Consider the following 51790-nt stretch of genomic DNA (forward strand, 5'->3'; position numbering starts at 1 on the left):
AACACCACTTTCGCCACGCGTGAGGAACTATATGAAGCTCACGCTGGGACACACATGCCATTGTTAGCATGCCTACCGTCTCTTCACTTGAGTCCGATGATAAGTAAATGGCGTATTTGCTTCTATCGAGTGGGAATAGAGTTATTAGGCAATAAAAAAGGCCGCGTAAACGACCTTTTGTTATTAACTCGTTAAGTTATGCACTCAAAATAAAATGCACATCCTTTTGTGTGTTAATAAGTTAAACACTTATCCACTTCGTTTGCTGCACCTAAAATAACCGCTACACGTTGATGAATGGCTTCTGGTTGAATATCTAGGATACGTTGAGTATGTGTATGCGCTTTGCCGCCAGCTTGCTCAAGAAGCATGGCCATTGGGTTGGCTTCGTACATTAAGCGTAATTTGCCAGCTTTAGACGGGTCCTTGCTGTCCCAAGGGTAGATGAAAATACCACCACGACAAAGAATACGGTGAACATCGCCGACCATAGCGGCTACCCATCGCATGTTGAAGTTTTTGTCACGAGATCCATCTCGACCTTGTACAAGATCATTTACATAGTTTTGGATATTTTCTGACCAGAACCTTTGATTGGACATATTGATGGCAAACTCTTGTGTTTCTTTGGCTACTTTAACGTTTTCAGTCGTTAATGTGAAAACATGGTTCGTTGTGTCATAAGTGAACATGTTAACGCCATTGCCTGTTGTTAGAACCAGCATGGTTGATGGGCCATACAGCACGTAGCCTGCTGCTACTTGCTCTTTGCCAGGAATTAGGAAGTCCTCTTCGACGGCAGGCTTGTCGCCAGTCTGACGATAGATGGAAAAGATAGTACCGACCATCGCGTTGATGTCGATGTTAGAGGAGCCATCTAGTGGATCAAAAGCGATGAAGTATTCACCCTGTGTGTTGGCTGGAACAATGTAGTCTTCTTCCTCGGATGCAATGGCTCTTACTGCAGGGCAAGCAAGCAAGGCGTCTTTTAACATGTCATTTGAAATAACGTCTAATTTTTTTTGTTCTTCACCTTGAACATTTTCATTGCCAGCCATGCCTAAAATACCAGCAAGAGAGCCTTGTTTCAGCGCATCAGAAATGTCGATACAAGTATTGGTCGTGACCGTTAATACTGTTTGTAGAGATTGAGGTGTCGCGCTGGATGCTAAAACATCGGTTAGGTTTGGCATGGTTTGACTGGTCCTTGTTATTTGAGGTTGTTGAAATTATGCCATTCTCGTTATTAAGTGTCAGCCAAGCGGGTGAGATGAGAGCAAAATAAATAGGGAAATCGACTGTTTTCGGATAATCTACGCAAAAAATGAGAGGAAAGGATATGTCGTCATTTGTTATACATAACTTAGAGCTTGATGGTTTAGGTGGTGCAACTCAACTCACCTCAGCCGAGCTTCCGACCACTTTGCCGAGCCAGGGCTGTCGGTGGGTGCATTTAGATTGCAGTGAAGAAGAAGGTCGAGTGTGGCTATCTAGTTTGAATGATATACCAGAAACGGCCGTTGAAGCGTTGTTTGCCGAAGAAACTCGTCCACGCACGGTGAAAATGGGCAAAGGTTTATTATTAACCTTACGTGGAGTGAACTTAAACCCTGAGTCGAATCCGTCCGATATGGTCTCACTGCGCCTTTGGGTGACGCCTCATTTCATTGTATCAAGCCGACGTCGAAAACTATTGTCCGTTCAAGATGTCGTAAAAGATCTATCCAATAATGAGGGGCCAGTTAATACCGCTGATATTGTAGCGACCTTGACGGAAACGCTAACAGGCCGAATGGCAAAAGTCATTACTGGCTTAGAAGATGAGTTGGCGGATTTAGAAGAAAGCATTGGAGAAGGAATTGAAGCTGGGCAGCGAGACTCATTGGTGCAGCGTCGATTGGAAACCATTCGACTGAGACGATTTTTGGTGCCTCAGAAAGAAGCCATCAATAAATTGGCGCAGGAATCTATTGCGTGGATGACACCAGAGCAAACAGCACAGGTGCAAGAAGCTGCCAACGATATCACTCGCTATGTGGAAGGGCTGGAATCCTTGCGTGAACGTTGTTTGCTGATGCAAGAAGAGTTTGCCAACTTACAGTCAGAAAAGATGAACGCACGAATGTATGTCTTGTCCATCCTATCTGGTATTTTTATGCCGCTAGGTTTTTTAACGGGTTTGTTTGGTATCAACATTGGTGGAATGCCCGGTACGGAAAGCAGCATGGCCTTCTGGCTGTTTTGCGTAGTTTTGGTGGTCTTAGGCGGTGGTCAGTTCGTGTTAATGCGAAAAAGTCGCTGGTTTTAAGGACATATTTTAAATGATTTAGCTTGATTCAACTCCTCGCTGTGTCGAGGAGTTGAATCGGCTGTACTATTTCTTTAGCGTCTTGATACCGTCTTTGGTTGCAAGCAAAAGCACATCCGCGGAACGTTTGGCGAACAAGCCATTTGTTACCACACCAACAATACCGTCGATGCTTTTCTCTAAGGCGACTGGGTCTAGAATTTCTAGATTGTAGACATCCAAAATATGGTTGCCATTGTCGGTAACAACGCCTTCACGATAAACCGGATCACCGCCTAATTTTACCAGTTCACGTGCTACATGGCCGCGTGCCATTGGAATAATTTCTACAGGAAGCGGGAAGTCACCAAGCACATTAACAAGCTTCGATTCATCGGCAATACAGACAAATTCATCACTGCAAGCCGCGACGATTTTCTCACGAGTTAACGCCGCACCGCCGCCTTTGATCAAATGAAGGTTGTCATTCGATTCATCAGCACCATCGACATACACACGTATGCTGTCAACGCTGTTCAGGTCAAAGACAGGAATGCCATGTTTTTTTAGACGCTCCGCAGAAGCTTCTGAGCTGGCAACTGTGCCGTCAAATAGCCCTTTGTGCTTAGCCAATTCGTCAATGAAGAGGTTGGCCGTTGAACCTGTGCCAACGCCGACAATGGTATCGGTTTCTAGCATAGGAAGAATGTAGGCAACCGCCGCTTCTGCAACCGCTTGTTTTAATTCATCTTGAGTCATGGTGATGTTCATCTTCTATTGTAGTTTTTGCTAGGGGGAAATGGTGTTTGAGATCACATTATAATCGCTTCATCTATTGATTGTTACCCTGACTTACTCCGCCATTTACGGATTTTATGCGATTTTGATGTGTATATAGAGGGCTTCGGTCTTTGCGCCTCGAGGGGTGAAAGAGTATATTTCCTACTCGGTTTTTTTTGACTAGCAGTCAGCGTAGGTGCCGTTAAGAATACCGCGTTGTCGATCTATATTCGTTTAGGAAATATTATGCCCCATACCATGATCAAAAAGATTCTACAGGCACGCGTTTATGACGTCGCCGTAGAAACACCACTGTCTCGTGCCAATCAATTGTCGAATCGATTGGGCAACGAGATTATTTTGAAGCGAGAAGACTTACAGCCTGTTTTCTCCTTCAAAATTCGTGGGGCATACAACAAAATTTGTCAGTTAACACCGGAAGAACGCGCCCGTGGCGTGATTGCCGCATCGGCAGGAAATCATGCACAAGGTTTGGCTTTGGCGGCGAAAAAGCTGGGTATTCAAGCCACGATTGTGATGCCAGCAACCACACCGGAAGTGAAAGTCAGCGCGGTGCGAAATCATGGTGCGGAAGTGGTGTTGTTTGGTGATGCTTTTGATGAAGCGTCGGCAAAATCTCGTGAAATTATGGAAAAAACCGGCCAAGTTTATGTGCATCCTTTCGATGACTTAGACACAATCGCAGGTCAAGGAACCATCGGCATGGAAATCCTTCATCAACATGAAGGCAATATTGATGCGATTTTTATCCCTGTTGGTGGCGGTGGTTTAATTGCCGGTGTCGCAGCTTACATAAAATACCTGCGTCCAGACATCAAGATTATCGGTGTTGAGCCACAAGATGCGGCGTGTTTGAAAATTGCCTTAGAAAAAGGCCAGCCTACTCGATTATCGACGGTGGGCATTTTTGCTGAAGGTGTTGCGGTGGCTGAAATTGGTCAAAATACCTTTGCGATTGCCAAAGACACCGTTGATGAAGTAATCACTGTAACCACAGACGAAATGTGTGCAGCGATTAAAGACATCTACGACGACACGCGTGCGATTACCGAACCTGCAGGTGCCTGCGCCTTGGCTGGCTTGAAAAAGTACATTGAGCGCGAAGACGCAAAAGGCCAAACGCTCATTGCCATCAACAGTGGCGCGAACGTCAACTTTGATCGCTTGCGCCATGTATCAGAACGCGCAGAATTAGGTGAAAAACGCGAAGCCATTATTGCGGTGAAAATTCCTGAGCACCCTGGTAGTTTTAAAGACTTCTGCCAAGCCTTGGTTGGTCGTAATATTACAGAATTCAACTATCGTTATGGCGATGACCAAGAGGCGGTAATCTTTGTTGGCGTTGCCTTAGGTGGCAGCCCCCATAGCCGTAAAGAGCTTTTAGACGATTTGAAAGACTATGAAATCGTGGATTTGACTGATGATGAAACCGCTAAAGTACATGTTCGCCATATGATTGGTGGGCATTTGCGCAGCGATAAAGGCGAGTTGCTTTATAGTTTTGAATTCCCAGAACGTCCAGGCGCGTTGCTAAAATTCTTAAACACGCTTGGTGGCCAATGGAATATTTCCATGTTCCATTACCGCAATCATGGTGATGCTTATGGTCGCGTTTTGGTGGGCTTGCAAGCGGTCGGCGAAGAAACGGACGTGACACATTTCTTGGATGAGCTTGGTTATCCTTATCAAGACGAAAATAACAACGACGCTTGCAAGCTGTTCTTTCGCTAAAAGCGCGAAAATCGGTTATCATTAGTGCCATTATTTTTTGAATTCAGCCCTCTCATTGGTGACAGTGAGAGGGCTGTGTGATTCTAATATGCCGCTATTTTTAGTGACATATTTACTGTTTAAAGGTCTCCCTTGTGAATATTCAAACTCTTTTAAATCAGCGCATTCAAGCCGCCATGGTTGCCGCTGGTGCGTCGGATACGGCCGCCGCGTTAGTTCGTCAATCGGCAAAAGTTCAATTTGGTGATTACCAAGCTAACGGCATCATGGGCGCGGCGAAAGCCTTAAAAATGAATCCTCGTGATTTTGCTCAAGCCACATTAGAGAAATTGGACTTGTCAGATGTCGCCGATAAAGTTGAAATCGCGGGCCCAGGTTTTATCAATATTTTCTTGAAAAATGTTTGGCTCAGCAAAGAGTTAGCGACGTTACGCGGTAGTGAGCGTTTGGATGTTAGTGAAGTGTTAGAACCTGAAACGGTGGTCGTGGATTATTCAGCGCCAAACCTAGCCAAAGAAATGCACGTCGGCCATTTGCGCTCGACGGTAATTGGTGACGCGGTGGTTCGCACTCTGGAGTTTTTTGGCCATCATGTGGTTCGTCAAAATCACGTTGGTGACTGGGGAACACAATTCGGTATGTTGCTGGCGTACATGGAACGCTTACGTGCCGAAAACGCCAAAATTAGCATGGCGCTTTCTGATCTTGAAAGCTTCTATCGTGCCGCTAAAACCTGCTTTGACGATGATGAGGCTTTTGCTACTCGTGCTCGTGAGTTGGTGGTTGAGTTGCAGTCCGGTGACGAAGGGTGCTTGGCACTTTGGGACGAGTTTATCGAAATCTCTATGGCGCACTGTGAAGAAACCTACAAGATGCTAGGTGTGTCTTTAGAGCGTCAGCACGTCATGCCGGAAAGCGCGTATAACGATGACCTACAAAATGTGGTCAATGAATTAAAAGACCAAGGTTTGTTGCAAGAATCCAATGGCGCACAGTGTGTGTTCATGGAAGAGTTTGCTAACAAAGAAGGCGAGATTACGCCAATCATCGTGCAGAAAACCGGCGGTGGTTTTTTGTATGCGACAACGGATTTAGCGGCGGTGCGTTTCCGTCAACATACCTTGAATGCCAATCGCGTGTTGTATTTTGTGGATGCACGTCAGTCTTTGCATTTCCAACAAATTTTTACCTTGTCTCGTAAAGCCGGCTTTGTGAAACCAGAAACACAATTGGAGCACATGCCGTTTGGTACGGTAATGGGCAGCGATGGAAAACCATTCAAAACTCGTTCTGGCGGCGTAGCAAAATTGTCTTCTTTATTGGAAGAGGCACAAGAGCGTGCATACCAATTGGTGGCGTCGAAGAACCCAGAAATGAGCGAAGAAGAGCTGCGTAACATCGGCCGTGTGGTTGGTATTGCGTCGGTCAAATACGCTGACCTATCGAAAAACCGCACCAGTGATTACGTGTTCAACTGGGACACCATGCTGAGCTTTGAAGGCAACACGGCGCCTTATTTGTTGTACGCTTATTCTCGCGTAGCAAGTATCGTAAAACGTTCAGAGATGGACGTGGCGAGCTTGACGGGTGACATTGCACTTGAAGAACCACAAGAGCGTGCTCTAGCAGTGAAGTTGTGTCAGTTTGAAGAAGCGATTCAGCAGGTCGCTAATGACGGTATGCCGCACTTCTTGTGTTCTTACCTGTACGATTTAGCAGGTACCTTTATGACTTTCTACGAAGCCTGTCCTATCCTGAACGCCGAAGATGACGTGAAACATAGCCGTCTGCAATTGGCGTTGAATACGGCTTCAACGCTGAAGCTTGGCTTGTCTTTGTTAGGTATCGAAACGCTAGAGCGTATGTGATTTTTCTACGCTTTCATGTGTAAATTAAAAGGCGCTTTTCTAGTCGAAGAGCGCCTTTTGTGTTTTCAGCGTTAAGTGACATAATTCATGGCCAAATGAAACAAACAAAGAGGAACAAGCAGCAAATGAAGATTTATATTGCTTATACGGGCGGCACGATTGGCATGGTGCCTTCCGAGCAAGGGCTAACACCTGATGCCGCGTTTGCTGACCATCTTGCCCAACACTTAAATGCATCCGATGAACTTACCCATGACTTTGTGATAGCAAGTTACCCAAGCTTAATTGATTCTTCCAATGCCACGCCAAAAGACTGGCAAACCATTGCCCGAGACATTGAAAGCAGGTGGCAGGACTTTGATGCGTTTATTGTCTTACATGGTACAGACACCATGGCGTACACCGCGGCGGCGTTGTCTTGTATGTTTGAGAACGGTGATAAGCCGATTATTGTCACTGGCTCACAAGTGCCTATGTATAAAGTTCGCACGGATGCCATGATCAATGTAATGGGCGCCATCTCTGCTTGTGAAGCGCTTAATTGTGTAAAGCATCACAATGGTGTGTTTTTATTTTTCGCTGGTCGACTCATCGAAGGCGACCGCGCACATAAGGCGCACACCAGTGACTGGCAAGCGTTCAGTTCTCCGAACTGCCCAGAGCGAGGGGTGCTAGGCATCGATTGGCGCTGGGCTGTGACCGACAGTACACAAAAATCGATGAACGTTCGTATCCCAGAGATGGAGGAGGGCGCTGTGACCATTTTGCCTGTGTTTCCCGGCGTTCAAGCTTCGCATTGGTTAGGCTTATTAAGTGAAAATGTAAAAGGGGCGGTGTTATTAAGTTATGGTGCTGGCAATGCGCCCGATAAGGATCCCGCTCTTTTAGCGCTTCTAAAAGCCGCAACAGACCGCGGTGTTGTTATTGTTAATGTGAGCCAGTGCGGTGCTGGAAGCGTAGCCGCTGGTGCTTATGCTGCGGGTTCTGCTTTGGTTAAAGCGGGCGTGATTTCAGGCAAAGACATGACTTACGAAGCCGCGTTTGTGAAGTTGAGCTTTTTGATAGGTTTAGGTTCTTCGAGCGAAGAAATTAAAAATTGCTTCTCATAACGAGAAGTTAAAAGGGATTTTGTATGGCATTTTTATATGTGCTCTTGGTGCTGATTTGGTCAACAGGCTTTATCACCGGCAAACTTATCGTCGGTTTGATCGATCCTAATGTTTTTTTGAGTGTTCGTTTTGTTTTAGCAGGCTTGCTGTTTCTTGCCATTGCCTTGTGGCAGCGTCGACGCTTTCCTGCGTGGAATGAATTACCAAAGCACATTATTGCCGGTATGTTGATGAATGGCTTTTACTTGGGCTTTGCCTATGTTGCCATAGCAAAAGGGTTGCCCGCTGGCGTTATGGCTTTAATTGGCGCATTGCAACCAGCGTTAGTGACCTTGCTTGCCTTCTTGTTGATCAAAGAAAAAACGTCCTTGAAAGGTGTCATCGGCATGTTGGTTGGCATAGTTGGGTTAGTTTTGGTTATCAGTCCAGCGCTAGAGCTAGATATGAGTCATGGGGGCATTACGTTACTGACGTTTACCTTGGCTTGCGTTGCGATATTGGCTTTGTCTCTTGGTGTGACTTATCAAAAAATGTCGATATCATCGTCTGATATTTTCAGTTCCATGGCGATTCAAAACCTCGCCGCGAGTGTTGTCTCGATTGGCTTTATGTTGTTACTTGGTGAAACCTTATTTGCCGTGCAGTTGGAATCTTTCTTGCTCGTCATTTGGGGTGTGCTGGTTTTATCTGGCGGCGGTGTTTTTTTAATGGTGTGGTTATTAAGAAAAGTCCGAGCATCACAAGTTTCTACTATGTTGTTACTGGCTCCGCCGTTAGCTGCGGTAGAAAGTTACTTTCTGTTCAGCGAATCTATGACGATGATTCAAATTATTGGTTTTGTGATTACGATTGTTGGTGTGTATTTTAGTAGAACTGGGACTAGTCGATAAAACATTGGCTATTTAAATAAAAAGGCGTTTTACATAATCTAAATATAGTAACCACCCTCCCAAAATGGATGTGATATTTAAGGTCTCATTGCAGACACTACGTTGAGTTTTATTCTGGTTGTGAAATAAACAAAACTTGGACGTTTCGAAAAAAAACGTCAAAAAAGACTAGAAATGTCAGGATAGTGTCTTTTTTTGCTTGATCTATAAGGAATTTGTGGTGTTTAATGCGATTTCTTTACAATGTAAATGGATTTAATTTAAACACATGGAATATGTGCCTACTGAAAAACCACGCTTTATTAAGCGTGTTCAAAGTGTCATTTTCACAATTGCTGCAATTATGCTTTCTATTGGCCAATGGTCGGATACTAAGCAAATGTCAATTGAAATGTACGAAGGCTTTATTGCCAAATTCACCGATAAAATTGAATTAGAGCAGCTTTCTAAAGTGAAAGTGGGCGGTAATATCCACTTCATAGAGCAAACCTTTGGCATTGCCACTGTTATAAAAGAATCACAAACGAATAAAGAATTAGAATATCGCTATTACCCTAATTCAAAATATATTCTCACGGTTGCGACGCAGAATAATTATATTAAGGGTTATCAAATCATCAGTTTAGATCGTTCTTTTTACCCTGTATTGCCATTTTCAGGGAAGGAACTTGGTCGTTTTGTTTATGCTGAATACTCACCTTATTTTGATGAAATCCGTTCGGATGATGCCAACTTAACCTATTATTTAGAAAGCCACTCGTTAGGGCGTGCTGGTCTGTTTTTTAATCAGTTTGTCGCTTATGTTGGGTACGGTGCGGCATACAGTGAGTCGACAATGAGTGGAAATCAAATTGCGGAATTGAATGACAGTCTTCTCAAAAATGGGCAGGATCAATCGTCTGATGTTCTTAACTCACTGCGGGGCGCGATTAAACCGAATGTTTTCTCCGTAGGTGATATAGACGCATCCACTGCTGCAGACATGTTAGTGACTCGATATGAATACGCAGCGTACTTCAAGGACGAGTGATGACACGCTATCTTATTTGCAGTCTTATCGCCTTGATGTTGTCTGCCTGTCAAAGCTTCCCAGGATTTGAGCCTAGCATGCCAGACTGGTGGGTATCTCCACCGGAGGATAACTCTAAATGGCTATATGGTTTAGGTGAAGGCGCTCATCTCAACGCTGCAAATCAGCAAGCATTATCAAACATAGCTGGAAAGCTTCAGACGACTATCAGTGCTTCTTTGTCCCGGCGCACTCAAGAAACAACCATCTCCACATCCGATTACATTGATCGTCAGCTTTCATCTGAAATAGAAAAAGTCTCCTTAAGCCATTTTGAAATCGTTAAAACAGACACAATTTCTGACCGCGTTATGGTTCTGGTTCGCGTTGATAAAGACGCTTTGGTTAATAATTGGTCTCGTCAGCTAAATACGATCGAGAATGAATTGGCTAAGCTTTTAGCGAATCAACAAATCAGCCGTTTTCAGTGGTGGGTTGCGACCCGCCATTTTGTATCGCGAGCTGAGGAAGGCGATAAATTGGCCTCGTTAATATCTGGTCTTACGAGCAAAGATATTACTCCTTATCTTGCTCAGAAGCTTCGTCATGCTACGTCACAACACCCCTCTCGGTAAAGATTAAAGGTGATCGGACGCTGATCAATCGTGCACTTATCGCCGACTTACTCTCGCAAGGTTTAAGAGTAGACGACTGTAAAAAATGCGACCTTATTATTGATTACGATACCCAGTTTAGTTCAAGCGTTTTGTTTGGTGAGAACATAGTAAAAATGGATTTCGTTGGCACGTTAACCGATGGCTCAGGAGTTGTGTCTTCAAGCCATTGGAAGGTCAGTGCCGCTTCAGTTTCTGGATTGGATGTAGGCAAAAATGCCACCCAGTCAATGGCTGTTCAGAAAATAAAGGGTGAAGGTCTTTGGAAGGTCTTCGGTATGGAAACTAAATAGATAGAGTCTTATATATGTTCAAGAAAAACGTTCTCCTTGGTGCAACAATGATGGGTGCCACTTTACTGACTGGTTGTATGGGCGGAAATTTAAAGCCTAAGGATACAACGCCTGTTGTTGTGCCTCATGCTGAAATGGCACCGACTCAAGAAGAGTTAAAAGCTCAAATGAGTGGTCACGGCTACAAGATTATCCTTTCTCCTGTTGAATACAGCGATGATTACGACAAGGTATTCGCAAATGATGTATACGATGATATTTCACAGCGACTATTGAAGTCTGGGAACATCGTTGTAGATCGTACGTTGGCCACTAAATTGAAAAGTGAGCTTTTGGCGGCTGAGGCATCAGGTAAATTTCGCACCTCCGGTCCTGCGGTTGCTGATATTGCCATCATGACCAAAATTGCGAGCGTAAAATACGGCTCAACATTCCATGAAGCCAACACTTGGCAGGATAAGAAAGGTAAGTACCACAAGTCGGATGCTTACTGTCGTTTTTCCAGCCAAGGTCAGCTGTATGTCCGTGCCTATAAAGTACCATCCATGGAACTAATCAATACCTATGAGTATGAAGGCTCATCCAGTTTTTCGACTGATACAACACGTTCTAATTGCCCAATCTCAGAAGCAGCAGCAAGAGGGCTTATGACTAAAGCATTAAATGATGCGATCAAGTCAGGCTCAGGTGAAACATTAAATGATTTAGCGCCAGCGGCTTACGTTATCGAGCGTAGAGACAACGAAGACGCTTCAAAAGCGCTTTTCCGTGTCACGATTGGCAAAAAATCGGGCGCTATGGAAGGGGCTACTGTGAAGTTTTACCGTAAGAAAAGCCATATCACTCCAATCACCAATGAGGTTCGTATTGAAAAGTCCTTATTGGGCGAAGGTGAAATGATCGCTGAAGGCATCGACGGTCAAGGCGCTTATGTGTATGTGGGCGACGAAGAATTGATCAACGAACTAAAGATCGGAGACATCGCACGATTGGATCATGGAAAGTGTGACGTAGGCGAGTCTGAAGTATTTGGTTCTTGTGTCAAATTACCAAGCTTTTAATATAGGGATATTATGATGCGTTTACTGAAAGCTGGGGTTGTGACGTTATCGGTTTTTGCACTGGCAGGTTGTTCATCTGTACTTACTAAAGACCTCGTAAATGATGGGTGTAAATATCCAGATAACTTGGATGTAGTGGCCCCAAATTGGGTTTGTAATCATCCAGTCGATGACCTAGAAATTCAGGCTGTTGGCTATTCTAGGAAGCTAGCATCAGGCCCTGGCATGATGACGGATGTTGCAACAACTGAAGCCAGAGCTCGTTTAACTGGGTATTTTGCTTCGGAAGTGAAGACGCGCTTGTCTAGACTAACGACCGACAGCCAAACAGAAGAAGGCACGACAAACGCAGATGTTTCTGAACGGATTCAGAAAACCTTGGCGACGATGACGCTGACAAAGTCTCGCATTTATCGCACTCAAACGAGCCCCAAGGGCAACATGTATGTCCTAGTCGGTCTCAATAAGGCGGCTTATGCGGAAAACATGGAAGCCTTAGTGAACACGGCTTTGAATGATGATTCTCCTGAGCTGTATCGTCAATTCTTGATGGAAGAAAGTGACAAGTCACTGGATCAAGTCCGTCAGGAGCTCGGCGGTAAATAAAATGATAAGGGGGCTATTCGTAGCCCCTTTTTTTGGTGCCTATAAAATGAAAAAAGTTTCTCAATTCGTACTGCTTTTTATATGTTTTGGCTCCTTTTCTGTTGGTGCTAGCAGTTATGCCGAATGGAAAGCGAGCCGTCAGACAAGTTATAAAGAGTTTAAAACGCAATACCAAGCTCGTTATATGGCGTTTAAGAATAAAGTAACGGGCAAGTGGGGCGATAAAACCGCTCTTTCAGGGCAACACCAATACGTTGTTTACAGTGATGATCTCGAACAGCGAACGGTGCTCGATTATGAAAACAATGAAATTATTGTTGAGTCGCTTTCAGATGAGGCGCCTGATGTAGAGCAAGCGCTATTGGCATTGCAAAATACCTCGGTTAATCAGGCGTTAGCCAATGATCCTGTATTATCCAAAGTGGCGATTAAACACGCGTCTGATTCTTTGTTAAAAAGCATAAGCGATGACAGCACACTGGCTGATCTTGCAAAAAATAACACAACAGAAACGGATACGGCTGTTGTGCCTCCTCTTCTACAAAAAATGGGGCAGGGGGCGTCAGATGTGCCGCAAAGTGCCATAAGCAAACGTATAAGCAGGGTTCGTATCAACTTACCAGAGAATGTGTTCTTAAAAAGAGCGTCGCCATTTATGCCTACAGCGGTGGCGATGGGTGAGAAATACGATGTAGATAAAAACCTGATTCTTGCTATAGCGCAAACAGAATCGAGTTTTAACCCGTTAGCTCAGTCTCCTATTCCTGCCTTTGGTCTTATGCAAATAGTGCCAGACTCTGCAGGACTGGATGTGAACCAAATGCTTAATAGCAAAAGTGACAGCCCTGAAGCGTCTTTGCTCTTTCAGCCGAAAGACAACATCGGCTTCGGAACGGGCTATTTACATTTGCTTGATACTCGATACCTAAAAGATATCAAAGATGAAAGAAGCCGGCTGTATTGTATGATTGCGGCTTATAATACGGGTGCTGGAAATGTGGCGAGCGTGTTTCACCCTCAGCGTCGCAAGGTCATGAACCCCGCGATAGACGTGATAAACAGCTTATCATCAGAAGAAGTGTATCAGCGTCTTGTCACCCAGTTGCCTTACAATGAAACTAGAGTGTATTTAAAAAGGTCACAACAGCGTTGGCTCAGTATCAGGCTGCGGATCAAGGATAGTCGGTAACGATGGACTCATTTTCGATTCTGTTCTTGAGTCCATCTTCGTTATTTCGCTAACAACCTCAACCTAGCTTCAGCGCGATCTATTAAGGTGCCGAAGCGTTCCATTTCATCGACGAAGTGGTCGAATTCAATTTTGCTTGGCAGAAGTTGGCTGTCGGTTTGTAGATGTTGAACCAGTTGCATTCTGGTGCTGGTGGCGAATTCTTTGCTCCAAGACCACTGAGCGCGTAGCAGACGAGCCAAAGCGGCGGCGGATAAATCGCCAATGTGATCAGCAAGCAATCCTTCCCAATCCAATTCAAAGTTTTCCATCACTTTATGCAATGTCATCAAGGCTTGAGCGTTGCCCTGAATGCGTAAGTCACCGTCAAAGAAACCATCGCCTTCGAGCAGTTTCCGGTACGCGGCGCTCGGTCCTTGCACTAGGGTATCTAATCGCGGATCAAGCTCTATCTCTTCTATACTTTCGGGTCTGTTGAGCATGACGCCTTGTTCAAGAATGTGAATCTGCAGAATAAAGTCGAAGTCCTCCACGTAAAGAAAGACTTGTTGTCCTGCCAATTTGCTTAGGCGATTTTGGGAAGGTGTGTCTTGTTTCAGGGCGAGGTTAATGGCGTTTTCAATCGCGCTAAGTGCCGATAATGTCAGTGAACCCATAAAAACGTCTCGATCATGGCGGCTTAAGTGTTGTCACTAAAGCTGGTGGATTTGAATAACAGAAGTGTCCCGTGTTTGCCCTTCTTTTTCAAGACGATCTAGGTACATCTGCCAGAGTTCATCATGGTTTTTACCAATATTGTAGAGGTATTCCCACGTGTAAAGTCCTGTGTCATGACCATCGTCAAAGGATATTTTGAGCGCATAATTTCCAGCGCCTTCGATATTATGGATAGCCACGTTTTTTTTACCGTATTGTAATATCGGCATTTGCAAACCGTGCCCTCGGACTTCCGCAGAGGGTGAGTGAACCCGAAGGTATTCCGCGCTCAGGCGAAAGCATTGTCCATCCGCAAAAGCGATGGCTAATTCTCGGGATTGTTTGTGGTAGTTGATCGACGTGGGCGCAGGCGTTGCCATTGTTTTGTCCTATGAAGCCCCTTCATTGAAGGGGCGTGTTATACGATGAAATCAATTATAGGATGTATTGGCTTAGGTCTTCGTTTTCGGCGATTTCCCCAAGTTGCTCATCGACATAGGCGGCCGTAATGTCGACGGTTTGATCGTCAGGCATATCACTGGCGGAATAGGACACTTCTTCAAGCAAGCGTTCAAGTACCGTGTGCAGGCGACGAGCACCGATGTTCTCTGTGCGCTCGTTTACTTGGAAAGCGATCTCAGCAATGCGATGAATGCCTTCCTCGGTGAAGTTCAAATTGATGTTTTCTGTTTTCGCGAGCGCCACGTATTGCTTCGTGAGAGACGCGCTTGGCTCGACCAGAATACGTTTGAAGTCGTCGACGGTGAGTGCGTCTAGCTCAACGCGAATAGGTAAGCGACCTTGCAGTTCAGGAATCAAATCCGATGGCTTAGACAGATGAAACGCACCCGATGCGATGAACAAAATGTGGTCGGTTTTGATCATGCCGTATTTGGTGCTCACCGTACAACCTTCGACTAATGGTAATAGGTCGCGCTGTACACCTTCACGGGACACTTCGCCGCCAGAACGTTCTGAGCTTTTTGCCACTTTATCGATTTCATCTAAGAACACGATGCCGTTTTGCTCAACCGCTTCTACAGCACGGGCTTTTAACTCTTCTTCATTAACCAGCTTTGCCGCTTCTTCGTCACGAACTTGGCGCAAGGCTTCTTTGACTTTCAGCTTGCGTTTTTTCGTCTTTTGAGAACCGAAGCTAGAAAACATGTTTTGCAACTGGCTGGTCATTTCTTCCATACCAGGTGGCGTCATGATTTCGACACCCATTGGCGAGTCGGCGACATCAATGTCGATTTCTTTGTCGTCCAGTTGGCCTTCGCGTAACTTTTTACGGAATGTCTGACGTGTGCTGTTGTCTGCTAATTCAGGGTCACCGCCACGAGCGGGTGGCAATAGCACATCAAGAATGCGGTCTTCAGCAGCGTCTTCGGCTTTGTGACGCAGCTTGGCTGTTTCTTGTTCGCGCAGCATTTTGATCGCCATTTCGACCAGGTCACGAATAATGGATTCCACATCGCGGCCGACGTAACCGACTTCGGTAAACTTGGTGGCTTCGATTTTGATAAAAGGCGCATTAGACAATTTTGCTAAGCGGCGAGCGATTTCGGTTTTACCTACGCCCGTGGGGCCAATCATCAAAATATTTTTTGGTGTCACTTCTGCGCGCATGTCTTCAGGCAGCTGCATGCGACGCCAACGGTTGCGCAGCGCAATCGCCACGGCACGTTTTGCTTTTTGTTGGCCAATGATGTGATTGTCTAAGGCGTTAACCGTCTCTCTTGGGGTCATGCTACTCATTGATGAATTCTCTTCTATGTTCTTGAATGCTACGTTCTTGAATGATGGTTGCGTCGCTTTTTGGAAAACCTTATTTAGACTGGTCTTCAAGCTGCGGGTCGATGGTGATGTCTTCTATGGTCAAACTGTGGTTGGTGAACACACAAATGTCCGCGGCGATGTTGAGGCTTTTCTCAACGATCTCTTTGGCCGATAACTCTGTGTTATCAATCAAGGCGCGAGCGGCCGCTTCGGCAAAGTTACCACCAGAGCCAATGGCCAATGCGCCGTGTTGTGGCTCAACCACATCGCCAGTGCCCGTGATGATCAGCGTGCTTTCTTTGTTAGCAACGATCAGCATGGCTTCTAATTTGCGTAACGCGCGGTCGGATCGCCAATCTTTAGCGAGATCTACCGCGGCGCGCACAAGATGCCCTTGGTGCTTTTCAAGCTGGCCTTCAAAGCGTTCGAACAGTGTAAATGCGTCGGCTGTACCGCCAGCAAAGCCAGCAATGACTTCACCTCGATACAAACGACGCACTTTACGTGCATTGCCTTTCATCACAGTGTTGCCTAAAGATACTTGCCCATCGCCGCCTACGACGACTTGGTTGCCTTTGCGTACAGTAAGAATCGTTGTCATGGTCTACTCCCGTTTCGATACTAACGAAATGGGGGCGAGCGGTCGGATTTCAAGCGAGGATTGCACACAGAGAAGGCTTTCATTTTCTGTATGCAATCTGGACGATTATCTGAAAGTGGTTATTGGTCTTTTTTGACTTTATAGGAGTAAGACGAGATGTCCATGGACACGAGTTTGTCTTCCGCGCGGTTCATTTTCGAACGAGATTCATAAGGGCCAAGCACGACGCGATACCAAGGTTGATCACCTTGGCCAATGGTTTTGCGAATATTGGTCTCAACCATGCCAGACAGAATCAGTTTGGCGCGCATGCGATCGGCGTCTTCTGGGTTTCTGAATGAAGCAGCTTGTAGCATGTAGTAGAAGTCTTGTTCGCCACGAGGTGTGGATTGATAAGCATCGACATGACTGGTATCCACTTCACTGTTTTGCAGTATTTGGTAGAACTCAAAGGTGTCTTTCTTAGGGACGCCCTTTGTGGTTTCTTCGACTTTTTTTGGCGCTGCTGGTTTGGGCTTTTGTGCGACTTTGGGTTTTTCTACCGGTGCGGGTGCCGCTTTGGGGGCCACTTGATTGAGCTGTGTGAGTGCGTAAATAAATGCAATCAAAATCGCGGGAACCAGCAGCCACAACCACCATGCTGTTTTGCGTTTTTGTGGTGGGGGTGTTCTTCGTGTCGCCCCTTTTCTTGGGCGACTTCCTTTTGCTGCAATCTGGATCGGGTTAAACATAATTTGGGCTTTTGGGTATCGTATAAATAGGGCGCTGAATGAGTGTGCACATTATGCGTGCAAGATCAGTAAGTTTCCAGTGGATCGACGTCGATAGCGAATCGAATCCGATGTTGACGTGTTGATTGCTCCAGCCAGTCGCTCATCATTTGCGTGGCTTGATGTAGGGGCACACGGTGAGCCGATTTGATGGAAATGAGCGCCCTGTGTTGTCCTGCTTTGCGAACGATGATGGCCGCATAGGGGCCAACCAGATACACGTCTTTTGAGAACAATGGCTCAAGGTCGTTTCTCATGGCCGCCAAAAGTTGCATGGCTTCATGCTCATTTCCCGATTCGGCACGCACGATCACTTGATGATAAAACGGCGGCAGTGATAGGGATTTCCGTTCTGCTAAGCCATCAATCGCAAAATGCTCGTAACCGAGGTTGCATAAACATTCGATAGCCGCATGGTCTGGATGGTAGGTTTGCAGCAGTACGTGCCCCGGCTTTTTGGCGCGCCCCGCTCGCCCCGCAACTTGTGTGATTAGCTGGGCAGTGCGCTCCATTCCGCGAAAATCGGATGAGAACAACCCAGCGTCGGCGTCCATGATGATGACCAAGGTGACATTGGGGAAATGGTGACCTTTTGCCAGCATTTGCGTGCCAATGAGAATCGCTTGATCATGTTCGTGGATCTTTTGCGTGAGTTTTGCCATGGCGGATTTACGCTGTGTGCTGTCTCGATCGATGCGTAAAATAGGCACATCTTTGAACAAAGTACTGAGCTGCGTTTCTATTTGCTCCGTTCCTTCTCCGACCGTAAACAGCTCTTCTGACTGGCATTCAGGGCAAGTATGGATCAGTGCTTTTTGGGTGTCACAATGATGGCAATGCAGCTTATTAGCGCGTTTGTGTACGGTGAGGTTGACGTCACAGTGGTCGCACGCAGCAATCCAGCCACATTGATGGCACATCAAGGTGGGGGCGTAGCCGCGGCGGTTTAAAAAAATCAGCACTTGTTCTTTGCGTTCTAAACACAACGTCATGTTCGCAAGTGCCTGTTCACTGAAACCATGCACGAGCGTTTTTCCGCGAAGGTCAACTCTTTCCATTTCTGGGATGTGCGCATTGCCTGCTCGTTGACGCAGTTTGAGCCAAGCAAAACGCTTTTGTAGTCCATTGGTTAAGCTTTCATAGGACGGTGTTGCTGAGGCAAGCAGAACCGGAATGTTCAAAGCTTGCGCCCGTTTAATCGCCAAATCACGAGCGTGATAGCGGAAACCTTCATGCTGTTTATAAGAGGTGTCGTGTTCTTCATCAATGACGATCATGCCCAGGTTTGGTGCCGGAATGAACGCCGCGGAGCGAGTGCCTATGATGATTTTGGCGTGACCGCTTGCGGCCAATAACCAAGCGTCCAGACGCTCGCGGTCACTCATGTTGGAGTGCATGAGGACGATGTCGGTATTGAAACGAATTTCAAAGCGCTTTAGCGTTTGGGGCGTTAGGCCGATTTCCGGTACCATGACCAGCACTTGCTTGCCTTCTTCGATCAAACGCGCCATGACGCGTAAAAAAACTTCGGTTTTGCCGCTGCCCGTCACGCCGTCTAACAAGGCCACATTGAATTCATGGCGATGATCGAGTAAATGCTCGGTGGCGTGCATTTGCTCTGGGTTCAGTGTGGGCGGTACTTGTGTTTGATGTGCGTGTTTTTCACCGCCTTTGTTGAAGGAACGAGGTTCTCTGCGCAACAAGCCCTTTTCTTCTAGTGTCTTGCCTGCTGCTGGCGCAAGATCCAGTACCGATGCCGCGTGTTGGCTCAAGCCATGAGGGTGTTGTTGTACGGCTTTTAAAAAATCTTGCTGGCGAGGCGCACGGCTGAGCTGTTCAAGCGGCAGTTGTTGTCCTTGTGGCGTCGTGAACCACCAATTTTCGGTTCGAAATTCGGCGTTTTCGCCTTTGCGCAGCAAAACGGGTAGAGCGTGAAAAATCACATCGCCAATTGGGTGGTGGTAATAGCGGGCAGCCCATTCGCACAATGCCATCAACTCTTGGGTGATAACGGGTCTTTCATCTTGTAGCGATGTCAGTGGCTTTACCTGCTCTGGGTCCCAATCGCTGGTGTCACTCAGTGCGACAATGACGCCCAATCGGCTGCTTTTTCCAAACAGTACTTTGACTCGCATACCCGGTTTGAGTTCGTGCCTTAACGCAATGGCTTTCGGAACTTTGTAGTCAAATAATGTCCGCATCGGCACAGGTAGAGCGACTTTGATGTATGGGTGAAGTGTGAGCAGCGCTTCAGACATGCGTTAGGTTAAACCTTGTTTAGTAAAGCAAAAAGTAGAGATCTTAGATAATGACTAAGTGTACGTCAGAGTGATGGGTTGGCGCGAGCCACAATTTTATAGGCAAAGCGCGATAAAAAGGTTGCTGATTAGGTCATAGATCCCTAAAATACGCCACTCTTGGATCCACTGTACAATGTCTGTACAACGAAACGTGCGGTGCTTGGCAAGGCAATAGCCCATTAATATTGATCAAGTGGCGGCACACCAAACTTTAAGGTAACTACGATGAAAAAAGATATCCACCCAACTTACTCTGCACTTACTGCAACTTGTACTTGTGGTAACACTCTGAACCTAAACTCAACACACGGTAAAGACATGCACATCGACGTATGTAGCAACTGTCACCCATTCTACACTGGCCAACAAAAAATGTTGGACACAGGTGGTCGTGTTGATCGCTTCAACAAGCGTTTCGGAGCGCGTCGTACTACTAAGTAATTGGTGGCATGACTGTGATCGGATTAAAAAAGCGCCAAGTTTTCTTGGCGCTTTTTTTGTTTTTGTCCTGTGCCATTCAAGCCAGCGAACTGTGTAAAGCGACTGGCGCATTGGAAAAAGCTCAGATAAAAAGAGTGGTCGATGGTGATACCATTCACCTTGCCGATGGCCGAAAAGTTCGGCTGGTGGGTATCAATACACCAGAGCTTGATCATGAAAAAGGCAACCATGAAGGCTATGCGGTAGAAGCGACCCGTTTCTTACGTGCACGCCTTGGGTCATTTGTTTACCTACAAAGAGCAAAAAACGATCAAGATAGATACGGTCGAAAATTATACTATCTCTTCGATAAAGATCGTCTTTCACTGACAAGTCAGTTACTATCCGAAGGGCTTGGTTATCGAATTGCCATCCCTCCAAATCTTGCGTATCAAGCTTGTTTTGAGGCGGCTGAGAACTCAGCTCGCAGTGCCCATAAGAAATTATGGCAGCAACCTTTGCACTGGCAGCCAAAAGCTGGCTTTGCAATCTCTCGTGTTAACATCACTTCCATTACTCAAAACAGAGGTGGTTGGTGGCTAGAAACCGATCAGGATCTAGTAATCAACTTGCCATCCAGCGCGGTCGACTATTGGCCTGCTCAAAAAGTGTTTTCACTTGAGGGCAAAACAATAGAAGTGCGAGGTTGGCAGCATCAAAGGAAAAGTCGTCACTCTGACTTTAAATCTTGGGTTCTTTCTGTAAAGCATCCGAATGATTTGCTTGAAATCAAAGACTCTTTCAATAGTTGATTGATAGAATATTCCTATGGTTTTACGCTTTAAAGTACGGGGTAGATCGATTATTCTGGCGACTCAAAATTATAAGGTGCCACTTTCGAAGCTTTTGTAGGCTTGGGAACAAGGCCCAGTTTGGCTATGATAAAACTAATTACTTACACCAAATAGACGGAAACATAATAATGGCTGAAGATATAAAACAAGCGGCGTTGGATTACCATGAATATCCAGTTCCAGGAAAATTGAGCGTAACGATCACAAAACCGACAGCAACCGCTCGTGACCTTTCTCTTGCTTATAGCCCTGGTGTGGCTGAGCCTTGCCGTGAAATCGCAAAAGACCCAGAAAATGCTTACCGTTATACTGGTAAAGGTAACCTAGTAGCGGTTATCTCTGACGGCTCTGCGATCCTTGGTTTGGGCAATTTAGGTCCATTGGCCAGTAAGCCCGTTATGGAAGGTAAAGGCTTGTTGTTTAAGCGCTTCGCCGGCATTAACTCTGTTGATGTGGAAGTAGAATCTGAAAGCCCACAAGCGTTCATCGACACGGTTGCCCGTATTGCCAACACATATGGCGGCATCAACCTAGAAGACATCAAGGCTCCTGAGTGTTTCGAAATCGAACGTCAATTGATCGAGCGTTGTTCTATTCCTGTGTTCCACGATGACCAGCACGGTACTGCAATCGTAACCGCAGCGGGTCTTTTGAATGCCCTTGAGCTGCAAGGCAAAAACATTGCTGATGCGAAAATCGTTTGTCTAGGTGCTGGTGCAGCGGCGACAGCGTGCATGAAGCTAATCATTGCATGTGGTGCACAACGCGAAAACATTTTCGTTCTTGACCGTAACGGTGTGATTCATTCTGGTCGTACAGACTTGAACCAATTTAAAGCCATGTTTGCGATCGATACAGATAAGCGCAACTTGGACGATGCCATTGATGGCGCTGATGTATTCATCGGTGTATCTGGTCCAGATCTATTGTCTGCTGACCAGTTGGCTAAAATGGCGGCGAACCCAATCGTGTTTGCTTGTTCAAACCCAGATCCAGAAATCAATCCAGAGCTTGCTCGTGCCACTCGTGATGACTTGATCATGGCAACAGGCCGTTCTGATTACCCTAACCAAGTAAACAACGTTCTTGGCTTCCCATTCATCTTCCGTGGTGCATTAGACGTTCGCGCGACTAAGATCAACGAAGAAATGAAAGTGGCAGCGGTTCATGCGCTTAAAGATCTTGCGAAAGAAGACGCGCCAGCAGACGTTGTCGCGGCCTACGGCGGCGCACCATTGAGCTTCGGCAAAGAGTACATTTTGCCAAAACCAATGGACTCTCGTTTGCTGAACGTAGTGTCTGCAGCGGTTGCTCGTGCAGCGGTTGATTCTGGTGTGGCAATGCTTCCATACCCAGATTTCTACCCACTAGAGAATCTTGACCACTTCGGTGCTTAATCGAATTAAGTTCCAATAAAAAGGCGACTCCTTGTTCGGGAGTCGCCTTTTTTTATGTTCATTTGTTGCTGTGAGAGTGCTTAGAACAAGTTTTCTAATACGTTATTTTCTTGCTTCTCAACTTGTGCATCGTTGCTCGAATTGTTGTTGGAAGCCGGTAGGTTTAGGTCGCGTTGTGGTGGCACATGGTTCTTTCTGAATATTTCAAAAATGGCATTGGACTGTCCCGGCAACGCGCGCTCTCCTGTATTGGGATCGATTCTGACGGTGACCAAAGAGGACGGTTTATACACATACGAAGGCTCTGTGCCTCTTAGCGCTTCGCGCATGTAATCTATCCAAGCCGGTAGCGACACAGACCCACCCCATTCACCGCGACCCAATGATGATGAGTTGTCAAAGCCACTCCAGACGGAGGTCACAATCTCGCCATTAAAGCCCGAGAACCACGCATCGCGGCCATCGTTTGTGGTGCCTGTTTTGCCTGCAATATCATCACGTTGTAGAACGCGAGCTCGTCGACCCGTACCGTATTTGATGACGTCTCTCATCATATCGTAAGTGATGTAATTCACTTCTGGGTCCAATACTTGTGGTGCAACTGGTAAGCTTCGAATGCCTTCTTGGGTGTTGAATAACCCCATCTGAGGCTCGTTGTCTTGTGTCTTTTCCAATAAGGTGCAGGTGACACAAACGGTAATCGGATTGGCCTGAAACAATGTTTCGTTGTTTCTATCGACGACTCTATCAATCAGATATGGCTGAACTTGGTAGCCGCCATTAGAGAAGACCGCATAGCCTGTTGCGATTTGCAATGGAGACAAGTTGGCGCTGCCTAAAGACAAGGACAAGTTATTCGGCAGCTCGTTTGGATCAAAACCAAAACGTCTCAAAAAGTTGAGTGTGGGACGAATGCCCAGCTCATCAAGCAAGCGAACCGAGACAATATTCTGAGAGCGATACAATGCCTGACGCAAACGAGTCGGGCCGTAGAACTTGCCACCGTCATTAGTAGGGCGCCATGCAGAAGCAAGGTTGGTATCGTTAAATACCACAGGGGCGTCATTGATAATGCTGGCGGCGGTATAACCGCGGTCTAACGCGCTGGCGTAAATAAAGGGTTTGAAGTTGGAACCCGGTTGGCGCTTGGACTGCGTGATACGGTTGAATTTATTTTCATAGAAGTTGAAGCCACCGACTAATGCTTGGATCGCACCGTCTTTGCTGTTCAATGAAATTAACGCGCTCTGTACTGTAGGCTTTTGCGCCAAGATCCAGCCAAGCTGCGTGTCAGGGCGTAAACGTACAATGTCGCCCGGTACCAACACATCGGCAACGTTCGACGGCACGGGGCCTTGCGAATCTTCGTCGATGTAAGGGCGAGCCCACTTGATAGCCTCCCATGCAAGGGTGGCGCGCTTGCCGTTAGCAAGCCGAACGTCTGCACTGACATCGCTGGTGGTGATGACCAATGCGGTTTGCCAATCGGAGAAACGCTCAATATCTTGTAGGGCTTTTTCTTGTTCTTCCAATGGCGCATCAACCAAGTCGGTACGGGTTTCAATCGAACCGCGGTAGCCGTGTCGCATGTCGTAGCTCAATACACCATTAAAAACCGCTGCGTTAGCCGCCTTTTGGCGGGAGGCGTCGATGGTGGTGTAGACGGTCATTCCGGTGCTGTACAAGTCGTCGCCGAAGGTGTTGTAGAGCTCTGAACGCACCATTTCAGCAATATAGCCCGCTTCAATATCAGGCATAACGCCGTGGTTTTTTGCGGTGATCGGGGCTTCTACGGCGGTTTGATACGCGTCTTTATCGATCATGCCCAAAGACAGCATGCGTTGTAGGATCCAATTGCGGCGAATGAGCGCGCGTGATGGGTTCACAACAGGGTTAAACCGAGAGGGCGCCTTGGGTAAGCCGGCAATCATCGCGAGTTGAGCAAGGTCTAATTCGCTCAGTGTTTTGCCATAGTAGACTTGGGCGGCGGCTTCAAAGCCGTAGGCGCGGTTTCCTAAATAAATTTTATTGACGTAAAGCTCAAGAATCTCATGTTTACTGAGTTCTCTTTCCATCTTTAAAGAGATGAAGATTTCTGTGAATTTACGCGTGAAGGTTTGTTCGAAAGACAAAAAGTAGTTTCGAGCGACCTGCATGGTGATGGTACTGCCACCACCTTGTTTTTGTCCGGTGGTAATCAGTTGCACGACAGCACGACCTAAGCCCAAAATGTCGACGCCTGGGTGGTGATAAAAGTTGGTGTCTTCGGCGGCTAGAATAGCGTGTTCTAGATTTTGTGGAATCTCAGCATAATTGATGGGGGTACGGCGCTGATCGCCAAATTCGCCGATGAGTTGGTTGTCGGCGGTGTAAATGCGTAACGGTATTTTCAGCTCAATGTCTTTTAGTTCTTCTACGGTTGGAATGCGGTCTTTTACGCTGTAGTAAATCGCGTAGGTTATTCCTGCAGCGCTCAGCGCCCCAAAAAGACCGAGAAAGAAGAGAATTTTGAGTGTCTTGGCCATATGAATCTAATAAGTACTGAGTGAAAAAAGCCATTATACCTAAGATGATCAGAGAATAGGCGCTTAACTTTGCATCAAATCGTGTTATCTTGAGAAAAATTTGGCATGGACGTCAAATCAAAAAAGCTTACCCATTCAAGGATGAATAATGAGGCTCACTTCTGCCTATTCTGTGGCTGTGTACCACGCAGAATATTGTACGTTTTATGAATCGTCTACAGCGCCAGCTCTGGCGAGATTAGACCCATTCTTCTCGCAGGACATACGCCCTGACTCCCATCAATTGGCGTTAATTCAATCCACTATCGTCACTAGACGTAAAAACAAGCCGACTCGTCTCATCGTATTGGTTCCGGATGCATGGCTGTCGACATCGCAATGCCAGATCGATCATTTGGTGCCCGTTTCGTTGTTGCCACTGGCGGCGCTAAGCTACGCAGTAGAAACCACTTTCTTGCCACCAGAAACCTTGAGTTTTAGCTTTCAGCAACACTCTCTGCCTAATAAATTCGCGGAATTGGCGATCTTTGCCTGCTCCAATGAATGGCGTAAACAGCTTTGCGAACCCTTTAAACGGCCCTCACATCAGTGCCTTCTCATACCCTTCAGTCAGTGGAATTCTATGTCCGAGAGGTCGCGTTCTTGGTCTCAATGCCAAAAAAAGCCCTGGCTACTTATCAGCCGGATAAACCGCAGCGTCGAGTGAATCGTTTATTGTGGTGGAGTCTATTGATGGCGAGCGTGCTGATTAACGGAAGTGCCTCTGCGTATTTTCTGGCGCTACAGCAACAATCAGCACAGACGTTGATTGAACGTCAGCAAATCTTAAACCAGCAAACGACTTGGTCTTCGTCGCGTGTCGACCACCCATTTATTGAAACATTGTTGGCCATGGTTCAATCTCTGCCGCGCTCAGTTCGGATCGTGTCTATGACCCACGTTGATGCCAATGCAACACTCCTGATGACGTTACCGCAGCAGGTGTTAACGGACCTATTGAATCAGTGGCAAAGCCAAACGCCCACATGGCAATGGCGTATAGAATCAACCGTTGTTTCTGCTTCGAATCGAACGGAGGTGGTCGATGTTTCAATCCATGTTTTTGAGCCTTAAAAGGCGTCCTCTTCCGGCTCTACGCTACTCTACAGTGGCCTTGTTATCGCTGTTGCAGATATCACTTTGGTACCCGTGGTTATCTCAAGCGCATGATGACATTCGTCGTCAGACGAGGTTGAAAAATCAGGCGGTCAGCGAATGGCAAGCGATACAAAGGCAAGCCATTGCGTTGGAAAATGTTCGCTTTGGCGAGTACGCCTGGCTAGAACACCGAATTGTTGCACGTAAAGCGAATGTGGCGACGCAATGGAGAATCGAAGGGTCACAGACTTTGGTGCAATGGCGATCTTTATTGGAGGAGGTGCAGCGTCGGTTTTCGTTAAGTGTGTTAACGGTTTCTTGGGAACGAGAGAAAAACGCGCAGTGGCATGGCGTGTTGCGGTTCGCTATACAAGCCCCAAAGGCGAACCGAAGTTTCCACAACTGGCTGCCTACACGATTGGACGATACGCGTTTTATTCCAGCGGATTGGCTGCTGCTGTCGACCATGCGAACAGCGAAAAGCACTTCCGCATTGATTGAATACAAACATCGGCGGCACTGGGTACAAGCCGGCAGTTGGCTACCGGATGCTGGTTTGTCGGTTCGTTCTGTGGCGCTGGGTCAGGTGACATTGGTGGAAAAAGGCGGTGCGTTGCAAACGCTGTTGATTCGCGATTTCGGAGGTGTTGGTGAGTAAATTTATCAAAGCGAGCCTATTACTTTTGATGCTGATGATCGGGCGTTCTGTGAGTGCTATGGATGTGTATTTTGAGTCGCGCTCGTTGCAAGAAGTGCTGCCATGGTTGGCGTCACAAATGAACGAAAGCGTGATTATCAGCCCCGACATACAGGATGTGTTGACGTTATCGATCAAAAACGCGAGTTGGAAAGACGTGATGGAGGCCATTGCCCAGCAACCGCATTTGCGGCTCGAGTGGCAAGGTTCGGTGGCGGTACTGATGCCGAATCGAATAACCGATGAGGTGAGCGCAGACGCTCAAGAAGCGTTGTGCCAGCGTGCGTATTGGCTGCTAAAACATGCGAAAGCGGACATTGTGGGTGAGCACTTGCAAACCTTATACCCATCGCTTTCTCTTATTGTTGATAAACGAACAAACTCCATCGTCGCCTCGACGTGCGATTCGCTCGATGGGATTCTCGACACCTTGGCGTGGTTGGACGCCCCCCTTAGGCAGGTGGAAATCAGTGCACAAATCGCTCAAGTGAGTCGCACCGCACAATCTCAATTCGGCGTGAACTGGCAAACCTCATTGTCCGATGGTGTGCGTTCGTCCCTTGGTGGTGCGGTGGACTTGGGCGCATTAACGCCGTCGACCAGTGTGAGCTTTTCAAATTCGGGCGGTTCTGGGTTGCTGGCGCTCACGTTGGATATGATGGAAAGTGAAGGCTACGCAAACGTGGTGTCGAAACCAAAAATTGTCACGTCGGAAGGGCAGCCTGCACGCATTGAGTCTGGAACGGAGTTTCCTTATCAAACGGTCAATGATGACAAGGTGAGTATAGAGTTTCGTCAAGCTGCGCTGATGTTAGAGGTGACCCCCTTTGTAAAAGACGGCGAGCATATTTTATTGTCGTTAACGATCCATCAAGACTCTGTGGGAGACTTGATTAACGGCGTACCAAGTTTAAAAACCAACCGCTTAAAAACTCAGGTGGTGGTGAAAAACCAAGAAACGCTTGTTTTAGGGGGGATTTTTCGTGAAGAGCGCTTTGAATATGAGAGCAGGGTGCCCTTCTTGAGTGCGATACCATGGCTGGGGGAGCTGTTTAAAAGGCGATCAGAACAGCAAGAAAAGGTTGAATTACTTGTATTTATTACGCCAAAGCTGCTACAAATGTCAGTTAACTAGGCCGCAGTCTAAATCTGCATAATTCCGATGTAATTGAATACAATGATAAAAGCCCCCAATATTATTTTAGTAGGCCCGATGGGCGCAGGAAAAACGACAATAGGCCGTTTGATTTCACAATCGCTGGGCAAAGACTTTTATGATCTTGATAAAGTCATAGAAGACAATGCTGGCGCCGATATTCCTTGGATTTTTGAACGGGAAGGCGAAGATGGGTTTCGTAAACGCGAAACCCAAGCGTTAGCGTCCATTGCTCAGTCCGATACGGGCGATAGCGTCTTGGCAACGGGCGGAGGCATTGTGATGCGTGAAGAGAATCGAGAGATTCTTCGCGATAATGCGTTGGTGGTGTATTTGTACGCTTCCATTGCTCAGCAATTGTATCGCACGTCTAAAAGTACCCATCGCCCACTGTTACAAACTGGCGATCCTAAAGCAACGCTCAAGAAGCTGTTTGAAGTCCGCGATCCTCTTTATCGAGATGTGGCGACTTTGATCATAGAGACAGACGCTCGCCATCCACGCTCCGTCGCGAATAAAGTGCTTGATGCCATTAAACGTCATTTGAAAGAGGAGACCACTGTATCCTAATGCGTACATTAACCGTTGATCTAGGTGATCGCAGCTACCCGATTTATATTGGCAATGGTATTCGCCAGCAGAAAGCTCTGTTTGACGATGCCATTCGCGGCAAACAGGTCATGATTGTCACCAATGAAACCATTGCGCCTTTGTATCTAGATGCCATGGTGACCATGCTGTCAGCAGACTATAAAGTCGATACCTGTATTCTGCCAGATGGCGAAGTGTACAAAACTTTAGAGACCTACAGCATGATCATGACGTCATTGCTGGAAGCAAAACATAACCGCACCACGACGGTGATTGCTTTAGGTGGTGGTGTGGTAGGCGATATGGCAGGTTTTGCGGCGGCCACGTACCAGCGTGGAGTGCCATTCATTCAGGTGCCAACAACCTTATTGTCACAAGTGGATTCTTCTGTCGGTGGAAAAACGGGCGTTAACCATCCGCTTGGTAAGAATATGATCGGTGCGTTTTATCAACCGCAAGCGGTGATTATTGATACGGATACCTTGTCGAGCTTACCGCAGCGCGAGCTGTCAGCGGGCATGGCGGAAGTCATTAAATACGGTTTGATTTGCGATGTGCCGTTCTTTGATTGGTTAGAGCAAGAAATGCCTGTGTTAATGGCATTGGATAATGACAAAATCAGTGATGCGATTTACCGCTCTTGTTTGGCAAAAGCGACCGTGGTTGCTCAAGATGAAAGAGAAGGCGGTATCCGCGCTATTCTCAATCTGGGTCATACTTTCGGTCACGCTATCGAAACGCAAATGGGGTACGGTAATTGGTTACACGGTGAAGCGGTTGCCGCTGGTAGTGTGTTAGCAATGGACCTTTCTTGGCGCATGGGTAATGTTACAGATGGCGACTTTAGTCGTTCCGTGGCCTTGTTTCAGGCGGCGAACTTACCCGTATTGCCGCCTGCCGAAATGACACTTGACCACTTTACACAGCGCATGACATTGGACAAAAAAGTGTTGGATGGCAGTTTGCGCTTGGTATTATTGGGGGCATTGGGTGAGGCGATCGTCACATCCGATTTTCCCATGGAAGACTTCAATGCTTGCCTTTTGGACGCACTGGAAGCGAGCAAACAAGCGAGCCTTGCTGTTTCTTGATAGCCACTTATTGTTAAAAGGATCCTTATGGCAAAGCCAGACTTTCAGTTTGATTTAGAGGACGCGCTTAATCAGCCGCCAAAAGCAACGCTGAGGGACCCTTTTGGCTCGAAGGACGCATCCGTTTATTTTGCCTCTGAAGAGGGCAATCAACAATTGGCTTTGCTGGAGCATTTGAGTCGCTACAGCAATTTGTTGTCTGTCGTACAAGGGCCACAGGGCAGTGGCAAAAGTCGTTTCTTAATGGAGTTTGCCCGCCACCAAGATGACACCACCGTCGTCAGTCACGTCAAAGGCACTATGCTGATGACAGCAGGTCAATTGCTTCAAGCCATTTATGCGGGCTTTTCCAGTCATTTTACCCAACCTCCTAATGAAACTACGTTTGGGCCTTTGCTTAAGTTTTCCCATGACTTAGAGGAAAAAGGCCAAGCCGCGTTGGTGCTTATTGATAACGCCCAAGAACTGAATACCGATGCCGTCAGTATGTTGCTGGATATGATGTCATTAGCCACAGAAAGCCAAACCGTGCCTCATGTGGTGTTATTTAGTGAATATTCCTTGTCGAGAAATCTCGATGCGTATCAGCGCTCTCGCTATGAACAACTTAGCCACTCGTTTACGTTAGCACCTTATTCTTTGGAGCAAACCAAAGCGTATTTATTGCATCGAGTGCGTGCGGTGGGTGGCGGAATCAATTTGCCATTTAATGACAAACAAGTGAAACAAATCCATCAAGAGTCTGGTGGCTATCCTGGGCGAATCAATCAATCAGCACAAACGATGATGGGCAATGGCACTAAGCCTGCGAAATCGGGAATGCGTTTTAACCTCGCGATGGGGTTTCCATTGGCGCACATGGCGCTGCTGTCTGTGGTGATGCTGGGGATTTTGGTGGCGGTGTTGTTTTCAGATAAGCCTGAACCCCCTAACGCAACGACAGACAGAACTAGCAATGTGATTCCATTAAGCCCAAGGCAGGGGCAGTCTTCAGCGGAAACCATCGCTCGAATTGATGCAATGCAGCGTAAAATTGGCCAAGAAGGTGACATTATATTACCGCCAATTCCTGCTGGCACTTCTTTACCCGCTATCAGTACTTCGAGGGCGTTGCCAGTCAATACGCCATCCATGACGGCACCCGCCATATCGACGGCACCGATTCGCTCGGAAGCGCCTATCGCTGAGCCGGCTCCCATAGTGGAGACGCCAGAAGTCGAAGCGCCTAAAACGGAGCAAGCCAACTTAAAAGTCACCCAAGACCCATTTGATAAAACAGAGTGGTGGCTTTCTCAAAACCCTAACCGTTATACCTTGCAGCTTTTGGGCACGCATAATCGCGGGACGGTGCAGGACTTTATTCGTGACCAAGGTGGTGTGGAGGCGTTTGGTTACTTTAAGTCGAAGCATAATGGTAAAGACTGGTTCGTGGTGGTGTACGGAACGTATCGAAATCGCAGCGAAGCCATTGCCGCCGCTGAAACGCTTCCAAGAGACATTCGCGATTTGAACCCTTGGGCAAGAAGCGCCCGTGGCATTCAAGACGATATTAGAAAAGCGCAGTAGAATTCACTGCGCTTTTCTTTGCTGTATTTTCTATTAGAAGCATTTTTCTCTTACAAGCGGTGTATAAAATCTCACTAAAAGCGCTTTTCATGAGCCTTTTGTATGGGAAATCTCTAAATTTAGTAAAAATCACTGTAATTCCCTGAAAAACATGAATGAACAGTGGAATTTTCTGTTTGAAAAAACCCCAGCCATAGATAATTCTCTAAGTCCTCGTTAATTGCCGCTAAAACCCCTTTAAAAAACGCCAAAATAACATAAAACAGGCTTAGGCCAGTTTGAGTAGTCTGCATCGGCAGGGTAGTATGATCGTCCATTTCGATGGTATTTAGGGTAGATGATAGTCATTCTCGAAGCTGTATCTGAAACACTTCGCTTTTTAACCCTGCCATCTAATAGTCGAATTTATATCTGATTTTTATTATTACGTTTCAACTGTGGGAGTTGGTGTATGAATGCAGGCCTTTATCGTCCTGGCGAGTTCAAAGACAACTGTGGCTTTGGCTTAATTGCGCATATGGAAGGCAATACTAGCCACGAATTATTGAAAACCGCCATTGAATCTTTGACATGTATGACACACCGTGGCGGCATCGCCGCTGATGGCAAAACAGGTGACGGCTGTGGTCTTCTGATCCAAAAGCCAGATCTATTTTTACGTGGCGAAGCACACGCTTTATTTAATCACACCTTGTCTGACCTTTACGGTATCGGCATGGTGTTTCTGGATCAAGACGAAGCATTAGCGAGCGAACAGCGCAAGGTCTTAACAGAAAAACTTACCGCAGAAGGGTTGAACGTAGTGGGTTGGCGTGAAGTGCCGATCGACGCGTCTTGCTTGGGTATGATTGCGATGGATTGCTTGCCTCGCATCGAGCAAGTTTTTGTTGATAGCAACCGTATGGATGCTCGTACCTTCGCTACGCGTTTGTTTGTTGCTCGTCGCCAAACTGAAATCGCGTTAGCGCAATACGAAAATTTCTACATCTGTTCTTTGTCCGATAAAGTGTTGGCCTACAAAGGCTTGATGATGCCAGTGGATTTGCCTTTCTTTTATAAAGATTTGGGCAACGAAAAAATGCAAACCGCGATTTGTGTTTTCCACCAACGTTTCTCTACCAATACACTGCCTAAGTGGCCTTTGGCACAACCTTTCCGCATGTTGGCGCACAACGGTGAGATCAATACCATTGAAGGTAACCGTAATTGGGCATTGGCGCGCAGCAGTAAACTACGCACGCCGCTTATTCCTGAACTGCAAGATCTCCAGCCAATTGTTAACCTGACGGGTTCCGACTCTTCTTCCATGGATAACATGTTGGAAGTCTTGGTAACCGGAGGTGTGGATATTTTCCGTGCTGCGCGTTTGATCATTCCACCGGCGTGGCAAAACGTTGAAAACATGGACCCAGAGTTGCGTGCTTTCTACCAGTACAACTCGATGCACATGGACCCTTGGGACGGCCCAGCAGGCTTGGTAATGACCGATGGTCGTCATGCTATCTGTATGCTTGACCGTAACGGCTTGCGCCCTGCGCGTTGGGTAATTACTAAAAACGGCTTTATTACGTTGGCGTCGGAAGTGGGTACTTACGGCTACAAGCCAGAAGACGTTGTATCCAAAGGCCGTGTAGGTCCTGGTCAAATGCTGGTGATCGACACACAAAACGGCCAAGTGTTGCACACGGATGACATCGATAACCGTCTTAAATCCATGCACCCATACAAAAAATGGCTGAAGCAGGAAGCGATTCGTATCGAGTCTTTGTTAGAAGAATCGTCTCTGGAGTTCGAACCGTTCACCAAAGAAGAAATGCTGACTTATCAGAAGATGTTCCAAGTGTCTTTTGAAGAACGTGAGCAAATTTTCCGTCCATTGGCAGAAAGTGGTCATGAGGCGGTTGGCTCTATGGGTGATGATACACCGATGGCCGTTATGTCGAGTCAGACTCGCCCAGTGACAGATTATTTCCGTCAGAAATTTGCACAGGTTACCAACCCACCTATCGATCCGCTGCGCGAATCTGTGGTGATGTCGTTGGAAACCTGCATTGGTGTTGAGCGTAACTTATTTGAAGAAACGCCAAAGCATGCAAACCGTATTATCTTGTCGTCTCCTGTGTTATCGGCACGTAAATACAGCCGTTTGTTGGCTCTGGATGACCACCGTTTCCGTTTGATCCGATTGAATACGAACTACAACCCTGCTGATGTATCGCTTGAGCAAGCGATTAAAGACCTGCAGTTAAAAGCAGAAGAAGTAGTTCGTAATGGTGCGGTGATTGTGGTTCTAACGGACCGAGACATTGAAAAGGGCCATTTGCCGATTCCTGCCCCAATGGCCGTTGGTGCGGTACACCATCATTTGTCTAAACAAGGCTTACGTTGTGATTCCAACATCATTGCAGACACGGGCTTTGCTCGTGATCCTCATCAATTTGCCGTGTTGTTAGGCTTTGGTGCGACGGCGGTGTACCCATATCTTTCTTATCGTTTAATCAACGACATGATCGATCGAGGCGAAGTGTTGGGCGACCCAATTTCGTGCCACGTGAAATACCGTAAAGGCATTAACAAGGGCTTGATGAAGATCATTTCCAAAATGGGGATTTCAACCATCGCGTCTTACCGTGGTGCGCAATTGTTTGAAGCCGTTGGTTTGGATACGAAAGTGGTTGATCTGTGTTTCAAAGGCGTGCCAAGTCGCATTAAAGGCGCACGTTTTGAAGATTTCCAACAGGATCAGCAAAGTATTGCGAACAACGCGTGGAAATTGCGTAAACCAATCCAGCAAGGCGGCTATTTAAAATACGTTCACGAAGCGGAGTACCACGCGTTTAACCCAGATGTGGTTCGTAATTTGCAGACGGCAGTGGGCAGCGGGCGCTTTGAGGATTTCACCAAATACACCGAGCTTGTGAATAACCGCCCAGCGTCTATGTTGCGTGATTTGTTTACTTTGTCTGATAAAGCCAAAGCGATTGCATTGGACAAAGTGGAATCGGTCGAGGAAATTTTGCCTCGTTTCGACTCTGCAGGCATGTCTTTGGGGGCTTTGTCTCCAGAAGCTCACGAAGCGCTAGCGCAAGCGATGAATGAACTAGGTTGTCGTTCTAACTCGGGCGAGGGTGGTGAAGATCCAGCTCGTCATGGTACAGAGCGTCGTTCTAAGATTAAGCAAATTGCTTCTGGCCGCTTTGGTGTGACGCCAGAATATTTGGTCAACGCAGAAGTGCTACAAATTAAAGTGGCACAAGGTGCGAAACCCGGTGAAGGTGGTCAGTTACCTGGCGGTAAGGTAAACGGTTTAATTGCTCGTCTACGTTACGCGGTTCCGGGTGTGACCTTGATTTCACCGCCACCGCATCATGATATTTATTCGATCGAAGATTTGGCGCAGTTGATTTTCGATTTGAAACAAGTGAACCCAGACGCCTTGGTGTCGGTGAAACTGGTTTCTGAACCGGGTGTTGGCACGATTGCCGCTGGTGTCGCGAAAGCGTACGCGGATTTGATCACCATTTCTGGTTATGACGGTGGTACAGCGGCGTCGCCAATCACCTCGATTCGCCATGCGGGTTCACCTTGGGAATTAGGCTTGGCTGAAGCGCAACAAGCGCTTCGTTCTAACGACCTTCGTGGCAAAATTCGCCTACAAACAGATGGCGGTTTAAAAACCGGTCTAGATGTAGTGAAAGCAGCGATTTTGGGTGCGGAAAGTTTCGGTTTTGGTACCACACCAATGGTCGCCATGGGGTGTAAGTTCTTGCGTATTTGTCATTTGAACAACTGTGCAACGGGGGTTGCTACTCAGGATCAAATGCTGCGCGATGAGCATTTCATCGGTACGGTTGAAATGATCAAAAATTTCTTCCGCTTTATGGCTGAAGACACGCGCCAGTGGCTAGCGAAATTGGGCGTGGCTCGTTTACAAGACTTGATCGGTCGTACCGACTTGTTGACTATTTTGGCCGGTGAAACGGACAAACAGCGTAACTTGGATTTGTCTCCGATCCTGAAAAACGATGCGATCCCAGCAGACAAAGCGCAATACTGTGAAACACCGTTTAACCCACCACACGATAAAGGCCTATTGGCGATTAAAATGTGGGACACGGTAAAAGACGTTGTGGAAGAAAAAGAAGGCGGCGAGTTTGCTTTTGACGTCACCAACTGTGACCGTTCTATCGGTGCGCGTTTGTCAGGTGAGATTGCAAAGCGTTATGGCAACCAAGGCATGTCTGATACGCCGCTTACATTGAAACTGACCGGTACAGCGGGTCAGAGTTTCGGCGTCTGGAACGCGGGTGGTTTGAACATGTACCTAGAAGGCGATGCCAACGATTACGTGGGCAAAGGTATGACCGGCGGTAAGCTGGTGATTCGCCCACCAAAAGGCTCGATCTTCAAGTCACAGAACTCTGCCATTATTGGTAACACCTGTTTGTACGGTGCAACGGGCGGTAAATTGTTTGCGGCAGGTACAGCGGGTGAGCGTTTTGCCGTGCGTAACTCCGGTACGCACACCGTTATCGAAGGCGCAGGCGATCACTGCTGTGAATACATGACGGGTGGTATGGTTACTGTGCTTGGTAATACAGGTTACAACTTTGGTGCGGGTATGACAGGCGGTTTCGCTTACGTACTCGATTTGGACCGTACTTTCGTGGATAAGTACAACCACGAATTGGTGGAAATTCACCGTATCGGTACGGAATTGACGGAAGAATATCGTTCACACCTTCGCTCTGTGATCGAAGAATACGTCCGAGAAACTGACAGCGAATGGGGCCAAGAGATCTTAGAAAACTTCTATGACTACATTGGCAAGTTCTGGTTAGTCAAACCAAAAGCCGCCAGCTTAGGCGCGCTATTGGCAAACACTCGTCAACGTCCGGAATAAAACACGCTGTTATGGCGCTTGGTCAGGTGGCCTCAAGAATGCACCTTACCAAGCGCGGTACACGAATCAGTCTGACCCATTTGAGAGAAGCGCTGCTTGTTCGCAAGCAGCCAAGGAGATAGCAGCTTATGTCTGAGCGCTTGAACAACGTATTTCAATTCGTCGAAGTAGATCGTAAAGATCCGAAGAAAAAGCCTTTAATTACACGTAAGGCGCAATTCGTCGAAATTTATAAACCTTTTGAAGAAGCCAACGCGAAAGATCAGTCTCACCGTTGCTTAGAGTGCGGCAACCCATACTGTGAATGGAAGTGTCCTGTACATAACTACATTCCAAATTGGCTGAAGCTGGTCAGTGAAGGCAGCATTTTAGAAGCGGCCGAGTTGAGCCATCAAACCAACTCCTTGCCAGAAGTCTGTGGTCGAGTTTGTCCACAAGATCGTCTTTGTGAAGGCGCTTGTACACTTGGCGAAGGTGGTTTTGGTGCGGTGACAATCGGTTCTGTTGAAAAATACATCACAGACACCGCGTTTGCTTTGGGCTGGCGTCCAGATATGTCCAACGTTGTACCGGTTAATAAAACCGTGGCGATCGTTGGTGCAGGTCCTGCCGGTCTTGCTTGTGCCGACATCTTGGTGCGTAACGGCATCAAACCAGTCGTATTTGATAAGTACCCAGAAATCGGCGGCTTGCTGACGTTTGGTATTCCAGAATTCAAACTGGAAAAAAGCGTTATGACACGCCGTCGTGAAATTTTTGAAGAAATGGGCGTTGAGTTTGTACTTGGAACGTCTGTTGGTGACGATGTGCCATTTGAGCATGTATTGGAAGAGTACGATGCCGTGTTCCTTGGCATGGGTACTTACAAATACATGAAAGGCGGTTTCCCAGGTGAAGATTTACCAGGTGTTCACGATGCTTTGGATTACCTGATTTCTAACGTTAATCATTGCCTAGACTTCGAAGAAGACGAAGCGGACTACGTGAACCTAAAAGGCAAGCAAGTCGTTGTCTTGGGTGGTGGTGATACGGCGATGGACTGTAACCGTACAGCGATTCGTCAAGGCGCGAAAAGCGTAACGTGTGCATACCGTCGAGACCAAGAAAACATGCCAGGCTCTCGTAAAGAAGTGCAGAATGCCAAAGAAGAGGGCGTACAGTTCCTTTTCAATCGTCAACCAGTGGAAATCATTGGTGATGGTAAAGTAGAAGGCATCAAGGTGGTCGAAACACAAATGGGTGAGCCAGACGAAAACGGTCGCCGCACAGCGGAGATTGTGGAAGGCAGTGAGCAAATCATTCCTGCTGATACGGTATTGATCGCCTTTGGTTTCCAAGCAAGCCCTGCGCCTTGGTTCGAGAAATTCGGCATCGAGACTGATGCTCGTGGTCGTGTTATCGCGCCGAAGAAAGGTAAATTCATGTTCCAGACTACCAACGAGAAGATCTTTGCTGGTGGCGACATGGTGCGTGGTTCTGACTTAGTGGTAACAGCTATTGATGAAGGTCGTAAGGCAGCGGAAGGGATTATGGATTTCCTAGACGTGTAAACGCGACGGCTTCGCTCGCGACCTTGTTGAGTTTTAAGTCAAAGCGCCAATCAGAGCAATCTGATTGGCGCTTTTGTTTTGGTGACTGGGTATGGAAAACGATCTAAATCTCAGTCCCGGCCGTATCAACTCTATCCACTCACAATAACAGGCTAATTATGTTTTCTTTTCTTAAATCCGACCCGATCAAAAAACTCGACAAAGAATATGGCGAATTATTGGAAAAAGCCATGCAAGCCCAACGTGGCGGTGATATTCGCTTGTATTCAGAATTGACGGAAAAAGCGGAAGCGGTGAAAGCCAAAATAGACGAAGCTCGGTCGGCATAAATTGGTTCAAAAACGCGGCGCTAGGAACACGGCACCGCGTTTTTAATGACTAAGACGGCATAGCGTTTTCCATTGGCCGAATCAGCCCTAAACTCTCTTCAGCGAAGCCTGTACCTGCTTCTGTATAGAAGTTGAAGACGTTGTCTATGCCGCTATTGATGAGGATTTCCCTTTCATCTTGATAACGCGCAATGGCAGCGATTTGACCTGTGTAATTGGCTTTACGCAGCTGTATGGCGACATTAGTAGTATCTTCTGCCGCTGGCAAAGCCAACAAAACCAGTTCGATTCTGGAGGTGTCTAAGCGTTCCCATAGGTCGGCATCTTCACCGTCGCCGTAAAAGACGTTTTCTTGGTCGGCTTGCATTTGGTTAATACGGTTTCGATCTGCGTCCATACCCGCCACCGTGTCGCCCACGAAACCTTTCAATGACTCAAACGCCCCGCGTCCAACTCGACCCAATCCGACCACCAAAATATCGCTGTTGACCGGTTGCACGAAACGATCTTCCGGAAGGCAATCAGCGCTTTCAAAACGGCGAATCACGTCTTTGTTTTTACGGTACATGCGATGCACATTGCGATACAGCACGCTGGTAATAACAAAAGAGAACGACACGGCGAGAGCCAAAACAACCAGCCATTCTTTTTCTAACCAGCCATTAGCCACGCTCAGCGCCACGACGATAAGACCGAATTCACTGTAGTTGGACAGAATCATAGAGGATAAAAACGACGTTCGTCCACGAAGTTTCATTTTGGTTAACAGCACGAAGAACAGTGCGAATTTGGCCAAAATCACAAGGGTGACGATCAAACTGATGCCGATCATGCTGAGCGTGGGCAATGCAGTGAAACCGATGGATAAGAAAAAGCCAATTAAGAACAAGTCTTTAAAGTTCATCAACGACTTATTCATTTCGGCGGCTTTAGAGTGGGACGCCAATAAAATACCAAAGATCAGTGCGCCTAAATCCCCCTTTACGCCGACAAGATAAAACAGCTCATAACCGCCAATCGCAAGGAAAAGACCTGTTAATGGCAGCATTTCACCGTGTCCGGCTTTGTCCACGACTTTATTGATGATGGGGCGAATGAGCAATAAACCAAACAATCCGAGTGCCCAAATAGATGGCACTTTACCCGTTGCCGCAACAAGGAAAATCACTGCGACGATATCTTGCATGACCAGTATGCCGAGCGATAGTTGGCCGTGGCGTGTTTTAAGTTCACTGCTTTCTTCGAGCAATTTCATCACACAAACCGTGCTGGAAAAACTCAGCGCGAAGCCAAGTAAGGCCGCGGTTTTGAAATCCAACACACCAAAATAAGGCAGGCTTAATGTGCCTAGAACAAGGGCAATACCCGCAAAAACGAGCGTGCTTATTCCCATGTGGCTTAACGTTGACGCCCAGACTTCACGTTTCAGTAAGTCTTTTACATGCAGTTTCAAACCGATGCTGAACAGCATCAGGGTGATACCAATATTGGCCAGTGAATCCAGCGTACTGCTTGGCTCTAAGCCAGCGTAATTTAATAAAAAGCCCGCTAATAAAAATCCGATCAGCGGCGGCAAGTTAATAAGCTTCACGGCCAGTCCGCAGGCAAATGCGAACAGTATCCAAATAAATTCCATATAATCCTTCTGTTTGGCTGGGTAAGGTAACAAGGGGAAGAATCATCATACGAAATTTATGCGCTCTTCGCAGTAGCTTTTAATTGATTGCCTGATACTGAAAAAAGGCGAGTAGACTATTGATCCATTTGACTCAATGTTAAGGAAAAGGATGTCTCTGTCAGACACTCGATCACCTTCCCATACTTCTGTAAAACCATTGCCTGAAAGGGAACTGGTGGCGTTGTTTGCTTTGATGATGTCGCTGACGGCGTTGAGTATGGACGCCATGTTGCCAGCGTTTCCATTTATTGCTGAGTCGTTGGCCATTGTGGATTACCAGAAAACCCAGTGGATTGTGTCTGCGATGATTCTGGGGATGGTGTTTGGTGAGATTTTCTTTGGCCCTTTGTCGGATGCCATCGGTCGCAAGAAAAGTATTTTGTTTGGTATTGTCGTTTACATAGTCGGTTCTGTGGTGGCGTTGATGGCGTCGTCGATCGAGATGTTTTTGCTGGGGCGTATGATCCAAGGGTTTGGTGTGGCAGGGCCGAAAATTGCGTCCCGTGCCTTGATTCGTGATATGTACAAAGGCGCGGCGATGGCGAGGATCATGTCGTTTGTGATGATGGTGTTTATCTTGGTGCCTTTGTTGGCCCCTTCGGTGGGGCAGCTGGTGTTGCAAGTGGCTGATTGGCGCTGGATTTTTGGCTTGTTGATGATGCAAGCCACCATTGCTGGCGTTTGGTTGTTGTTGCGTCAGCCTGAAACGCTGGCCAAAGAAAACCGTATTCCGTTGAACCGAAAGCGCTTAATGGCCGATGTGCGAATCATTTTAGCGCGTCGTGATGTCATGGCGTTTACGGTGCTGTTGGGGTGTATTTTTGCTGGCTTGATGCTGCACATCAGTACTGCGCAATCGCTTTTTCAGGATGTGTATCAAACGGGTGATCGCTTCCCGTTGTTCTTTGCCATGCTCGCTATTGGCTCTTCGATTATTAACTTCTCCAATGGAAAAATTGTCCTGCGGGTGGGTATGTTGCGCTGTGTGATTGGCGCATTGGCGGTATTGTTAAGCTCGTCTTTTTTACTGTTGTTAGCCACGTGGTATTTTGACGGTGTGCCGCCTTTTGTGCTGTTTATGGGCTTGGGCATGGTGATGTTTTCTTGCTTCGGTATGGTGTTTGGTAACGTTAACGCCATGGCGATGGAGCCGTTAGGTAACATGGCGGGCTTGGGTGCGTCTTTGATCTCTTCGTTGTCGAGTTTTTTGGCGATTATTTTGTCGACTTTGGTAGGGCAGTTTTATCATTTTACGGTTACACCATTGGCGAGTGGTTTTGTGATTTTTTCTATCGTGGCTTTGCTGATGCTGAAATATGGACATCAATACAGTCTGCGTCAGACCGACGAATAAGGCTTTTTATCGCATCCTGTATTTGGCGGTAGTGAGTGTCATCCAGCCTTCAACAAAATAGGGTAGAATGGGCGTTCAGTTTTTTAGCATGAGCGTCTGTATGCCCTCTCAAATATCTCAGTCTGATTCGTTAGCAAAACAGCTTTTTTCCATGACATGGCCAATGATGTTTGGCATTTTGTCGTTGATGAGTTTTCAGCTGGTGGACAGTGCGTTTATTGGTCAGTTGGGTATTTTGCCCTTGGCGGCGCAGGGGTTTACCTTGCCGATTCAGATGATTGTGATTGGTCTGCAAGTCGGCTTAGGAATTGCCACAACGGCGATTATTTCCCGAGCCTTGGGCGCTGAAAATAGACGTTACGCCAAGCAATTAGGTGGACTGATTTTGGTTATGGGCAGTGTTGGTATTGCCTTTTTTAGTCTCGTCATTTGGTTTTGCCGTCATCCCATCTTAGCGTTATTAAGCGCGCCAGAGTCGGTTTACCCTGTTATCGATGCTTATTGGCCTCATTGGTTGCTCAGCGCTTGGGTTGGCGCGCTGATCTATTTTTATTACAGCATTTGCCGTTCCAATGGCAACACTATGCTGCCCGGCATTATGATGATAGTGACCAGTGTGCTGAACTTGGTGTTGGATCCTATTTTTATTTTTACGTTTGATTTGGGGTTGAACGGTGCCGCCATGGCGACGACCGTGGCGTTTGGTTTGGGTGTGTTGATTGTTGCGCCGCAAGTGGCTCGCAAACACTGGGTGACGTTCGATTGGCAAGACCTGCATATTGGTAAAAGTTTGGCATCGATTGGTCATATTATGGGACCCGCGATGATCAGTCAGTTGTTGCCGCCTGTGTCTTCTGTCTTGGCAACAAAATTGATTGCGGGTTTTGGAACGGCGGCGGTGGCGTCTTGGGCGCTGGGTTCGCGTTTTGAGTTTTTCTCAATTGTGGCGGTGTTGGCGCTGACGATGTCTATGCCGCCTATGGTGGGGCGTTTGTTAGGCGCGAAAAAAACCGATGATATTCGTCAGGTTGTGTCCATTGCGTGTCGCTTTATTTTGGCTTTTCAGCTGTTGGTGGCGATCGCTACTTTGCTGGCATCCGGCCCACTTTCTCGCCTTATGACCAGCGAAATGGAGGTGTCTGACATCTTGCAGTGGCATTTGTTGTTGGTGCCGGTGAGCCTCGGGGCGTTGGGAATTTGCATGCTGATGGTGTCTGTGTCCAATGCTTTGGGTAAGTCTTACACCGCGCTGACGATTTCAGCATTACGCCTGTTTGCTTTCTTTCTGCCTTGTTTGTGGATTGGTTCTGAACTGGCTGGATTAACGGGCATTTTTATGGGTGTTTTTGTTGGCAATGTGCTGGCTGGTTGGTGTGCTTGGCGCATGTATTTACGCGCATTGGCCAAGGTGGAAGCCAATCTATAAACCTAGTAAAGAGGATACTTCCGCAATATCGTCCAATCTTTTTGATTGATCATCAGCTAACCTATTGTTATTGGGTTAGAGGTAGAAGGGTATGATGTCGACAGAAAACCGTTTTCAATTTGCCAAGAGTGCGATCCTGGATGAGGTGATGCTGCTGGAAGCGTCGATGAACGACTTTTCCTACGGCACTCATGCGCATGAGGAGTTTCTTTTTGGTGTGACATTGTCGGGTCGACAAGACTTTTTTGCCTTGGGCGAGCATCATAAAAGCCACGCGAATCATGTCATTGTGTTCAACCCTGAAGACGCGCACGACGGTCATTCCGGTGTGGCCGATCCGTTGCATTACAAAATGCTTTATGTGCACCCAGATCAACTGATGCCAATGCTGCAAAGTGCGGGTATTCGCCACGCGGATCACTTTCGTGTTGATCAAGTCGTACAGCAAGACGCCGTATTGCAGACGCATATTTTACGGCTTGCGGCGTTGATCGAAAGTAACAGCACATCGGCGTTGGAATATTCGTCGGCGTTGTTTGAATTTGCCGAATACCTTGCTGGCCAAAAAGGGGTTCACATTGAATCCAATGTCCGTAAGAAAGACCCTGTCTTTGAGCTTGTGCGTGACTATTTGCATGCTCATGTCAGTGAAGAGGTGTCGCTCGATGCGCTCAGCCAAGTGGCGCATCTGTCGAAATACCACTTATTGCGTTGTTTTCGTGATTATTTCGGGATGACCCTCATCAATATTGGCAAAACTATCGAATGAACCGTGCCAAGGAAGCGCTTGAGCTGGGCATGACGCCCGCGGATGCCGCATTCACCTTCGGCTTTACCGATTTAAGCTATTTTAATCGTCGCTTTAAACCGATGTTTGGGCTGACGCCTTACCAGTTTAGACGCCATTTACAGCGTACTTAGTCACTAACTATTCCCATTCTTCTGTTTTTAAACATGATCAAATTGTCTTTTGAGGGTTCTCTATGCTTGAAATATTCATTTACGCCTTTGGTGTCATGTACAGCCCTGGGCCGGCAAACATGCTGGCGTTATTGGCGGGTGTAAACGGGCAAGGCTGGCGCGCTTTTTTGTATTGCACGGGGGTTGGCGTGGCCATGTTGATCTTGTTTTTACTGATCGGGTATGTGGGCGGGGACATTATTCCCGAAGAATATCAGTCTGCGATTGCCTTGATCGGTGGGCTTTATATTGCGTATTTGGGGGTGAAAATCTTTCAAGCCAGTTTCCAGCAGACCTCAATTCATGCCCAAAACACCACGGTGAGTTTCAGAACCGGGCTGATTCTGCAGCTTTGTAATCCAAAATCCTTGGTGGCGATTGTGCCCATTGTGACGGTGCAATTTCCTCGAATACCGGTAGAAGGCACGCAAATCGCAGTCTGGTCGTTGGTGCTGTCGATGATGGCGTGTGGCGCGCCAAGCGTGTATTTGTTGGCCGGTTCTCGATTGAAAAAAGCCGCGATGAATCCGGTCGTCATGGTGTGGGTGAATCGAGTCATGGCGTTGTTGTTATTCTATGTGGCATATCGGTTTATTGTTTTCTAGTATGGCTTTAAGACCAGACGTGTTTAATGGATTTGATTTGTCACAGACGTGAGACATAACCTAGGTATAATGGCCACAAGATGCTGATTATATCGAGGGTGTAGCATGTTAAGATTTTTCAAAATCACAAATGGATTGATTAAAGAGATTAAAAAAGAGGACGAGAATTTTGCCACGCTTCAAAAAGAAGCGAATTGGATTGATGCGGCTGAACCGGATGACGAAGAGCGCTTGCAACTAAAGGCGTTATTACGCACTGACCTTCCTGAGTCTGACGACGTAGAAGAGATTGAAGCATCGGCTCGCTGTTTTGTCGACCAAGCTGGTATTCATGTTCACTCTTTGTTCTTGAACCAAACGGAAGGCCGACACAAGACGTCAACGGTTGCTTGTATCTTGCAGCAAGATCGACTAATTACCATTCGAGAAACAGAGCTGGCGGATTTTAGGTTGTTGCGAATGCGCGCTCGCCGAGGTCACATCCTTGTTGATTCCCCTGCGCATTTGTTGGTGACCTTGCTGGAGAACAAAGTAGAGAACCACGCGGACACACTGGAAGATTCTCATCGCCAGTTGGAAGACGTCAGTCATTTGGTGCTAGAGGATGATGAAACAGAGCTGGACACGATCATTGAAAAGTTGGCGCGTCTAGAAGACAGTAACGGCAAAATTCGTCTGTGTTTGATGGACACGCAACGCAATATTTCCTTCTTGTTACGTCACTTGCCTAACCGACAAGATTACTCGGAAACGTTACGCGAAGTAATGCGTGATGTGGAAACTCTGATGTCACATACGACATTCTTGTTCGATAAAATCAACTTTTTGATGGACTCAACACAGGGATTTATCAACATTGAACAGAACAAAATCATCAAGATTTTCTCCATCGCGTCTGTGGTATTTTTACCGCCTACTTTGGTTGCCAGTATTTACGGGATGAATTTCAAACTCATGCCAGAGTTGGGTTTTGACTTTGGTTATCCTGCCGCGTTAGGGCTTATGGTGTTTTCTGCGTTTGCGCCTTACTGGTATTTCAAACACCGCGGTTGGCTATAACGCCTCTTATTCATTTCCTTATTTCTACCAACGATCACAATGAATTCATTGTGATCGTCCTATCTTATTGTTAATTATAGTTTTTATCCTTTTTTTCATGGTTTTTCGCTTATTTTACTCCTTACTGCGCTCCAATTAATTATTGTAAATAGTGTTGAGAATGACTACCATTTATATATTGTTTTTCTAAAATCATTGGAGTGTGTCGTGGAAAATTCAGTACAGCAGAAAATAGTCGACTTTTTGCAGGTCGGTGGGCCTGTCGTGTGGATATTGATGGTGTTTTCTGTCGTCGCACTCACCATCGTTCTATTAAAGCTATGGCAGCTGTCTTCGTTGCGTGCGGAAAGCCTAAAGACAGCCAACTTGGCTTTAGAAGAGTGGCGCAAAAACGGCGGGGAACGCGCCCTTGAGCCGCTTAATGAAAAACGTCCCATTGATGCGCTTGTGGGTTATACCATGCGAGCTTTGTTGGCGACCAATACGAGAGCGGATTTGATCCGTGAAGAAGTAGAACGCCGTGCGATGAATCAATTAAACCAACTTCGCTCTTATCTTCGCCCGTTAGAAATCATTGCCACGTTGAGCCCTTTACTGGGTTTGCTCGGTACGGTATTGGGCATGATCACAGCGTTTCAACAAATGGAAGGCGCGGGCAACCAAGTGGATCCATCCGTATTATCGGGCGGGATTTGGCAAGCGTTGCTTACCACCGCAGTCGGTTTGGCCGTGGCGATCCCAGTGGTGACATTACAAAGCTGGTTGGAGCGCAAAGTGGAGCGCATCGCACACAATATGAACGATGCGGTTACGCAAGTGTTCACCAGCAAAGAAGCAAAGCATTTGGTTGAGCAGGCCGCAAAAGAGATGTTGCATGCCGCTTAACCTATCCCAGCCAAAGCGTAAAAACGCGATCAGCTTAACGCCATTGATTGATGTGGTGTTTATCTTGTTGCTGTTCTTCATGCTGACGTCGACCTTTGTGCCGTGGCGCCTTGTGGACACGCCTTTGTCAGTTGCAGCGGATCAGCAGAAGCCGCTTGAAGAAAAAGCCAATCTTATTCTGACGCTAAAACACAACGACGATCAGGTTTGGGTCAATGATCAAGTCATTCGTTTTTCCGATCAAAGCCGCTTTCACGCCTTGATCGAAGAACATAACGAAGGTGTATTTATCATTCAGGCCGACGCAGGGGTAACGCTGCAAACCTTGATGCACCTGGCGGATCGTTTGAAGCTAAATGGCGCCAAAACAGTATCTATTGCGAATGCGTTTGCTATGCCGGAGACGAAATGAAAATAGGCGCAAAATACGCCGCGAGAAACACCAGCAGTGATGACAACATGGTGCCACTGATCAACGTGGTATTTTTGATGTTGGTGTTTTTTATGGTCGCAGGACAGATTCAAAAAGCCGACCCTATTGCGGTGATTCCACCTCAGTCTGTGAATGACAATCGAGCCGAAACAGACCCGAATATTGAAATCGTATTAGGCGCGGATAACAGCCTTTATGTCGACGATGTCTTGTTCGTAATGGATGACGTTCAGGCTTATTTAGAAAAACAGTTTGCTGCAACAGTCGATAAAGACACTTTTTGGGTACAAATTAAAGCCGACGGTGCGATTTCTTTGGAAAAGCTACGTCCAGTGTTTAATCAAGTGCGCCTGGCAGGACTGACGAAAGTGAGTTTGGCAACACAGTTAGAGCGAGGGAACGAATGATTTCCACGCGTCATTGGATTATCGCGGGTGGTTTGGCGGTATCGGTACACGCTGGTGCTTTCTACGCGGCATTTTATGCGCCAACGGCAGGCAGTCAATCTGCAGGCTCTCAAGGCATTGAGTTTGATTTGGGAATGGTGGGCGATCTCGGTGCATCCGTACAAACAACGGTTGCCCAGGAAGAGGTCAAAGAAGTTGAAGAAGCCATAGAAGACCCCGTAGAAGACGTTCAAGAGGTCGTTGAGCCCGACGTGGTAGAAGAGCCTATTGTCGAACCGGAGCCAGAGCCTGAACCTATTGTTGAACCTGAGCCCGTGATGGAACCGGAAATCGTGAAGGAGCCAGAGCCCGTCGAGGTAAAGCAAGTTTCTCCGATAGAGGTAAAGAAACCTGAGCCAAAACCAGAACCAAAGCCTGAGCCAAAACCAAAGCCCGAGCCGAAGCCAAAACCAAAGCCCGAGCCGAAACCAAAACCGAAAAAGTTGAGGCTGTCGTCGCAAAAACAACGCCCAAACAGGTAGCACCACCGTCAGCCGCGAACCAAAAAGCCACAACCGGTAGCTCAAATGCCGCAACAAGTGGTGGCAACCCAGGCGCTAAAGCAAACTACTTTACGCAACTTAAATCGGTATTGGCGCACAATAAACGTTACCCAAGAGCGTCGCGCCGCCGTAACGAAGAAGGTGTTGTCTCTCTGTCGTTTGTGGCGCATGCGGATGGTTCAGTGTCTGATGTGAGCATCACTAAGAGTTCTGGCTACAAACGTCTGGATAACGCGGTGTTAGACATGATCAAACGCTCGGTACCCTTGCCAGTCTTTACCAAAGGCATGGTAGAAAGCGAGTTGAGGATAAATCTGCCCGTATCGTTTAAGTTAAGCGATTACCGCTAGTCCACACGATAACGCAAAAAATCGGCGCCATATCTCATCGTAGACATGGCGCTTTTTTGTTATTGGGCAATTAAGATCTGTGGGGCGGGGGTCTTTGGCAGTAACAACCACACTTTACCAAAGTGTTTTAATTGCCCTGCATGGAAGTGCGCTTCTTCCCCAATGCCTTGATACCAATCTATGTGTCCAGGGCCTTTTATTGCGCCGCCTTTGTCTTGCGCCAACAACAGGCGAAATTCATGACCAATCAAATTCCCATAGGGGTCGAGCTTGGGTACCTGAGCCAATAAAATAGAGCCAAGCGGAATCACGCTAGGATCAACCGCCGCCGAATATAACGGTGTTAATGGAACGTTCGCTGCACCTACAGGGTTTTCTGGCCCTTCACTAAAGAACAAATAGCTGGGGTTGGTGGATAGGATTTCACGGTTTCGATCTGGATGATCGCTTAGCCATTGGCGGATGCTTTGCGCGGAAATATGGGCGCGGTCGATCTCGCCTCGCTCAATCAACTCTTTCCCTAAGCTGCGATAAGCATGACCATTGACGCCACCCCACGATAACAGCTTGCGTTCGCCATTCTCGTATTCCACCACGCCAGAACCTTGCACATGCAAGAAAAAGTTGTCGACCAAACTGGATGTGTAAGCAATTTCCAAGCCTTGTCCAGCTAAGGCGCTTTCAAAATCAATTTCCTCTCGTGAGGGAAATTTTCCTTCGGCATTGCGCTGGGTTGGCTTGCGGTAAAGAGGGTAGCGATAGACGTCATCGGGGGTATGGCGAACAGGCAGAATAGGCACGTAGTAGCCCGTTATTTGTACGTTGCCGCGTTGGTCTTGTCCTGCCAATTGATGTGCGATTAACTGTGGTTGTTGGGCTGGATTGTGTAGCCAATCGTTGATTTCGGAGGCGACCCGTTTCAGATCCGCGACGCTGGTTTGGGTGTTTTCCAGCAGGTAGGGTTTGTCTTGCAGGCGGTTTAGATAGGCGATTTGCTGCTCTAATCCAGCTTGAAAGCTGGCATCCGGTAAAGGCAGCCCAGGCGGCAGGCTTTCTTTTAAATATAAGGTATCGCGTTTGAGTGCCGTGGTGTCTCGACCGTTGTTGGCAAAATCGTTCGAGCTGTCTATTTCCGTTAAGCTGCAACTGGTCAACAAGGCAAAAGACACCAGACAGAGAGGGCGCAGCAAGTAACGGGCGGGTGTTTTTGAGGGTGAAAAATACGTTAAAAAAGAAGAAAAAGTCATAAGCCCCAGTTCTATAAAATGAATCGATAAAGTAGGCATTGCGGTATTTTGACCACAAGCGCAGAGCGAGGTTCATCTTGAGTTTTTATAGTGGTGAAAGCAATGCTTGGAATGGAGCTTTACACTCTTCAGCTCGTTGTTTTATGCCATTTAAAACATGAGAAATTCATAGGCTTGTCGTAACCCAATAAACACATCTTGGTCGCCGCCACGGTCTGGGTGATGCTGCTGGGCGAGTTTTCGATATTGTTGTTTGATCACTAACTTTGTGGGATTACGGCTGTCTATTTGTAGGGTCTTGAGCGCCGAGTCACGGTTGCCCGGCAGGCTGATACCTTTGTAAAAACTGTCGAGCAAGCGAGAGACTTCGTCTGCATCGGTTTTTTCGTATTCTTCCCAGTCGAGATAATAAGCCGCCAGTTTTGCGTCGACACTGTCGCTGACATGGGTTCCGGATGCGGTCTGAATTTGCGCTGCGCTGAGAAGATTGATCCGCAGCGCGCTGATGTCTAGCATTAGGCTTTCTTCTTGCCAAAGACTGCGCTGTAATTGGTATAACGCATTCATGATCAGAAAGTGTTGGCGAAAAAGTTGTAGATTGACGTCGTCGGCCAGCTGACTGAACTCGGGCAATTGGTCTTTTAGCGCTTTGAGAATATCGAATTCACTGATGCCATTTGGATTGTTTTTCAGAATCGCGAGAATCGGGCCGACTAAAGGATTTTTCATATCTGTCTCGTCTGCTTAGGCATTTATTGATTACAGTGTATGTTACGAACCTGAAAAGGGTCAAAGTTGCGACGGGTATTTTTTAATAACGGGATAGTGTCAAAGACAAAGTTATGTTGTGGATCATTGGAATTGTGTTGGTTGTTTTGTTGATCGTTGGACCCAGTGCGTGGGTAAAATTCACCTTGAAGCGCTATGCGGCCGATCGTCCAGATTTACCCGGAACGGGTGGCGAACTGGCAACACATTTAGTAAAGCGTTTCGAATTGAGCGAGGTAAAAATCGAAGCGACACAAGAAGGCCGTGACCACTTTGATTATGGCCAACATGTTGTGCGGCTTAGCCCAAGTGTGCTGAATGGACGATCTTTAACCGCGGTTGCGGTTGCAGCGCATGAAGTTGGGCACGCCATAGCCCATGAAAAAAAAGAAAAAATTGCGCGACTTAGCACACGTTATTTGCCTTTGGCACATGGGCTTCGCCGCGTGACGGCAGGCTTATTATTGGGGTGGCCACTGATCTCGGTGATGTTGCACTTGCCTTACGCCGTACCTTTGCATGCGCTCGTGGTTGGCTTATCGGGTTTACTCGCTGTGTTGGTACAAGTGGTTATCTTGCCCGAAGAGTGGGACGCCAGTTTTAACAAAGCGCTCCCCCTTTTGAGAGAAGGCCACTATATCCCACAGGAAGACCTACCTAAAGTGAAGAAAATCCTCACCGCCTGCGCCATGACTTACGTCGCCGCCGCGTTAATCAAAGTACTCCTCGTGTGGCGTTGGTTTAAGCGGTAGCGCTTTGTCTTTCCACATGACTCGCATACACAAAGCCTTCTCTAAATTTGTCACAAAAAAGGCATGAACTTCGCATAAAATCGTCTTACTATCAAAAGCTGACTTTTTGGTTAGTATTTTAATATAACAAGATGATCCAATTGAGCGGAGTAAAAGAAAATGACGTTTTTTGTTCCTAAGGGCGCGACGATGTTCGCCTCTTCTTTGCTGTTTGCGGCGATGGCGCAGGCTTCTACCATTGACTTGCGAGTCATGGAAACCACGGATATTCACATGAATCTGGTGGATTACGATTACTACGGCGATAAACAAAGCGATGCGGTGGGTTTGTCTCGTGTGGCAACCTTGATTAAAGCGGCCCGTGCCGAGGTGACGAACTCTGTCTTGGTGGATAACGGTGATTTATTACAGGGCACGCCGTTGGGCGATTATGTAGCGAAAGGTCGCGTGTTGCGCTTTGGTGAGACGCATCCTGCGTTTAAAGCGATGAACTTGTTGGATTACGATGTGGGTAATATCGGTAACCACGAATTTAACTATGGCTTAGACTTTTTGATGAAAAGCTTAAGCGGCGCGAATTTCCCATACATTAACTCGAATGTCTATGTGGACGATGGCGACAACGATGCGTCTAACGATCAGCCTTATTTCCAGCCTTATATTATTAAAGACAAAACCTTCGTTGATTCTGACGGCAAAGAACAAACGGTCAAAGTAGGTTACATTGGCTTTGTGCCACCACAAATTATGACGTGGGATAAAGACAATTTAACCCATAAAGTCATCGCCAAAGACATTATCGAAACCGCCAACAAATACATTCCTGAAATGAAAGCCAAAGGCGCGGATGTGATTATCGCGATTCCGCACAGTGGCATGATGAATTCGCCTTATATGAAAGGCGAAGAAAACGCCTCTTATCATCTTGCGAAAGTCGATGGCATTGATGCGATTTTGTTTGGTCACTCGCATCGAATATTTCCAGGCGATAAAGCCTTAGACGTCTTTGACGGTGTGGATGGCGAAAAAGGTACGGTACTTGGTAAGCCTGCGACCATGCCCGGCTTTTGGGGTTCTCACCTTGGGGTGATTGATTTAAAACTTGAGCCAGCTGGCAATGGTTGGAAAGTGGCGGATGGCAAAGCTGAAGTGCGTGCTATTTCTCGTCGTGAAGGCCGAACCACGATACCTTTGGTGGAAGCGGATACGAATATTAATAAAGCGGTAGAAACTGAGCACGAAGGTACGTTGGCGTACATGCGTCGCAAAGTCGGTGAATCGACAGCTGATATCAATAGTTTCTTTGCGTTGGTGCAAGATGATCCATCTATTCAGATCGTCAACAATGCGCAGATTTGGTATGTGGAAAATATTGTTCGCGGTACGTCCTATGAAGGCTTGCCTATTTTATCTGCGGCAGCGCCGTTTAAGGCTGGTGGTCGCG

General features: G+C 47.1%; 50 protein-coding genes. 37 read left to right on the plus strand and 13 right to left on the minus strand.

Annotation, left to right across the window (positions count from 1 at the left end; genetic code table 11):
• Positions 1–195 (plus strand): hypothetical protein (locus N5P32_RS08885; protein WP_265728733.1); only part of this gene is annotated, 195 nt, incomplete at its 5' end.
• 38 nt (positions 196–233) lie between these two features.
• Here the strand turns inward: N5P32_RS08885 and N5P32_RS08890 are convergent.
• Positions 234–1193: a class 1 fructose-bisphosphatase gene (locus tag N5P32_RS08890; RefSeq protein ID WP_265728734.1), complete on the minus strand. Its 960-nt coding sequence runs from the start codon at positions 1191–1193 to the stop codon at positions 234–236.
• A gap of 146 nt (positions 1194–1339) precedes the next feature.
• Here N5P32_RS08890 and N5P32_RS08895 point away from each other — a divergent pair, with 146 nt between their 5' ends.
• Positions 1340–2308 carry a zinc transporter ZntB gene (locus tag N5P32_RS08895; RefSeq protein ID WP_265728735.1) on the plus strand — a complete coding sequence of 323 codons (969 nt, stop codon included), beginning with the start codon at positions 1340–1342 and terminating at the stop codon, positions 2306–2308.
• Between the two features lie 66 nt (positions 2309–2374).
• On the opposite strand, the gene rpiA is transcribed toward N5P32_RS08895, so the two are convergent.
• Positions 2375–3046, minus strand: coding sequence for a ribose-5-phosphate isomerase RpiA (rpiA, locus tag N5P32_RS08900; protein WP_265728736.1), 672 nt, complete (start codon positions 3044–3046; stop codon positions 2375–2377).
• Between the two features lie 267 nt (positions 3047–3313).
• On the opposite strand from rpiA, the gene ilvA reads away from it, so the two are divergent.
• The 6 genes from ilvA to N5P32_RS08930 all read left to right on the plus strand — a co-directional run bounded on the left by ilvA (position 3314) and on the right by N5P32_RS08930 (position 10330).
• Positions 3314–4819 (plus strand): threonine ammonia-lyase, biosynthetic, encoded by a 1506-nt coding sequence (gene ilvA, locus N5P32_RS08905; RefSeq protein ID WP_265728737.1) that lies wholly within the window; start codon positions 3314–3316, stop codon positions 4817–4819.
• Positions 4820–4953: 134 nt separating this feature from the next.
• Positions 4954–6687 carry an arginine--tRNA ligase gene (gene argS, locus N5P32_RS08910; protein ID WP_265728738.1) on the plus strand — a complete coding sequence of 578 codons (1734 nt, stop codon included), beginning with the start codon at positions 4954–4956 and terminating at the stop codon, positions 6685–6687.
• Positions 6688–6812: 125 nt separating this feature from the next.
• Positions 6813–7796: an asparaginase gene (locus tag N5P32_RS08915; RefSeq protein ID WP_265728739.1), complete on the plus strand. Its 984-nt coding sequence runs from the start codon at positions 6813–6815 to the stop codon at positions 7794–7796.
• A gap of 23 nt (positions 7797–7819) precedes the next feature.
• Complete coding sequence (locus N5P32_RS08920) at positions 7820–8686, plus strand: DMT family transporter (RefSeq protein WP_265728740.1); 867 nt, start codon at positions 7820–7822, stop codon at positions 8684–8686.
• 268 nt (positions 8687–8954) lie between these two features.
• A complete protein-coding gene (locus N5P32_RS08925) occupies positions 8955–9716 on the plus strand; it encodes an ETEC_3214 domain-containing protein (protein WP_265728741.1) in 762 nt (253 codons plus the stop codon).
• The gene (locus N5P32_RS08930; protein WP_265728742.1) at positions 9716–10330 is read left to right on the plus strand and encodes an LPP20 family lipoprotein; all 615 of its coding nucleotides are present in this window, start codon (positions 9716–9718) and stop codon (positions 10328–10330) included. The genes N5P32_RS08925 and N5P32_RS08930 overlap by 1 nt, the downstream gene beginning before the upstream one ends.
• 103 nt (positions 10331–10433) lie before the next feature.
• Here N5P32_RS08930 and N5P32_RS08935 read toward each other — a convergent pair whose 3' ends face one another.
• Positions 10434–10583: a hypothetical protein gene (locus N5P32_RS08935; RefSeq protein WP_265728743.1), complete on the minus strand. Its 150-nt coding sequence runs from the start codon at positions 10581–10583 to the stop codon at positions 10434–10436.
• 126 nt (positions 10584–10709) lie between these two features.
• Between N5P32_RS08935 and N5P32_RS08940 the strand changes: the two genes are divergently transcribed.
• Genes N5P32_RS08940 through N5P32_RS08950 form a run of 3 tightly spaced genes read left to right on the plus strand, consistent with a single transcriptional unit; the run spans position 10710 to position 13518 of the window.
• Entirely contained in the window at positions 10710–11723 is a 1014-nt protein-coding gene (locus tag N5P32_RS08940) for a hypothetical protein (RefSeq protein WP_265728744.1), read from the plus strand.
• Positions 11724–11735: 12 nt separating this feature from the next.
• Entirely contained in the window at positions 11736–12329 is a 594-nt protein-coding gene (locus N5P32_RS08945; RefSeq protein WP_265728745.1) for an LPP20 family lipoprotein, read from the plus strand.
• Positions 12330–12375: 46 nt separating this feature from the next.
• A complete protein-coding gene (locus N5P32_RS08950; protein ID WP_265728746.1) occupies positions 12376–13518 on the plus strand; it encodes a murein transglycosylase domain-containing protein in 1143 nt (380 codons plus the stop codon).
• 41 nt (positions 13519–13559) lie between these two features.
• Here the strand turns inward: N5P32_RS08950 and N5P32_RS08955 are convergent, their stop codons facing one another.
• The 6 genes from N5P32_RS08955 to N5P32_RS08980 form a co-directional block, all read right to left on the minus strand.
• On the minus strand, positions 13560–14174 hold the full coding sequence (locus N5P32_RS08955; protein ID WP_265728747.1) for a ubiquinone biosynthesis accessory factor UbiJ: 615 nt from the start codon (positions 14172–14174) through the stop codon (positions 13560–13562).
• A gap of 36 nt (positions 14175–14210) precedes the next feature.
• Positions 14211–14594 (minus strand): gamma-butyrobetaine hydroxylase family protein, encoded by a 384-nt coding sequence (locus tag N5P32_RS08960; RefSeq protein WP_265728748.1) that lies wholly within the window; start codon positions 14592–14594, stop codon positions 14211–14213.
• Between the two features lie 55 nt (positions 14595–14649).
• Positions 14650–15972, minus strand: coding sequence for an ATP-dependent protease ATPase subunit HslU (gene hslU, locus N5P32_RS08965; RefSeq protein WP_265728749.1), 1323 nt, complete (start codon positions 15970–15972; stop codon positions 14650–14652).
• Positions 15973–16042: 70 nt separating this feature from the next.
• Positions 16043–16594 carry an ATP-dependent protease subunit HslV gene (gene hslV / locus N5P32_RS08970; protein WP_265728750.1) on the minus strand — a complete coding sequence of 184 codons (552 nt, stop codon included), beginning with the start codon at positions 16592–16594 and terminating at the stop codon, positions 16043–16045.
• Positions 16595–16713: 119 nt separating this feature from the next.
• Positions 16714–17325, minus strand: coding sequence for an SPOR domain-containing protein (locus tag N5P32_RS08975; protein WP_265728751.1), 612 nt, complete (start codon positions 17323–17325; stop codon positions 16714–16716).
• Positions 17326–17390: 65 nt separating this feature from the next.
• On the minus strand, positions 17391–19622 hold the full coding sequence (locus N5P32_RS08980; protein ID WP_265728752.1) for a primosomal protein N': 2232 nt from the start codon (positions 19620–19622) through the stop codon (positions 17391–17393).
• A 267-nt stretch (positions 19623–19889) separates the two neighbouring features.
• Between N5P32_RS08980 and rpmE the strand changes: the two genes are divergently transcribed.
• The 3 genes from rpmE to N5P32_RS08995 all read left to right on the plus strand — a co-directional run bounded on the left by rpmE (position 19890) and on the right by N5P32_RS08995 (position 22335).
• Positions 19890–20105: a 50S ribosomal protein L31 gene (gene rpmE / locus N5P32_RS08985; RefSeq protein ID WP_114411483.1), complete on the plus strand. Its 216-nt coding sequence runs from the start codon at positions 19890–19892 to the stop codon at positions 20103–20105.
• 8 nt (positions 20106–20113) lie between these two features.
• On the plus strand, positions 20114–20896 hold the full coding sequence (locus N5P32_RS08990) for a thermonuclease family protein (RefSeq protein ID WP_265728753.1): 783 nt from the start codon (positions 20114–20116) through the stop codon (positions 20894–20896).
• Between the two features lie 170 nt (positions 20897–21066).
• The gene (locus N5P32_RS08995) at positions 21067–22335 is read left to right on the plus strand and encodes a malic enzyme-like NAD(P)-binding protein (protein WP_265728754.1); all 1269 of its coding nucleotides are present in this window, start codon (positions 21067–21069) and stop codon (positions 22333–22335) included.
• An 80-nt stretch (positions 22336–22415) separates the two neighbouring features.
• Here N5P32_RS08995 and N5P32_RS09000 read toward each other — a convergent pair whose 3' ends face one another.
• Positions 22416–24860 carry a penicillin-binding protein 1A gene (locus N5P32_RS09000; RefSeq protein WP_265728755.1) on the minus strand — a complete coding sequence of 815 codons (2445 nt, stop codon included), beginning with the start codon at positions 24858–24860 and terminating at the stop codon, positions 22416–22418.
• A 148-nt stretch (positions 24861–25008) separates the two neighbouring features.
• Here N5P32_RS09000 and N5P32_RS09005 point away from each other — a divergent pair, with 148 nt between their 5' ends.
• The 10 genes from N5P32_RS09005 (at position 25009) to N5P32_RS09050 (ending at position 37880) form a co-directional block, all read left to right on the plus strand.
• Positions 25009–25566, plus strand: a complete 558-nt coding sequence (locus N5P32_RS09005) for a hypothetical protein (RefSeq protein WP_265728756.1) — start codon at positions 25009–25011, stop codon at positions 25564–25566.
• A gap of 26 nt (positions 25567–25592) precedes the next feature.
• A complete protein-coding gene (locus N5P32_RS09010) occupies positions 25593–25973 on the plus strand; it encodes an FAD-dependent oxidoreductase (RefSeq protein WP_265728757.1) in 381 nt (126 codons plus the stop codon).
• On the plus strand, positions 25945–26655 hold the full coding sequence (locus N5P32_RS09015) for a hypothetical protein (RefSeq protein ID WP_265728758.1): 711 nt from the start codon (positions 25945–25947) through the stop codon (positions 26653–26655). The genes N5P32_RS09010 and N5P32_RS09015 overlap by 29 nt, the downstream gene beginning before the upstream one ends.
• Positions 26648–27829 carry a type II and III secretion system protein gene (locus N5P32_RS09020; protein ID WP_265728759.1) on the plus strand — a complete coding sequence of 394 codons (1182 nt, stop codon included), beginning with the start codon at positions 26648–26650 and terminating at the stop codon, positions 27827–27829. Before N5P32_RS09015 ends, N5P32_RS09020 begins: the two co-directional genes overlap by 8 nt.
• 42 nt (positions 27830–27871) lie before the next feature.
• Positions 27872–28420 carry a shikimate kinase gene (locus N5P32_RS09025; protein WP_265728760.1) on the plus strand — a complete coding sequence of 183 codons (549 nt, stop codon included), beginning with the start codon at positions 27872–27874 and terminating at the stop codon, positions 28418–28420.
• On the plus strand, positions 28420–29532 hold the full coding sequence (gene aroB / locus N5P32_RS09030; RefSeq protein ID WP_265728761.1) for a 3-dehydroquinate synthase: 1113 nt from the start codon (positions 28420–28422) through the stop codon (positions 29530–29532). Before N5P32_RS09025 ends, aroB begins: the two co-directional genes overlap by 1 nt.
• Positions 29533–29559: 27 nt before the next feature.
• A complete protein-coding gene (locus tag N5P32_RS09035) occupies positions 29560–31098 on the plus strand; it encodes an SPOR domain-containing protein (protein ID WP_265728762.1) in 1539 nt (512 codons plus the stop codon).
• A 451-nt stretch (positions 31099–31549) separates the two neighbouring features.
• A complete protein-coding gene (gltB, locus tag N5P32_RS09040; RefSeq protein ID WP_265728763.1) occupies positions 31550–36001 on the plus strand; it encodes a glutamate synthase large subunit in 4452 nt (1483 codons plus the stop codon).
• Positions 36002–36129: 128 nt separating this feature from the next.
• Complete coding sequence (locus N5P32_RS09045; RefSeq protein ID WP_265728764.1) at positions 36130–37551, plus strand: FAD-dependent oxidoreductase; 1422 nt, start codon at positions 36130–36132, stop codon at positions 37549–37551.
• 158 nt (positions 37552–37709) lie between these two features.
• Positions 37710–37880 carry a DUF6435 family protein gene (locus tag N5P32_RS09050; RefSeq protein WP_012071773.1) on the plus strand — a complete coding sequence of 57 codons (171 nt, stop codon included), beginning with the start codon at positions 37710–37712 and terminating at the stop codon, positions 37878–37880.
• A 49-nt stretch (positions 37881–37929) separates the two neighbouring features.
• On the opposite strand, the gene N5P32_RS09055 is transcribed toward N5P32_RS09050, so the two are convergent.
• On the minus strand, positions 37930–39516 hold the full coding sequence (locus tag N5P32_RS09055) for a cation:proton antiporter family protein (RefSeq protein ID WP_265728765.1): 1587 nt from the start codon (positions 39514–39516) through the stop codon (positions 37930–37932).
• Between the two features lie 151 nt (positions 39517–39667).
• Here N5P32_RS09055 and N5P32_RS09060 point away from each other — a divergent pair, with 151 nt between their 5' ends.
• The 11 genes from N5P32_RS09060 (at position 39668) to N5P32_RS09110 (ending at position 47579) form a co-directional block, all read left to right on the plus strand.
• A complete protein-coding gene (locus N5P32_RS09060; protein WP_265728766.1) occupies positions 39668–40912 on the plus strand; it encodes a multidrug effflux MFS transporter in 1245 nt (414 codons plus the stop codon).
• A gap of 100 nt (positions 40913–41012) precedes the next feature.
• The gene (locus N5P32_RS09065; RefSeq protein WP_265728767.1) at positions 41013–42338 is read left to right on the plus strand and encodes an MATE family efflux transporter; all 1326 of its coding nucleotides are present in this window, start codon (positions 41013–41015) and stop codon (positions 42336–42338) included.
• 91 nt (positions 42339–42429) lie between these two features.
• Positions 42430–43107 carry an AraC family ligand binding domain-containing protein gene (locus N5P32_RS09070; RefSeq protein ID WP_265728768.1) on the plus strand — a complete coding sequence of 226 codons (678 nt, stop codon included), beginning with the start codon at positions 42430–42432 and terminating at the stop codon, positions 43105–43107.
• Positions 43104–43259, plus strand: a complete 156-nt coding sequence (locus N5P32_RS09075) for a helix-turn-helix domain-containing protein (protein WP_265728769.1) — start codon at positions 43104–43106, stop codon at positions 43257–43259. Before N5P32_RS09070 ends, N5P32_RS09075 begins: the two co-directional genes overlap by 4 nt.
• 62 nt (positions 43260–43321) lie before the next feature.
• Positions 43322–43903 carry a LysE family translocator gene (locus tag N5P32_RS09080; protein ID WP_265728770.1) on the plus strand — a complete coding sequence of 194 codons (582 nt, stop codon included), beginning with the start codon at positions 43322–43324 and terminating at the stop codon, positions 43901–43903.
• 105 nt (positions 43904–44008) lie between these two features.
• Positions 44009–44962, plus strand: a complete 954-nt coding sequence (corA, locus tag N5P32_RS09085) for a magnesium/cobalt transporter CorA (RefSeq protein WP_265728771.1) — start codon at positions 44009–44011, stop codon at positions 44960–44962.
• 207 nt (positions 44963–45169) lie between these two features.
• Entirely contained in the window at positions 45170–45847 is a 678-nt protein-coding gene (locus N5P32_RS09090) for a MotA/TolQ/ExbB proton channel family protein (protein ID WP_265728772.1), read from the plus strand.
• The gene (locus N5P32_RS09095; RefSeq protein ID WP_265728773.1) at positions 45837–46259 is read left to right on the plus strand and encodes an ExbD/TolR family protein; all 423 of its coding nucleotides are present in this window, start codon (positions 45837–45839) and stop codon (positions 46257–46259) included. Before N5P32_RS09090 ends, N5P32_RS09095 begins: the two co-directional genes overlap by 11 nt.
• Positions 46256–46687, plus strand: a complete 432-nt coding sequence (locus N5P32_RS09100; RefSeq protein WP_265728774.1) for an ExbD/TolR family protein — start codon at positions 46256–46258, stop codon at positions 46685–46687. The genes N5P32_RS09095 and N5P32_RS09100 overlap by 4 nt, the downstream gene beginning before the upstream one ends.
• Positions 46684–47208 carry a hypothetical protein gene (locus tag N5P32_RS09105; protein ID WP_265728775.1) on the plus strand — a complete coding sequence of 175 codons (525 nt, stop codon included), beginning with the start codon at positions 46684–46686 and terminating at the stop codon, positions 47206–47208. Before N5P32_RS09100 ends, N5P32_RS09105 begins: the two co-directional genes overlap by 4 nt.
• Before the next feature lie 110 nt (positions 47209–47318).
• Positions 47319–47579: an energy transducer TonB gene (locus N5P32_RS09110; RefSeq protein ID WP_265728776.1), complete on the plus strand. Its 261-nt coding sequence runs from the start codon at positions 47319–47321 to the stop codon at positions 47577–47579.
• Positions 47580–47638: 59 nt separating this feature from the next.
• Here N5P32_RS09110 and mltA read toward each other — a convergent pair whose 3' ends face one another.
• Positions 47639–48826, minus strand: coding sequence for a murein transglycosylase A (gene mltA, locus N5P32_RS09115; RefSeq protein WP_265728777.1), 1188 nt, complete (start codon positions 48824–48826; stop codon positions 47639–47641).
• A 150-nt stretch (positions 48827–48976) separates the two neighbouring features.
• The gene (locus N5P32_RS09120; RefSeq protein WP_265728778.1) at positions 48977–49555 is read right to left on the minus strand and encodes a DNA-J related domain-containing protein; all 579 of its coding nucleotides are present in this window, start codon (positions 49553–49555) and stop codon (positions 48977–48979) included.
• A gap of 113 nt (positions 49556–49668) precedes the next feature.
• Between N5P32_RS09120 and N5P32_RS09125 the strand changes: the two genes are divergently transcribed.
• Together N5P32_RS09125 and N5P32_RS09130 are read left to right on the plus strand one after the other, a co-directional pair.
• Positions 49669–50346 carry a zinc metallopeptidase gene (locus N5P32_RS09125; RefSeq protein ID WP_265728779.1) on the plus strand — a complete coding sequence of 226 codons (678 nt, stop codon included), beginning with the start codon at positions 49669–49671 and terminating at the stop codon, positions 50344–50346.
• Between the two features lie 159 nt (positions 50347–50505).
• On the plus strand, positions 50506–51790 hold a 1285-nt coding region (locus N5P32_RS09130), incomplete at its 3' end, for a bifunctional 2',3'-cyclic-nucleotide 2'-phosphodiesterase/3'-nucleotidase (protein WP_265728780.1).

Origin of the sequence: Marinomonas pontica (genome assembly GCF_026191375.1) — a bacterium.
Taxonomy (GTDB): Bacteria; Pseudomonadota; Gammaproteobacteria; order Pseudomonadales; family Marinomonadaceae; genus Marinomonas; species Marinomonas pontica.

Coding starts and splice junctions, on each gene's coding strand:
- rpmE (WP_114411483.1), top strand. CDS start 19,890: ATGAAAAAAGATATCCACCCAACTTACTCTGCACTTACTGCAACTTGT.
- N5P32_RS08960 (WP_265728748.1), bottom strand. CDS start 14,594: ATGGCAACGCCTGCGCCCACGTCGATCAACTACCACAAACAATCCCGA.
- N5P32_RS09095 (WP_265728773.1), top strand. CDS start 45,837: ATGCCGCTTAACCTATCCCAGCCAAAGCGTAAAAACGCGATCAGCTTA.
- N5P32_RS08945 (WP_265728745.1), top strand. CDS start 11,736: ATGATGCGTTTACTGAAAGCTGGGGTTGTGACGTTATCGGTTTTTGCA.
- hslU (WP_265728749.1), bottom strand. CDS start 15,972: ATGAGTAGCATGACCCCAAGAGAGACGGTTAACGCCTTAGACAATCAC.
- N5P32_RS08930 (WP_265728742.1), top strand. CDS start 9,716: ATGACACGCTATCTTATTTGCAGTCTTATCGCCTTGATGTTGTCTGCC.
- N5P32_RS09105 (WP_265728775.1), top strand. CDS start 46,684: ATGATTTCCACGCGTCATTGGATTATCGCGGGTGGTTTGGCGGTATCG.
- N5P32_RS08980 (WP_265728752.1), bottom strand. CDS start 19,622: ATGTCTGAAGCGCTGCTCACACTTCACCCATACATCAAAGTCGCTCTA.
- N5P32_RS09050 (WP_012071773.1), top strand. CDS start 37,710: ATGTTTTCTTTTCTTAAATCCGACCCGATCAAAAAACTCGACAAAGAA.
- N5P32_RS08975 (WP_265728751.1), bottom strand. CDS start 17,325: ATGTTTAACCCGATCCAGATTGCAGCAAAAGGAAGTCGCCCAAGAAAA.
- N5P32_RS08995 (WP_265728754.1), top strand. CDS start 21,067: ATGGCTGAAGATATAAAACAAGCGGCGTTGGATTACCATGAATATCCA.
- N5P32_RS08890 (WP_265728734.1), bottom strand. CDS start 1,193: ATGCCAAACCTAACCGATGTTTTAGCATCCAGCGCGACACCTCAATCT.
- N5P32_RS09005 (WP_265728756.1), top strand. CDS start 25,009: ATGAGGCTCACTTCTGCCTATTCTGTGGCTGTGTACCACGCAGAATAT.
- N5P32_RS08950 (WP_265728746.1), top strand. CDS start 12,376: ATGAAAAAAGTTTCTCAATTCGTACTGCTTTTTATATGTTTTGGCTCC.
- N5P32_RS09015 (WP_265728758.1), top strand. CDS start 25,945: ATGTTTCAATCCATGTTTTTGAGCCTTAAAAGGCGTCCTCTTCCGGCT.
- N5P32_RS08915 (WP_265728739.1), top strand. CDS start 6,813: ATGAAGATTTATATTGCTTATACGGGCGGCACGATTGGCATGGTGCCT.
- mltA (WP_265728777.1), bottom strand. CDS start 48,826: ATGACTTTTTCTTCTTTTTTAACGTATTTTTCACCCTCAAAAACACCC.
- N5P32_RS09060 (WP_265728766.1), top strand. CDS start 39,668: ATGTCTCTGTCAGACACTCGATCACCTTCCCATACTTCTGTAAAACCA.
- N5P32_RS08920 (WP_265728740.1), top strand. CDS start 7,820: ATGGCATTTTTATATGTGCTCTTGGTGCTGATTTGGTCAACAGGCTTT.
- N5P32_RS09065 (WP_265728767.1), top strand. CDS start 41,013: ATGCCCTCTCAAATATCTCAGTCTGATTCGTTAGCAAAACAGCTTTTT.
- N5P32_RS08925 (WP_265728741.1), top strand. CDS start 8,955: ATGGAATATGTGCCTACTGAAAAACCACGCTTTATTAAGCGTGTTCAA.
- N5P32_RS09070 (WP_265728768.1), top strand. CDS start 42,430: ATGATGTCGACAGAAAACCGTTTTCAATTTGCCAAGAGTGCGATCCTG.
- N5P32_RS09055 (WP_265728765.1), bottom strand. CDS start 39,516: ATGGAATTTATTTGGATACTGTTCGCATTTGCCTGCGGACTGGCCGTG.
- rpiA (WP_265728736.1), bottom strand. CDS start 3,046: ATGACTCAAGATGAATTAAAACAAGCGGTTGCAGAAGCGGCGGTTGCC.
- N5P32_RS08990 (WP_265728753.1), top strand. CDS start 20,114: ATGACTGTGATCGGATTAAAAAAGCGCCAAGTTTTCTTGGCGCTTTTT.
- N5P32_RS09080 (WP_265728770.1), top strand. CDS start 43,322: ATGCTTGAAATATTCATTTACGCCTTTGGTGTCATGTACAGCCCTGGG.
- hslV (WP_265728750.1), bottom strand. CDS start 16,594: ATGACAACGATTCTTACTGTACGCAAAGGCAACCAAGTCGTCGTAGGC.
- N5P32_RS09125 (WP_265728779.1), top strand. CDS start 49,669: ATGTTGTGGATCATTGGAATTGTGTTGGTTGTTTTGTTGATCGTTGGA.
- ilvA (WP_265728737.1), top strand. CDS start 3,314: ATGCCCCATACCATGATCAAAAAGATTCTACAGGCACGCGTTTATGAC.
- N5P32_RS09045 (WP_265728764.1), top strand. CDS start 36,130: ATGTCTGAGCGCTTGAACAACGTATTTCAATTCGTCGAAGTAGATCGT.
- N5P32_RS09120 (WP_265728778.1), bottom strand. CDS start 49,555: ATGAAAAATCCTTTAGTCGGCCCGATTCTCGCGATTCTGAAAAACAAT.
- N5P32_RS08955 (WP_265728747.1), bottom strand. CDS start 14,174: ATGGGTTCACTGACATTATCGGCACTTAGCGCGATTGAAAACGCCATT.
- corA (WP_265728771.1), top strand. CDS start 44,009: ATGTTAAGATTTTTCAAAATCACAAATGGATTGATTAAAGAGATTAAA.
- N5P32_RS08940 (WP_265728744.1), top strand. CDS start 10,710: ATGATGGGTGCCACTTTACTGACTGGTTGTATGGGCGGAAATTTAAAG.
- aroB (WP_265728761.1), top strand. CDS start 28,420: ATGCGTACATTAACCGTTGATCTAGGTGATCGCAGCTACCCGATTTAT.
- N5P32_RS09075 (WP_265728769.1), top strand. CDS start 43,104: ATGAACCGTGCCAAGGAAGCGCTTGAGCTGGGCATGACGCCCGCGGAT.
- N5P32_RS09000 (WP_265728755.1), bottom strand. CDS start 24,860: ATGGCCAAGACACTCAAAATTCTCTTCTTTCTCGGTCTTTTTGGGGCG.
- gltB (WP_265728763.1), top strand. CDS start 31,550: ATGAATGCAGGCCTTTATCGTCCTGGCGAGTTCAAAGACAACTGTGGC.
- N5P32_RS09010 (WP_265728757.1), top strand. CDS start 25,593: ATGGCGAGCGTGCTGATTAACGGAAGTGCCTCTGCGTATTTTCTGGCG.
- N5P32_RS09025 (WP_265728760.1), top strand. CDS start 27,872: ATGATAAAAGCCCCCAATATTATTTTAGTAGGCCCGATGGGCGCAGGA.
- N5P32_RS09035 (WP_265728762.1), top strand. CDS start 29,560: ATGGCAAAGCCAGACTTTCAGTTTGATTTAGAGGACGCGCTTAATCAG.
- N5P32_RS08895 (WP_265728735.1), top strand. CDS start 1,340: ATGTCGTCATTTGTTATACATAACTTAGAGCTTGATGGTTTAGGTGGT.
- N5P32_RS09100 (WP_265728774.1), top strand. CDS start 46,256: ATGAAAATAGGCGCAAAATACGCCGCGAGAAACACCAGCAGTGATGAC.